This window comes from Arachidicoccus terrestris (assembly GCF_020042345.1).
Lineage (GTDB): Bacteria > Bacteroidota > Bacteroidia > Chitinophagales > Chitinophagaceae > Arachidicoccus > Arachidicoccus terrestris.
Window position 1 is genome coordinate 1,211,103 of record NZ_CP083387.1, and the last position, 57,671, is coordinate 1,268,773.

Sequence of the window (57,671 nt, forward strand, 5' to 3'; positions counted from 1 at the left end):
CCTGTTGAATCCTCATACTGATAATTGGAATTGTCACTGTTTCGGCTATCAAAGCGGATTCCCGCCTCAATCTTATCATTCTCTGTAATAGGGTTCACATAATCTGCATCAAGTGTATATCTTTTACGTTTACCATCCCCAAAGGTCGTTCTCAAAATATTGGGAATGCGTGGGTCCGTAAAGTCCGGGGTATTATAAATACCGGTGTTCAGATCAGAATAATTCCCATTATCAGAATTGCTGTAGCGGGCATCAAAGGTCAGATTGTGATCGCCGTCTTCATTAAACAGATGCTTATAGGATAATTCGCCCCTCATATCTTTAAAGTGAAATCCGGAGGTCGAGGTCAGTCTGCTATAAGAATAGGCGTCCCCTCCTGCCAGAGAGTCAACGAATTGAGGCTGTTCCTGATCAAAAGTTCCTTTAACATACCGGCCCTCCAGGGTAATCGTATTACGGTCATCCATAAGAAAGTCCACTCCAGCATTATAAAAGCTGAAAGCGCCTGTGTTATGAGACGTTCCCGTCTGAACAATAGAGGTATCATTTGTCAGGAAGTTACGCGTCGTAGAATTCTCAGATTTAGAATCACGTCCACGGTGCATCCCTCTGGCAAAAAAGTTGAATTTGCCCTGGCGAAAAGCAAAATCACCACCAAAATTAAGCGCTCCGCGGGTATCTACACCTGCCGTAAGGCCTCCGTGGTAACCACTTTTACGATCTTTTTTCAAAACGATATTGATAATACTGCCTCCATTACTGGATGCATCAAATTTCGCAGAAGGATTGGTGATTAGTTCCACCTTATCAATGATATCTGAAGGAATCTGATCGAGTGTCAGTGTCGTGGGCTTGCCATCGATGAATAATTGCGGCGATCCTCCTCTGAGCGTTACGTTACCATCCAGGTCAACGTCTACGGAGGGGATCTGGGCCATCACCTCCTGTGCAGTCTGTCCCGTGCTTACCAGGCTCTGAGCCACACTGAAGATCTTACGGTCCACACCCATTTTAAAAAACTGATCAGAAGTCGCATTAACCGTTACGTCCTTCAACTTGGAACTCGTGGTAACCATTTTAATAGTGCCCAGATCCTGTGGCGTACCGTCAGTAGTAAGGCTAAAAACCTTTTGATACGTTTCATGGCCAACAACAGCAACGATCAATTTTAATTTAGAAGGCGTAGGAAGGTTGCCTAATTCAAAAGTTCCATCATTTTTGGAAATCATGCTGCCCACCAGGAGTTGACGGACCTGGTGGCTGGAGGTATCCAGAACGTCCTGATAGACCTGGATGGAAGCACTGGCAATAGGCGTCCCCGACTCCTGTTCTGTCACCAAACCTTTGATGGTTCCATTTTTCTGGGTAGACACAATAATATCCGTAGTAGCTGTGGATTGCTGACTAAATACTGAAGTACTTGCTAATGTAGTGGCTAATAATAATGCTGCGGTAATAAATTTCATAAATGTTAAACTAATCAGAATTTTCAGCGTCTGAGTAAAATCAATAAGCGTTATTCTTACGAATAAAAGAAGTAATTAATAAATGTGTGTTATAGAAATAAGCCGTTTGGAATCCGATGCAAAGATGTGATTTAAAATACATTAACATTGTTATTGAATTACAAATAGCCATCCCTGTAGACCTTTTTTATGGCCAATAGTTAAGGGAGCTATTCTTAAAATCGGTGAATCAGGCAAAAGATTAGGTGAACTAAAACACCAAAATTCCCATCACCAGCCCATACAGTAACCCAAAAACAAAAGCACCCAGTTTTATCTTAAAAAACAGCCGGCTTCCTTTTTGTTTCAGACCTGAAACATAACCATATACGGCAGCAGATTGCAGTTTCTCTGTTAACAAAGGGTAAAGACGATCGTCATCCAGCAACCGATCGGCATATTGACCGATTAATTGCGGAAATAACACTTTAATTTCAGCTACGAATACTTCTTTGATCTGGCCGATCGTCTTATCACCGATCAGCATGGCAATCATGGGCATGGACTTGGGCAGTTTTTCCCGCAGAAAAAAATCGATATGAGATTCAATATGTGGCATCAGTGTCTCGATTTTTTCTTCAGCAGTGATAGCTTCCATCAGGTGATCTTTATGGGTGATCAGCTCTTGATAGATAATGTCGGCCAGTTTCTGGCTGATCTTTTTAAAATTTGCCGGAACGATTCCCTGGATAGGAATGCCTGCCAGTCTTACAGGCCTCTCGGGTTTAAATAACAGATAGATCATTACCGAAACGCATAACCAGCAACCGATCGCATTTACCAGAGAGGATATCAGAATAGAGGACATAATCGTAAATAATAAAATAATTTCTGTACTAAAATTACATCTAATTTATCACAGTAGTTTCTTGTCTAACGGTTGTACGCTAGAAGGAAAATACCTTTGTTTGCAATTGAACATAATCAGACAGATCCCGTAATAATAAAATAACCATAATCGTCTGCTAACAATTATGGTTATTTAACTGATCTATAAATAGTTATAAGGGAGAACAATGGGTCTCGAACCCACGACCTTTGGAACCACAATCCAACGCTCTAACCAACTGAGCTATGCTCTCCGTTTCGGGTTGCAAAGATATACAATCTACCATCTCTTCCAAATATTTCAGAAAAAAAATATTGCGCATTTCTTATAAAATTATCACCGAAACACTAAAAAACTGCCAAATATATTAGCGGGGTTTATTTTTTTCGATAACAAGGAAGATTATTAAAATCTAATTGTTTATGTTTACCTTCGATTATTTTCTAATAAGATGATTTATAAAATATATAACTTTATGATGAGTAAAAAAGCGCTGCCCGTATTCGCACTGGTTTTGATGGGTGGTATTCTGGGCGCTCTTTCCTGTAGAGGCAGTAATGAAAATGATACCCTGACACGGCAGCAGCAGCTCCTGGTCGGCCTGGGTATGATTATAGAGCAACGCCATTATTCTCCTAAAACAATAGACGATAATTTCTCTAAGGAGATTTTTGATAAGTTTCTCAGCTCGCTGGATGCGGAAAAGAATATTTTCCTGAAATCCGACATTGAGAAGCTTTCCGTATACAAAACTTCCATAGATGACGAGATTCATGGCCGTGCCGCCATGGAATTCTATCCCACTGCCATCGGCATATTTCAGCAGCGCATCGCGCAACTAAAGCCGCTTTATCATCAAATTCTGTCCAAGCCTTTTGATTTTACCAAAGAGGCCATGTACCAGCCCGTTAGCGACAGCCTGGATTATCCGGTTGACACCACAGCAGCGAAAGAAGCCTGGCGCGAACGCTTAAAATACCGTACGCTGGTCGCCTACAACGATTTGCTGTCCCAGAAAGCGAAAGCGAAGCCAACGGATTCCCTGGCTAAAAAATCTGATGCCACCCTGGAAAAAGAAGCACGTGAGACCGTTAAATCCTATTACGACCGGTATTTTGATAAACGGTTCAATCCCAAGACTTTTAATGCCACACAACAGTTCAGCTTATTTGTCAATACCATTACCCATGAAATGGACCCCCACTCTGATTATATGCCACCACTCGATCAGCGTGAATTCAATGAAGAAATGAGTAACCGGTTTTATGGCATTGGTGCCTTACTCATGGAAAAAAACGGTCAGATCAGTATCGAATCTGTTATCGCAGGCGGTGCTGCCTGGAAGAGCAAAAAGATCAGTAACGGAGATATTATTCTTAAGGTCGCCACCGGGGATGCCCCGCTCATGGACCTGAGCGGTTATGAAGTGACAGAAGCTGTAAAATTTATCCGCGGTGCCAAAGGATCAACGGTCCGGCTCCAGATCAAGAAGGCTTCAGATGGTACTGTTGAGACTGTCAGTCTGATCCGTGAAGAGGTCAAACTGGATCAGGCAGCAGCTAAAAGCCTTATAATCAATGAGAATAACAACAAGATCGGCTATTTAAGCTTACCGCAGTTTTATGCGGATTTCCAGGATGATAAAGGTGCCAGATCAGCAACGGACGTTGCAAAAGAAATAAAGAAACTCAAAGCAGCCGGCATCAACGGACTGATCATTGACCTGCGCACCAATCCGGGCGGGTCACTGGCCGATGTGAATAAAATGATCGGCTACTTCGTAAAATCCGGACCGGCGGTACAGGTTAAAAACCGCAGCGATCAGAGCCAGCAATTAATGGATAATAATGATTCTGACGCGGTGCTCTACAATGGCCCCATGATCGTTATGGTCAATGAATTCAGTGCTTCTGCCTCTGAAATCTTTGCAGCGGCCATGCAGGATTATCATCGTGCCATTATTGTCGGCTCCACCTCTACCTATGGTAAGGGAACGGTGCAGACCCAGCTACCACTGGGTAAGCCCAATGCCAATGGGATGCCTGAATTCGGCGGTCTCAAATTAACGGTTGAGAAATTCTACCGTATCGACGGTGGCTCAACCCAGCTGAAAGGCGTTTCTTCGGATATTGTTCTGCCTGATCTGCTAGAATCTGTTAAAGCCAGGGAGAAAGACAATCCTACCGCTATGCCCTGGGATAAGATCAATCCGGCTACCTATGTGATCTGGCAGCCACCCTATAATGCAGATTCAGTCATTGCAAGAGCCAATCAGAGAATCCGGCAAAATCCGGTTTTCAACGCCATTAACCAGACTAATATCTGGATGGATGCCAATGAAAACCGTCCGGTCAGCCTGAACCTGAAAAAATACAGGGAAGACCAGGAGAAAATCCGAAAAATGTTCGACAAAGATGATAAAGGCGTTAAACTGAAAGATCCTTTATCCATCACTGTTATGTCGGTAGATCACAAACAATATCTGGAAAATCCCGATAAAACAAAAGCAGATTTCTATTCAAGATGGAAAACGGATGTATCTAAGGATGTATACATTAAAGAAACCGCAAAAATCATGACTGACATGATCAGTCAACAAAAATACTTTGCGTCTTCGGATTTTGGTCAGATCAAAAAATAACAGAGGCATTTTCAAAAAAGGGCAGCCGGATTACCGACTGCCCTTTTTTATTGCCATTTTGTTATAAGCCCTCCTGTACAGTCTTTGAGGAGCGCAAATATTTGCACAATTGGATTTTTCAGGTTAGGTTTGCTAACAATACAAAACCGCATTTAGATGAAGTCTATTAATTGGAAACAGGTTTTTCCTCATTTGATCGCCATTCTGGTCTTTTTAATCATTGCTGTTATTTATTGCCATCCCGCCCTCAGTGGTGAAGTACTCCAGCAAAGTGATATTCTTCATTGGAAAGGCATGGCGCAGGACGCCTTCAATTATAAAGATCTGCACGGTCACTTTCCCTTATGGAATACCCATGACTTCAGTGGGATGCCTAATTATCAGATTGCGATGAATGACGCTGGGATTCTGCCCAATTTTACAGCGATCCTGACCCTTTGGCTACCTAAACCAATTTCCTTTTTCTTTCTGGCTTGTATCTGTTTTTATATCCTGACCCAGACAGTGCGGTTAAAACCGATCATCGGCGTACTGGCCAGCCTGGCTTTCGCTTATGCCACTTATAATCCGGTCATTATCTCTGTCGGGCATGAATCAAAAATGTTCGCCATGGCTTATATGCCGGCTTTACTCGCAGGCCTGATCCTACTTTATGAAGGCCGGTATGCGGTTGGCATGATCGTTTCCGCTCTATTTGCCACACTGGAAATTGGTGCGAACCATCCGCAGGTCACCTATTATCTGCTGATCTGTATCCTGATTATGACCATTACCTATCTGGTCCGCTGGATCAAGTCTGCAAGATGGAAACACACCATTATAGCCTTGTCTCTTGCGTTGCTGGCAGGTCTGATCGCCTTGGGAAATACGGCGATGGCGATCTTTCCGACCTATCAGTATTCCAAGTATACCATACGCGGCGGCGGTGCCATTGACCTGAGCTCCGGTACGCCAAAGCAGACCGAGAAAAAAACCGGCCTCGATGAGAGCTATGCCTTCCAGTATTCACTGGGTAAAGCGGAAACATTCGAACTGGCCATGCCCAATGCCTTTGGCGGATATTCCGGTAATATGTTTGATGAAAATTCCGATATATATAACCAGGCCATGCAACTTGGCGGCCAGCTGAATGGCAAATTACCTCCGCAGCAAATCAATCAGGTTTTATCCGGTGTTCTGTCAAAATACTGGGGCGGCATTCTGCCCGGCACCTCAGGCCCAATTTATGCCGGCACATTGATTGTGCTGCTGGCGATCCTCGGCTGGGTGGTATGTCCCTCCAGACATAAATGGTGGCTGCTCATCGCCACAGTAATAACAACCTTTATGGCTTGGGGCATCTATTTTGAAAGCTTTAATCAGTTCCTTTTTGATTATTTTCCGCTATATAATAAATTTCGCGCGCCTTCCATGGCAATGATCATCCCGCAACTGCTGTTGCCGCTGATGGCAGGGATCGCCTTACAAAAACTCTTTTTCAATAAGGAGGAATCCATCTTTATACAAAAAAATAATAAGAAGATCTTATATGCTTTGGGCGGTTTTGTGGCTCTACTGCTGCTCATCTATATTGGTAATGATTATACACTGAATAATCCGCCGCTCAAGGAGTTCTTAAACCAGCCCCAGGTAGGCGGCGCGGCCATCTTACATGCGCTGGAAAGTGCCCGTAAATCCATGTTCCTGTCCGGGATCGGACGTGTTATACTGTTCAGCGTAATCCTGCTGGCAGCTATTTATGCCTATACGAAGAAGATCATGCAACCAGGAGTCATTATCGGGTTGTTGCTGATCATAACAATGGTGGACTTAATAAAAGTAGACAGCCTATACCTGAATAAGGACCACTACATGGAGCCTTCAACCCTGGAAGCTTCATCCTTTACAGCCTCTTCAGCAGACCAGGCGATTTTACAGGATAAAGATCCCCATTACCGGGTGCTGAACCTTGCAACAGGCGATCCCTTTACCGATGCGACTACTTCTTATTATCACCGGTCCCTCGGAGGGTATCATGCGGCCAAACTGCTGATCTATCAAAATATGGTGGCAGCACATATGAACGGCAAGCTCAGTCAGTCTATCTTAAATATGCTGGATACCCGCTATGTAATCGTTCCGGGGCAGGCACAGGGTCAATTAGCTGTTCAGAAAAACCCGGGCGCACTCGGCCCAGTCTGGTTCGTTAAGCATGTACAGGCGGTTCCTTCCCAGGTAGATGCATTAAAAGCAATTGGTGACTTTAATCCAACTGATACAGCATTTGTATTGCAGTCTGATTTCAAAAATGTAGGTCCGGCACCTGTTTATGATAGCACTGCCAGTATCCAACTGGTCCATTATAGCAATGATTCCATCAGTTACCAAAGCGCCTCTCCAACCGCCCAGTTTGCCGTATTAAGTGAGATTTATTATCCTGCAGGCTGGAACGCCTATATCGATGGCAAAAAAGCAGATTATGTACAAACGGATTATATCCTGAGAGGCATCGGCATCCCTGCAGGCAACCATAATATTACCTTTAAGTTTGAACCCACAGTCATACAGCAGTCTAAAACCGCAGGTCTGGTTGCAGGTGTTTTATTCTGGATTTCTGTTTTGGTATCTGTATTCTTTTGGTGGCGTAAAAATAAAGACGAAGGCAACAAAGCAAAGGAACCTGCTGCCAAAAGTTAGATAAACTGTGCCTTGAAAAAACAGGAAAACATAGTTAAGACGGGATTTGAAAAAAAGATCCTTGCGATCGCCCCTTATACGTTTTTACCAGCGTCCTCAGGGGGGCAAAAGGCCATCTATTACCTATACCAGCATTTAGGGAAGCAGGTTGATTTGACCTGTGTTTCTACAGACGATAACTTACCAGACAAAATCCCTGGTAAGTTACATTTTAAGCTACTGCCCCTATTGGGTAACGGCGTAAAAAGGTATATCAATCCGGCCAATTACCGGAAACTAAAGAAGCTGGTTAACCGCCAGGGTATTGAAGCGATCATCATTGAACACCCGTATACAGGCTGGCTCGGATGGCTTCTCAAAGCAACAACCGGTGTTCCGCTTATTGTTCGGTCCCATAACATAGAATCACTGCGCTTTAAAGAACTGGGAAAATGGTGGTGGCGGCTCCTTGCCGACTATGAAAGGTGGGTCCACAGGAAAGCCAATCATTCTTTTTTTATAACCAGAGAGGATGCTGAATATGCGATAACCGCATACGGCATCCGACGCGAGAAGACAAGCGTGATTACCTACGGTCTGCAGGGAGGGGAAAACCCAACCCCTGAGCAGAAGCGTTTGCTGGTTGAGCAATATAAGCAAGCGCATGAAATACCTGCGGATAAAACAATACTGCTCTTCAATGGTATTTTCGGCTACCGTCCCAATGATGAGGCCCTTGAACTGTTATTGGAAAAAATTTACCCGGCCTTGCTTCATCAGGCACCTGACTTTCACTTGATTATCTGTGGGGCAAATATACCGGCAAAATATCTGGCAAAAAAAACGGACAACTTAACGGTACTCGGTTTTGTGCCCGATATTGAAGAAATCTTTCTGGCAGCCGAAGTCTTCCTCAACCCAATCTGGCTGGGAGGCGGCATCAAGACCAAGCTCGTGGAAGCGTTGGCTGGTGGCGCTTCAGCCGTTTCTTTTAAAAGCGGGGCCATTGGCGTCGACCATCGCTTGCTGGACGGAAAATTAAAGATTGTCCCAAATAAAGATATAGGTGCTTTCATCAGCGCCATTATAGAAGCCGGCGCCGCAACCTATACGCCTACCTCGAAAGCTTTTTTGGATTATTTTGACTGGGATCAGATTGCCCGCAAAGCGAATCTGGCCTTACGCGGATTATAACAATTTATAAAAATAGGGTTTATTGCGGATGATCCTCGGAGCATAGGCCCATAGCGCCCCAACGTTTTTAATAAAGCCACCTACATGTCTAAACCCTCTAAATGGTGATTTCGTTTTCAATATATTCGTCAAAAAAAGCCCTGCTGCAAATACCGGGATAGTCAGTGTATACATACATGTATCGACTAAAAACCAGCCTACACCAAATTGCTTGCGGATCCTCAGAAAATTGGAAATGATCAGCTGCCGGCCTTTTTTATCATACAGGTTGTAATAGCCCTTCCCTTCAGAAGCGAAAGCTTCGTTAGCCGTTTCTCCTTGAAGGTGCAAAATATGGTAGCCCCCATAAATCAGCATTTTGCCTTGTTTTTTTAAGCGACTGCACCACTCCGCCTCCTCGGCATACAAAAAGAAATCCTCATCCAGCAAACCAGATCGCGTCAATACGGCGGATCTGACCATTAAAAATGCGCCATTAATCCAATCTACCTCCTGAATACCTGTAGCTTCTCCGATATTAGGCTTCGCGACTTTCAGATGATTGCCTATCCATTTTAAAAAGGTCCCTATATACGGCAGGGGCAGAAGATAGTTCAGCCCGCCTTTCATGGCAAAATTTCCGGCTATCTGCGGTGTACGGTCTTCATTTAATAGCTGGAGTCCACAGGCAGCCGCATCTGACTCTATAAATAAAGGATATACATGATCAAGCGACTGCTCCAGGATAATCGTATCCGGGTTCAACAGTAATACTGCATCACCTTTCGCGGCCCGGATACCTTTATTATTGGCCCGCGCAAACCCAGCATTATAGCCCATATCCAGCCACTGCACCTCAGGGCAGGCCTGTATGACCCTTTGCCGGCCGTCTGCATCCCCACTGTTATCTACAATAATAATTTCATAAGCGATCCGGGTCGTCTGCTCCCTGATGGAGGCCAGACAATTCAGGATCAAATCTGTACTGTTGAAATTGATGATAATAATAGATAACATAAATACCGGGATGTATAAAAATATTGGCTTTAAATTTACAGACTATTGAATACGGCTTTTGCTTGCCATAAATGACAACAGCATACAAAGTTTCGAAGTTACACCTGTTTTTAAAAAGAATTGCGGTGTCCGTTGCATAAAATGCAACATCCGGATGATAACGGGCGGCCAGGTTTCAGGGACAAACTGCTGTAATTTCTCGTAAGAGTCAATATGCATGTTGCGGAACATGCGCCACCAGCTGTCATATATGATCCAGTTTTTCAAGGAAACGGTACCATATTTTTGCAGCAGGATAAAAGCTTCAGGAAGTTCCACTTCAGGGATATTCTTGGTTTGATTGGTCACCTGATTTTCATTTATACCTACACCCACAAGAATATCTTCCAATAACTCAGCTGCCGGTCGCTTTGATAAAACCGTCTTATAATAATCTATATCCACCCGCCAACGCAATCTCTTATCATAACTAATGCCTGCCGCTTTTCTGACCATACAGACACTTGGAGGCCCGATCTTATTATCTGCTAACAAAAGCAGCGGTTCTCTGATAATGGCTTGCAGCCTGTATTTAGGGAATACCATGGAGCCTTTCCTTATAATTTTACCTGCGGGATCCATGAAATTATTTTCATAGTTGCTAAATATAAAGTCCGCAGCTGTATGGGTACGGCTGGCAAATTTGTTCAGGGCATCTGCCGTCAGGAACCAATCGTCATCATGCATGATCTTAATCCACTGCCCCGTTGCCATCGCGATGACGGCATTCCAATTCTCTGGCATTCCTCTCGGCGGCTGATTATGCTGATATTTTAATGCCGGAAACTTGCCTTCATACCCCATGACGAGGGCTTCTACATTTCCATCCGGGCTATCATCACAAACCGCCACCTCATACGCTTTAAAATCCTGAATGGCTATGCTATCCAGGAGCCTTTTTAGAAAAAGTACATTTTTATAAGCCGGTATACATATAGAAATTAAGGGTGACATCTTTATAAAGGGACTAATGATTCGCAACGTTAGAAAACTTAGGGAAGCAGCCGCTAAAAATCGGTCAGTTTAACTTTTCACTAACAAAAAGCCACGCTTTAACGGTTGCGTTCCACCGTCATTCTTCAAGCCTATATTTATGAACATCTTAGCTGGTGGCAGCGCCGTTCATAGGGGTCGATAATGATTTCCGGTTTTAGTGTTTAATCATTACATTTGATGCTAAATCACATTAAAATAGTTTTGATGAAATTCACCGCGCATAATGTCCTTTTAAAGAATGGCCAGACAACGATGGGAACAGATCAGGTGCTTCTTTCTGAAAGTGCTGTTTGGAAATCCATTGAAAATACTTTACAATTATTGAACTTGTTACCGGATTCCCGTGAAGAGCGAAGCAAGATTCGTGTGGCAGACCTCGGCTGTCTTGAGGGCGGTTACGCCCTTGAATTTGCCAGACTGGGATTTGACACATTAGGTATCGAGGCCAGAGAAGAAAACCTGGTCAATTGCAATTACCTGAAAGAAGATGCCGGATTATCCAATTTAAACTTTGTAAAGGATGATGTCCGCAATCTCCATAATTATGGAGCGTTCGATATCGTACTGTGTTATGGTTTGCTCTATCATTTAAACGACCCGGTTGCATTTATGAACTTGCTGGGAAAAACAACTAAGAAATTACTGCTGCTTAATACCCATTTTGCGCCGGTAAGAGATGTTCGTTACGAACTTGGCCCCATCAACAATTTCATTATTGGTCCTATTCAGAAAAGAATTAAATTACTGAACTTTACACGTAACTATCGTTTATCGAAATTAACGACCAATGAAGGTTACAAAGGGCGGTGGTATAGAGAATGGGAACAAGGCGCCAATCAGAAAAAGATTGAACGGCTACTGTGGGCCTCCTATAATAATGACAGATCTTTCTGGCTCAGGAAAAAAGATCTGACGACAGTGATGCATAAGGCAGGCTTTAACAGCGTATTTGAACAGTTTAATTTCACCGGCGATATCATGCCGGACAATTATACCGATTATTACAACCGGACCATGTTCCTGGGCATTAAACATTAATGTAGAATGACTGACAGAAAAGGGAGCCTATTAAGTCAGATTATAAAGAAGCTATAACAACAGACCGGCAGAAATTTCTTTAGATCGACGGTAAGGGCTTAAATTTTGATTCACTTAATTTAAACTTTACATAACCGTGGGATCCGTCGCAGCAATAGTAATAACTTATCATCCCGGCCAGCAGATGAATAGAAATCTGCACTCCTATCTTGATCAGGTAAGTCATCTTTATATTGCAGACAACAGCCAGCCGAAGCTCATCTTTTCCAGAGACATACTGGACCATCCTAAGATCACGATTATCAATAATAGCGGTAACGAAGGTATTGCGATCAGGATCAACCAGGTAGCAGAAATGGCCATAAAAGAAGGATATGACTGGCTGCTCACTATGGACCAGGATTCGTATTTTGATGCAGAAAATATTCAGTCTTATTTTGATTACATGAACGACTACCCGGGTGCCGGCCAGGTCGCCATGTTTGGCGTAGAAACTGTAGAAAAACCGGAAATCATCGCGGATCTCAATGAACCGGTAGACCGGCTCATTACCTCCGGCAGCTTGCTAAACCTGTCTTTATATAAAGAGATCGGCCCGTTCGATGAGCAGCTTTTTATTGATGAGGTGGATCATGAATATTGTTACCGTGCCGGCCTGAAAGGATACCGGATCATTCAGTTTACGCACATATTCCTGGAACATCAACTAGGAGAATCGGTAGAGGTCAAAACACTCAGAGGTGGTCAGAAAACAACCAGTTTTCATTCACCGCTCCGACTCTATTATATGGTGCGCAACTATCTGTATGTCCGTAGAAAATATAAGGATGTCTATCAGAAGGACTTAAAAATACGGGGCCGGTCTTTGTTACACCGGATCAAAAACAATGTTCTGTATGGACCCGACAAATGGAAAACCCTGACAATGGTCTTTAGGGCGCTTAGCGACTATAAAAAAGGGAAAATGGGTAAAAAGAGCTGAAAATTACTATCTTACCAATGCTTACGCCTGTCAATATGTAACGTTCAAGGCGAATAGTTAGTACCTTTGTGGCCAGGATCCGGGTACCGTCAAAGAAGGTATCTGGCTCCGATATCCCAAAATTGAAAAAAGATCATCTTGACAGAAGAAAATTTCCAAAATAAGGTGCCGACACAAATCCAGGCTATTTTTGAACAATTTAAGGAGGTCACCGTTGCCGTTCTCGGCGATGTAATGCTGGATACTTATCTGTGGGGTAAAGTAGACAGGATCTCTCCGGAAGCTCCTGTACCGATTGTGCATATACAAAGAGAAGAGCTCCGTCTGGGTGGCGCAGCTAATGTTGCGTTGAACCTGGCGGCACTGGGGGCAGATGTACACCTGTTTTCTGTTGCAGGTAATGATAGCTATAGCAATGCCCTTTTTGAGCTATTGGAAGCCCAAAAAATCAGCCACCAACATATATTACTCAGTCACGACCGGCCCACGACCCGGAAAACCCGGATTATGGCCCGTAATCAACAGGTTATGCGCCTGGATAGCGAAGTATCCATCGATCTACCTAATGAACTGGAAAACAGATTACTAGAAAAGCTGGAAGCCTTCTTCAAGGAACAGAAACCCAGACTTTTAATTCTGGAGGACTATAATAAAGGCGTGCTTACACCGGAGGTTATCAAAAAGGCCATTGAACTTGCAAAAAAATATGATGTATTAACTGCGGTAGACCCCAAGCACCGCAATTTCTTCCATTATAAGGAAGTAACCATATTCAAGCCAAATCTGGGTGAAATCAAATCGGCTTTAAACCTCAATCACCTGAAAGACATCGATTTAAAGACTCTTTCAGCCATGCATGAGGGGCTTTTTCTGCAATTGGGTCATCTCTATTCTCTGTTCACCTTATCTGAAAATGGCGTTTTTTATCAGAAACATGGTGAAGGACCTGCTTTATTGCCTGCCAAAATACGCAATATAGCAGACGTTAGCGGTGCCGGAGACACTGTTATAGCAGTCATCAGCCTGGTTTACGCCCTTACGGAAGATATGGCCCTGGCAGCCGAACTAGGCAATATTGCCGGCGGTCTGGTCTGCGAACAGGTCGGCACAGCGGCCATCGACAAATCACGGCTACTGAGTGAGGCATTACAGCACCTTTAACAGTTTTTCATAAGTATGATTTATTTTCCTTGTCGAATATACAAAAACTCGGCTATCTTTGCAGTTAACGATGCAATGTAAGATGGTGAGACGATGCCGTTCTTAGGAAAACATGAAATCGCGCTCACTTCCATTTTTTAATTTATTTATTAGTGAATGGCTATTTTTGATATTAAACTTCCCGATCGGATGGCAAAGGCTTTACGCCTGGCCAATGGGGATGTATGTAAGCATCAACTAAGGATACTGAAGAAGCTGTTGCACAAAGCCAGATTTACTGAATTCGGACAGAAATATCATTTTGATAATATATTAATGCAGCCTGACCCGGTGAAAGCCTTTCAGCAGAACGTGCCCATTTATAACTATAGTTCCATCTATAAAGAATGGTGGCACCGTTCTCTTGAGAACAAGCCGGACGTCTGTTGGCCGGGTAAGGTGAAATATTATGCCCTTAGCAGCGGGACCAGCGATGCGGCAAGTAAATATTTGCCGATTACTAATGATTTGCTCCAAGGCAATAAACTGGTCATGATCAAACAGCTGCTCAGCCTGCGCAATTATACAGACATCAATGTCCGTTCTATCGGCAGAGGCTGGCTCCTGCTTAGCGGGAGCACGGATCTGCAAAAAGGCGTCGGTCATTATTTGGGTGACCTGAGCGGAATTACGGTAAAAAAATCGCCGTTCTGGTTTCAGCCTTTCTATAAACCGACTAAGGAAATCGCCAGAGAAAAAGACTGGAATAAGAAGCTGGAAGAAATTGTCGACAACGCTGCGGACTGGGACATTGGCTTTATAGTAGGTGTGCCCGCCTGGGTGCAGATGTGCATGGAAATGGTCATTGAAAAATATAAACTCAATCATATCCATGAAATCTGGCCGAACCTCTCCTATTTTGTGCATGGTGGCGTAAGTTTTGAACCCTATAAAAAAGGATTCAACAAATTACTGGGCAAGCCCCTTACTTATATTGAGACCTATCTGGCCAGTGAAGGTTTTATTGCCTATCAGAACAGACAAGATGCCGGCGGCGGCATGCGACTGGTGGTCAGTGATCACATTTTCTTTGAATTTGTGCCCTTTGATGACAGTAATTTTACGCCCGATGGTGATCTTGTAGAGAATCCGGAGATATTATTGGCGCATCAGGTGAGTGAAGGAAAAGATTATGCACTTTTGATAAGCACACCGGCCGGCGCCTGGCGCTATTTGCTGGGAGATACCATCCGCTTCACCGATGTCTCCCGCTCAGAAATCATTATCTCAGGAAGAACCAAGCATTTTTTGAGTCTGGTGGGCGAGCATCTCAGTGTGGATAATATGAATAAGGCGATTCAACTGGCAGCGGAACAGTTAGACCTTGCTATTACCGAATTTACTGTTACAGGCGAGCCACATGGCAGTTTTTTTGCGCACAGATGGTTCGTGGCCTGTGACCAGGTGGTCGATAAAGCTGCACTGGCAGCTTCCATCGACCAGCACCTCAAAGCACTCAATGATGATTATGCTGTAGAAAGAAAAAGTGCACTTAAGGAAATCTTTATTGAGGTTTTGCCAGAAGAGACCTTCCTTAAATTTTTGGAAATAAGGGGTAAAATGGGCGGGCAGCATAAATTCCCCCGGGTACTAAAGGGTGGTCTTTTAGAAGCCTGGAAGAATTTTTTGACTGAACAAGGTTATTAATACGCTTTTTAAAGGTTTATTATTTGTAGTCCCCTATTATTTCTATATTTTCACGCTGATAAGGGCTGATCTGACAATTTGATCGGGAAGCTCAGATGCGCATATTTGTTCTAACTTATTAAAATAACCCGAGGGACTGCCGGCCTGCATTACTGAGACCACCAGTTCTTGCGGAATATATTTGAATGTTATTATCTGCAATAATAAAAGGTCTGGCAATCGGACTAATGTTGGGCATTTCTGTAGGCCCAGTTATTTTTGCGATTATTAAACAGAGCATCAATAACGGCCATAAAGGCGGCGTAGCTTTTATCGTCGGCGTATCGGTATCCGATACCCTATTGGTTGTTTTATGTAATTTTTTCACTCAGATATTCAGCTCTACGGGCATGCTGGAAAAAATTATCGGCTTTGGTGGTAGCTTTTTCCTCATCGGGCTCGGCTTCTATAACTTCTTCCTTAAAAAATCGCTCTCCAATGAAGACTCAGAAGTCATCCATAAAAAGCTGAGCAACCGGGATATGGCCTCCATCTTTTTTTCCGGTTTTTTAATGAATACCCTGAACCCTGCAGTTATCTTGTTCTGGATTGCCACTTCTGCCAGTATCATGGTGAGCGCGAAGAATTACCTCCCATATGAGATCCAATACCGCATTGTCGTCTTTTTAACCTGTCTGATATTTACTTTTTCACTAGATATCTCTAAAGTATTTTTGGCAGGAAAGATCAGAAACAGATTAACGCCCCATAATATTCACATCGTCAATAGAATTTCGGGCGTTATTTTTATTATATTTGGTTTAGCGTTATTGTATGGTATTTACTCCGGCAGGGTGCTTACCCATTAAGGAGCCGTAAATCGTTAGAAAAAGAAGCAATGTAATATGGAATCTGTATCCTCATTTTTGCATCTGGCCTTTATTACTTTTATCACGTTATTTCCTGCCGTTAATCCGGTAGGCACTTCCTTTATGATCGATCCTCTGCTGAGTGGTCTGACTAAGAAACAGAGATTGATCGCTGCCAGAAAGATTTCATTTTATAGCCTGGCGATTTGTGTCGTCTCAGTAATTCTCGGCAGCTGGGTGCTGAAACTATTTGGTCTTTCGCTGCCTATTGTACAGATTGCCGGTGGCATGATCATCTTTCATATGGGATGGAACCTGCTCATCTCAAAAAAGGAGACCAATAAAGGCCCTGAGACATTCACACAGCCGGAGGACAAATACAAGGAAGTTGAAAACATTCTGTTCTATCCGATCACCTTCCCCATGCTTTCCGGCGCAGGGACCATCTCCGTACTCCTTACATTAAGTGCTTCCAGTGCCAATAAAAACTGGCAGCAATATCTTTTTAATACCGGATCACTTATCGTGGGGATCCTTATGATGGTGGTACTGATCTATATCTGTCTGATCAATACGCTATTTCTATTTAAAAAGATCGGTCAGCGTGGCCAGCAGGTAGTCAACAGGATCAGCGCTTTTCTGGTCATGTGCGTGGGATTACAGATCCTATGGGAAGGCATACAGCATCTGCTGCAAGCCAAGTAATTATACTAGGATCAGACAACCTGTATAGCTATATTAGGACGCGTCAAACTGTTCGTTTTCGGACAGCTAACTGTATCAATTGCGGACAATAAGGATTTGAGCAATTCCATAACTGGCTCACAATAGGTCAATTATGATAACGGCATCAGAATCGCTTCTTTTAACATGGCCATTATTTCAATGGCTCTAAATTATCAAAACTATGTGGAAGCATTACCTGAAAGTTGCCGGGCGTAACCTGAAACGTTCAAAGATCTTTTCCTTTATCAACATTATCGGGCTCTGTGTCGGCCTGACCTGCAGCATGTTGATTCTGTTATTTGTAAAAGATGAACTCAGCTTTGATAAGTTCCATGAAAAGGGGCAGCATATATACCGGATAACGACCGAAGCCACTTTTAAGGGTCAGACTCGCCTTAGTAGTAATACAGGCCTGTTAGAAGGGCCCAAATTTACCCGGCATGTGCCAGGCATTAAGGCATTTGTTCGATACCAAAGTGACGGAACGGATTTTAAAAAGGGTACCGAAGTACAATCACTTAATCTGTTCAGAGCGGACCCGAATTTCTTCCAGGTTTTCAGCTTTCCCCTTATCACAGGCGACCCCAACACCTGCCTGCAGGCGCCCAATGCTATTGTGCTGTCTAAAGATGAAGCTATCCGCCAGTTCGGGTCAACTGATATTTTAGGCAAGACCGTACTTCTAAAAGAGGATACCGTATTCAAGCCCTACACGGTAACCGCCGTTGCCAAAAATTGCCCGCAAAACTCTTCCATACGCTTTAATGCATTATCCCAATTCCAGCGTTCCGGCAAAGAGGAGGCCAACCCGGAAAACTGGTTTAATTCCTATCTTAATACTTTCGTCCTGCTGGATGATCAGGTCAGCCCCCAACAGGTAGAAAAGCAAATGCAAAACTATTATCTCAAGGACGCTTCATCCTCCTTTAAAGCGCTTCTTCAAAAATACGGCATTCCTGAAAGCGAGGTATCCATGGAGATATACCATCTGCAGGCTTTACCCGGTATGCATTTAGACAAAACAATCAGCTCCGGCAATGGCATCAGATCTACCAGCGATCCATTATATTCTTATATACTCTCGGGCATTGCGCTGTTCATCCTGTTAATCGCCTGTATTAATTTCATCAATCTGACCATTGCCCGCTCCATCAAGCGGGCAAAAGAAATTGGTATCCGTAAAGTGGTGGGAAGCGATAAAAAGCAATTGATCATTCAGTTTATGGGCGAATCTGCCCTTCTTTGCCTGATTGCCTTTGGTCTGGCGATACTGCTTACAGAAGCACTACTCCCGTTATTCAATACTTTAGCCAATAAATCATTGGCCCTATCTTATCTGTTCGACACACAACTGGCGGTAGAATTTATCGCCTTATTCGCCATCACCAGTTTTATAGCAGGATTCTATCCGGCAATCGTACTGACCCGGTTTGAACCGACGAAGATCCTTTACAACCGGTTTCAGGTGCAGGGGAAAAATTATCTGCAAAAATCACTTGTTGTTGTCCAATTCGTACTGGCGACTTTTTTAGTCGTGCTCACATTTGTATTGTATCAGCAATTTAATTTTCTGACAAGTGCCGATCTGGGTTATGATGACAGTAACCTGGTATTGGTAGAACAATATAATACCCGTCCTAAAGGAGACCTTTTCAAAAAAGACCTTCTAAAAAATCCCGGTATCGTAGCCGTTGCGGCAAGAAAAGCCGGTTCCCATACTACACTTGCTAAGATCTCCGACGGCGCTGTACTGAACTTCAGACAAGATATCATTACTGCCAATTACTTAAATGAGCTAAAGATCCCAATCATTGCAGGACGTGAATTTTCAACAGCAAACCCAACAGACTCGATAGATAAGGTTCTTGTAAATGAGGCATTTGTTAAAGAGGCTGGCTGGAAAGACCCTTTAGGGCAAAAAATCACTTTTACCACCCAGGATAATAAAATCATGCAAGTCATCGGTGTGGTCAAAAACTACCATTACAGCTCCATGAATGACCCGATTCAGCCCCAATTATTTAAATGGGAAGATATCAGCAAATTAAATGCTTTCTATATAAAACTTCAACCAGGCATGTCTAACAGCACGCTGGATTATATAAAAAGCTCTTATCAGCAACTCTTTCCGCTTAGCCCGTTTAGCTACAGTTTCATGGAGGATTCTAACAAGCAACAGTACAGCGATATCGCCAAATGGCGTCAGATTTTACTGTTTGGGGGGCTGATCACTATTCTGATATCTTTCATGGGGCTGTTCGGTCTGTCTGTTCTTGCATCAGAGCGCCGCAAAAAGGAAATCGGCATCCGTAAAGTATATGGCGCCTCGGTACGAAGTATTATTCAACTGTTAACCACAGACTATCTTAAACTGGTTGTGATCGCAATGGTGATCGCCACACCCGTTACCATCCTGGCAGCCAGTAAATTTTTACAAACCATGCTATATAGAATCCCGCTGTCCTGGCAATTGTTTATCATTCCGGATATCATGGTCATACTGCTGGCTTTTCTGACGGTCTACATACAGACCAGACAGAGTGCCATCACTAATCCTGTTAAGAGCTTGAAAGACGAATAAATTTTACCTTATTTCTGGTATCCCCGGCAGCCAACTCGCTGCTGGCTGCTCTGTAAGATCCTGAATGCGATAACATCAGACGGCTGATAAAAATCACATCTATATATGTGGAAACATTATTTAAAAACTGCATGGAGACACCTCAAACGTTCGAAAGTCTTCTCCTTTATCAATATCATCGGACTCAGCGTAGGTCTGACCTGCAGTATGCTGATCCTGCTGTTTGTAAAAGATGAACTAAGCTTTGATAAATTCCATAAAAAAGGGCAACATATCTTCCGGGTCGTAACAGATGACATATCCAAGGGAGAGAACCAAAAGAGCAGTATTACCGGACTAATGGAAGGCCCTGCATTTTCGCAGCATATACCAGGCATAAAAGCATTTGTCCGCTATTTTGAGGACGACACCGAAGTTAAAAACGGAAGTGAAGTACAGTCATTTACGCTTTTTAAAACCGACAGTAACTTCTTTTCTGTGTTCAGTTTTCCATTAATCGCAGGAAATACAGCCAGCTGCCTTAAAGAGCCCTATTCCATTGTTTTATCAAAAGACGAAGCGATCCGGCAATTTGGTTCCACAGATATCATTGGTAAGACCTTGTTATTGAAAAGCGATACCTTCTTCAGACCTTATACGGTAACGGCCGTAGCACAAAATTGTCCAAAGAATTCTTCTTTTCGCTTTAACGCATTAATACCGCTAAAAACATCTGCTGCAGACCAAACCAATAAAGAAAACTGGTTCGACTCCTATCTCAATACCTTTGTGTTGTTGGATGAGCATGCCAACGTGGGCCAGGTTGTCAAAAAAATGCAATTATTTTTTGAAAAAGATGCTGCTCCTGTCTTGCATACCTTACTGAAAAAATATGGTTTACCTGAAAGTGATATATCGTCAACCCAATATGATCTTCAACCGTTAAAAACGATGCACCTGGATAAAGGGGTCAGTTCGGGCAACGGTATTACACAAACCAGTAGCCCACTATATTCCTATATATTGTCTTGCATCGCACTTTTCATCCTGTTGATCGCGTGCATCAACTTCATCAATCTGACCGTTGCCAGATCCATCAAAAGAGCGAAGGAGATCGGGATCCGTAAAGTCGTCGGCAGCAGCAAAAAGCAGCTCAACCACCAGTTTATGGGCGAATCCGCGCTGCTCTGCCTGATCGCCTTTATTTTGGCACTGATATTTACAGAGCTCCTTTTGCCACTTTTCAATACACTCGCGAATAAATCATTATCCCTTTCTTATTTGTTGGATCGAAAACTGATCTGTGAGCTTTTTGTGCTGTTTGCAATTACCAGCTTTATCGCAGGATTTTATCCCGCCATAGTACTTGCCCGATTCGAGCCGACGAAAACCCTTTACAACCGGTTTCAGCTACAGGGAAAAAATTATCTGCAAAAATCACTTGTTGTTGTGCAATTTGTACTGGCCTGTTTTCTTGTTGTACTCACTTTTGTACTTTATCAACAGTTTAATTTTCTAACGCGTGCCGATCTGGGTTATAATGACAATAACCTGGTAGCGGTCTATTACCAGGGTAGCGGTAATCAGGGGCGACACTTCAAAAGTCTACTTAAAAACAATGCGGGGATAATGGCTGTTGGTGCTAGAAATGACGGTAATCATTACAGCATTTGCAAAGTAGGCGCTGACAAAGTCATCAAATACAGGAACGACAGGATCACACAGAACTTTTTCGCAGTCATACAAGTTCCTGTTATGCGAGGCCGCAATTTCTCCTTGTCCTCCCCTACCGATTCTGTCGATAAAGTCATTATTAACGAAGCGTTTGTAAAAGAAGCTGGGTGGGTTGATCCGGTGGGGCAGACGATTACATTTAATACAGACTCCAACAGACAGGTGCAGGTCATCGGCGTCGTAAAAAATTACCATTACGGTTCTTTGAACGACCCTATTGACCCACAGATGTTTCAATGGACATCAATTAATGATTTAAGCGCCTTTTATATAAAAATCAAGCCAGATCATATCAACAGTACAATGGATTACATAAAACAGGCCTATGGCCAATCTTTTCCTCTAAGTCCCTTTAGTTACGGTTTTGTCCAGCAATCTAACAAAATGCAATACAGCGATATCGCCAAATGGCGTCAGATCTTACTGTTTGGGGGGCTGATCACTATTCTGATATCTTTCATGGGGCTGTTCGGTCTGTCTGTTCTTGCATCAGAGCGCCGCAAAAAGGAAATCGGCATCCGTAAAGTATATGGCGCCTCCGTACGAAGTATTATTCAGCTGTTAACCACAGACTATCTTAAACTGGTTGTGATCGCAATGGTGATCGCCACACCCGTTACCATCCTGGCAGCCAGTAAATTTTTACAAACCATGCTATATAGGATCCCGCTGTCCTGGCAATTGTTTATCATTCCGGATATCATGGTCATACTGCTGGCTTTTCTGACGGTCTACATACAGACCAGACAGAGTGCCATCACTAATCCCGTTAAGAGCTTGAAAGACGAATAAATCTTACCTCTTTGACAGGGTGATGCCAGTAGCGACAAATATACTATCGTTCTTCTGCTGGCATTTTTTTATGAATTTCGCTAATCAGTTCTGCTACAAGAGCTGTCCAGCCTGTTTGATGGCTGGCGCCAAGTCCCCTTCCTGTATCGCCATTAAAATATTCGTAAAAGAGCACCAGATCATTATTTTCCGGACGATCATAAAACCAATCATATTGTTTCCCGTTAAGCCTTCTTCTCCCTTTCTCGTCTTTCAAGAATAAACTGATCACTCTTTTGGTCAGCTCAGTGGCAACATCCAGCAAATTCAGGAGATTCCCGGATCCTGTCGGGTACTCTACTTTCAAGCTGTCCTGATAGAACCGGCCATACTGGAGAATACTGCGGATAAGCAAATAATTGATCGGGATCCAGATGGGGCCGCGCCAATTACTGTTGCCGCCGAAAAAATCCGACGTAGCATCTCCCGGATCATACTGAATCCGGTAAAGTATGCCATCCATCGTTACTTCATAGGGATGATCTTTATGATATTTTGAAAGGCCTCTGATCCCGCCATCACTGAGAAATTCTGTTTCGCTGAGGACGCGTTCCAAAAGGAACACCAGCCTTTCTTTGGGTATCAAAGAAATTAAAATTTTATCACTGCCCTGCTTTTCTTCATTAGGCCAGAACTTGCCATTTTCTTTTCTATAATTCTCGAACCAGGATATCCTTTTGGTAAAATCTTTCAGGTTCTTGAGCGCCGGTTTACGAATAATGGATGCCGCAAATAAAGTCGTAAGTCCTACAATACTCTGAATTCTTAAATGCAGCGGGTCTCCGCTCTTGGACACCAGCACATCATAATAGAAATGATCCTCTTCGTTCCACATGCCCAGTTCATTGAGCGATTCGGCAATCAACACAAAATGTTCAAAGAATTTAGTGGCCGTATCTTCAAAAGAAGGATCATAGAGCGCAATTTCCAGGGCGATATCCATCATATTCAGCGCATACATTCCCATCCAGCTCGTGCCGTCGGCCTGTTCCAGTTTTAGTTCACTGTGCAGCGGCATGTTGCGATTAAAAGCACCTATATTATCCAGTCCGAGAAATCCGCCCTGAAAGATATTTTTACCGTTGGGATCCTTCCTGTTGATCCACCAGGTAAAATTGATCAGCAGTTTATGAAACACCTTTTTCAAAAAGACAATGTCTCCCGGTCCGCTCCCTTTTTGCTTCTTTTCGATCTGATAGATCTCCAGGGCCGACCACGCCTGCAATGGCGGATTCACATCACTGAAACTCCACTCATAAGCCGGCAACTGGCCATCCGGCTTCATATACCATTCCCGCATGATCAGCGATAGCTGGTGCTTGGCGAAGACAACATCGATCCTGGCCAGGGCAATACATTGAAAAGCCAGGTCCCAGGCAGCATACCAGGGATACTCCCACTTATCCGGCATTAATATAATGTCCTGATTTTTTATATGTTGCCAATCCCAGTTCCTGCCCCTGGCCCGGACTTCGTTATTCGCTACAATCCCGTCTCCAAACTGGATCCATTTTTCGATATCATAATGATAATATTGTTTATTCCACAACAAACCTGCGAAAGCCTGCCGTTGAATATTAAGGGCATCACCAGACAAATCCTTAGGCAAGACAGCGTGATAAAACGCGTCCGCTTCATGCTTCCGTAACTGAAATATATAAGTCGCACCTTCATCAAAAGGGTCTTTTATCTCACGATTTGAAAGTCTCAAATAAAGCGTCCGTACTTCTCCCGGTGCCATATCCAAGTGATATACAGGAGAGAACTTTGTCCCACTGATTTGTTCTGAAAGTTCCTTTTTATGTGTCCCATAGATCACCGCTTCCTGTATCGCATCTTTGGTAAAAGCTGCGATATTCGGTTTGCCAAAAAGCTTCTCAAAATTCGTTTCATTATCTGTAAAATATCTTTCATCCGTCTTTGGATAATACAGATAGTAATTTCCCAGCCTTTCATGCGACGCCCTGACATGGCCAGGCTCTTCTTCTGTGATAGAAGGTTTTATACTATCCGGTTCACTCTGCCACCGGTTATAAAACCAAAGCGTAGGCAAAACAGTTAAAGATGCCTGATTTTTTGACCGGTTCGTGACCGTTATCCGAATACCGATATCCGTCTTGTCATACTTGGCATACGTTACATCAACATCGAAATAATTATTGTCCTGAAACACGCCCGTATCCAATAGCTCGTATTCCTCATCAAGCGCTGTACGTTTTCTATTTTCTTCCAGTAACTGATCATAAGGAAATGGCAACTGTGGATATTTATACAAATACCGCATATAGTAATGCGATGGTATATTGTCAAGGTAATAATAAAGTTCCTTCACATCTTCTCCATGATTCCCTTCATAGTTACCAACACCGAAGAGTCTTTCTTTTAGGATCCCATCCACGCCATTCCATAAGCCAATGGCAAAGCATAAGTTCTGGAACATATCAGAAATTCCTGCAATACCGTCCTCTCCCCACCTGTAAGCCCTGCTGGCGGCATGGGAAAAAGGAAAATAATTCCAGGCATCTCCGTTTTCGCTATAATCCTCTCTTACTGTCCCCCATTGCCTCTCTGCCAGATAAGGGCCCCATTTTTCCAATGGGATAGCGGTCTTGGCATTTGCGATTAACCTTTGCTGTTCAGCCGTCATATACACATAATTTTCAATTCTTTTCCGATGGGGCGAAGATAGCCACTATTCGTGGCTTTTTATTATCCAATTTTGGCGGATTGTCGTCAATAACTCGATTTTTCTGTTTAATTTATCAGCCGCAAAAATGCACCAAATACATTAATTTGCGCTCTGTATGAACCGTCGCATATCCAACAAAAAGAAGACCTCGTATTTTAAAACCAGATCAGGGAAATGCCTGATATTGCTATTGATCTTTTGTGTCCTGCTGTCAGTCCTTTCCAGATTTCCCGGCGTCATTGAAAATTATTATGCGCTGGGTATCTATCCCCTGATAGCTGCCGGACTTAGAATCAGTTTTGGCTGGCTTCCCTTTAGCCTGGGAGATATTCTTTATACCCTGCTTGGAATATTTATACTCTGGCGCCTCATTCGTTTTATCAGAACAATCCTAAAAAAAAGGTGGACGAGGGCCTACGGATTTAAATCTCTTTATACCACTCTATACGTCTGCGGTGTTTTATACGCTTTGTTCTACCTTCTATGGGGGCTCAATTACAGCCGGCAAGGCATTGCACATCAGCTGAAGCTTACCGTAACACAGAATTATACCACACAAGAACTGCAGAATCTGACTACCACCCTGCTTCAAAAAACCAATCATGACCGGCGTCAGTTAGGCAGTCCGATAGAATTGCCCAACCATAAAACATTATTTAATCAAGCGGTCGCGTCCTATCGTCACATTCAAAGAAAATATCCTTTTCTGGCCTATAGGCACCGAAGCATCAAAGTACCTGTTTATAATACATTAGGCAGCTATCTGCAATATACGGGCTATTATAATCCTTTTACCGGAGAAGCGCAGGTAAATACGGCGTTGCCGGGCATCTTACTCCCTTATGTGGCCTGCCATGAGATGGCGCATCAGCTGGGCTACGCCACTGAGGACGAGGCCAACTTCGTTGGTTTTCTGGCAGCCACTGCCAGCACAGATCCGCTATTTCAGTATTCCACCCACCTGGAGCTCTTCCGTTACGCCAATAGTGAGCTCTGGTATCGGGATTCTAATATGGCAAGAAGTAATTATAAACAACTTGACACCCTGGTTAAAGAGGATCTGAAACACTTGCAGGCATTTTTTACTGCCCATGAAAATCCTATTGGTAAACTGACGACGAAAATTTATGGTCTGTTCCTGAAAGCCAACAAGCAGCCACAGGGGCTTGACACCTACGACCGGGTAACAGCCTGGCTCCTGGCCTATAGAAAAAGAAATCTGGAACAGAAATAATGGCCGGTTCTATAAAATTTCTCCAGGTTTTCTTCAAATATCAAAATTTGGAGCCTCATATGCCTCCCACCGTTGCGCAGCCTCCAGGCCGGCCCGGATATGGCGTGAACGCAGGATTTCCGATTTATAACTGGAAATTAAAACCTGTCCCAATGACGCTTTATCCGTTGCAGCCAGATCGTATCTTGCCTTGGGCAACAATGCTGCTGAGGTTGAAGTTTCAGGGGCGACAATCAGCGTCTCCAGACTGGCTGTAGCCAATTGTATATCCAGTCCTTGATCTGCCATATAAGGAGTTACCACCGCATAGGCAGCATGAATCCAGGAGTATAAAGTTTTTGTGTCCAGTGCAGATAATAAATGTACTTCTTTCCTGTAAAAATAAGCCTCAAACTTTTCTATAAACCCTTCATTTTGATGCAGGGAAGGCGCGATTAAAAGTCCCAGCTGCATGGAGCTGCGCTGCCATTTCTTAAAATGGGAAAACGCTTTTAGAAATTCGATCACTTCCAGCTCAGCGCTCGCTCTGGCATCCATCAGGAAATAGGAATCGTCATTGGTATTAGCCTCCTTAAAGGCATCCGTTAATGCATCGGTGTATAAAGAAGGACTCAGATACTGCGACGCAGGTACAGGCAACCAGGTAACCAATCTTGAAGCCGCTGCCGGCAAGTGTGTCTTAATAGATTCTATCGCTACAGAACTGTAGCTGACAATCTTATCCGCCAGCAACAATGCTTCTGATAATTTTTGCTGCTTTTTGATGATCGCAGGCTTCGATTCCCCTGATAGCGTCACGCGTCTGATATCCGGCACGAAACTCCATTGCTTAGCCCCTTTTGCATCCTTTAGGATCGGTAAATGCTCTCCTAGATAAAAAATATTTTCCGGTCGAAGCTGTTTAACCAGTGCTGGATAATTGATTTTTTCCCATAGTTTTTTTTTAAGGCTGGCACCCATGGGAATCTCAACTAAAAACAGCGCGACATCACCGGCATCTGCCGCTATTTTCTGAAAACTGGCCTCTTGAAAAGAGGCCCTCTTAAAAACACCCTTAGAGCTATACGCATCAATAATGGCATTATATATGTAATGCAGATAGGGAAATTTTTCCAATGCATCTTGGTGAAATAAGACAAGAGAGGTTTTCATGGATGCAAAGTTAAATATCCATTTAAATTTTAAGGGCTATTTTTTCAGTTGAAAGACAACCCCTACTTTTGGAAATACTTAACGAAATCAACTCTAATGAAAAGATACGCAGGTTTATTGGCTTTGCTTTGCGCAGCAGTGATCTCTGTTTCAGCCCAACAGGTTAAACATGCACCGCCTATCGACGGTTATAAGTATATTAAAATTGACGATGCTGATCATGATTTTGGAGACATTACCTATGGCCAGGCCGTGGAATATCCGGTAAAAATGGTCAATATCAGCAAGGACACGGTCAGGCTGACCAATATAGTGGTCAGTTGCGGCTGCACCACCCCGGAATATACGAAGGGGGTATATGCTCCCGGTGACACGATAACAATGAAAGTGGGTTTTAACGGCCATGCGGACGGCTCCTTTAATAAAACGCTGAGTATACTGTTCCAGGCACCGGCAGGACAATTTGTCAAGATTCTAAGATTCCGTGGCAAAGGTATAGTCAAGAATAATTAACCGCTTCCAATAGGGTTCATTAAACCTTGAGAGCCAGGTTTAATCTAATGACAGGTATTTGTACATTATATTTGTAATCAACGATTTATAAAAAACATTCATATAAAAACAAGAAAAATGAAAAAACTGTTGTCGCTGGCATTGATACTAATGGTGGGTATTACATTTTGTATGGCACAAGATACCACTAAACAAACGGCTGTAAAAGAAGCCAAATTTAATGAATTGAAACATCACTTTGGAGATATCCCTCAGGGAAAACCGGCTACGACTAAATTCACCTTTGACAATACTGGCAATAAACCCCTGATCATTGAAACGGCTGTTGCATCCTGTGGTTGTACGACACCTACCTACCCTAAGCAACCGGTACTTCCCGGTAAGTCCGGTACCATTGCAGTTACCTTTAACGCTGAAGCGAATGGCGCGTTTAAAAAAATGGTAACTGTAAAGTTTGCAGGCTATAACCGCCCGGTCCTATTGGTCATTGATGGGACAGTGAAATAGAACAGAGAGGAAACGAGTGTTTGTTTGCAAATGCCGGACGCTGAAAATCACGCGTCCGGCATTTTTTATCGGTCCTTTAGATGGATTTTGGCTATAAATTGCAGGATAAGTCATCAAAATGATGTTTTTTTGCAAAACGAAATTTATAAGCATGTCTTCAACTTCTCAACCCGCTCTATTATTATTAGCTGACGGAACGATTTTTCATGGAAAAGCTTTTGGTAAAATTGGTACTACAACCGGCGAAATCTGTTTTAATACAGGTATGACTGGTTATCAGGAAGTTTTTACTGATCCAAGCTATTATGGTCAGATCCTGATCATGAATAATGTACATATTGGCAATTATGGTACCAAAGCTGAGGATGTAGAAAGTGATACCGTAAAGATTAAAGGGCTGATCGGCCGTAATCTGGAATCCAATTATTCCCGTTACCAGGCAGACAAATCCCTGGAAGACTACCTGCTATTAAATAATATCATATCGATTGCAGATATCGACACCCGGGCGCTGGTTGCTCATATCCGCAGTAAAGGCGCCATGAACTGCCTGATTTCCTCTGATAATGACAATATTGAGGAATTGAAAAAGCAGTTGGCGGCTGTCCCTGACATGGAGGGCCTGGACCTGACTTCAGAAGTAACGACAAAAGAAGAATATGAACTGGGCGATCCCGCATCTCCGTTGAGAGTCGCGGTATTAGACTTTGGCATTAAAAAGAACATCCTCAAGAACCTGACAGACAGAGGTGCATTTGTAAAAGTACATCCGGCTCATACCTCTCTGACAAGGCTGAAAGAATTTAATCCTACCGGCTATTTCCTGTCTAACGGCCCTGGTGACCCGGCAGCCACAGAATATGCAGTTGAAATCGTAAAAGCCATTCTGGAGGAACAAATGCCCGTATTTGGCATTTGTATGGGGCATCAGTTATTAGCACTGGCTAATAACGTCCCCACCTACAAAATGCATGCAGGCCACAGAGGATTGAATCATCCGGTGAAAAATACAATTACCGGATTAAGTGAGATCAGCACTCAAAACCACGGTTTTGCTGTTGATGCAGAGAAGATTAAGGAAAACAAAGCACTGGAGGTCACTCATATTAATTTAAACGATGGATCTATTGAAGGGTTCAGAATGGTAGGAAGGCCTGTATTTAGCGTACAGTATCATCCGGAAGCGACACCTGGCCCACATGATAGCCGGTATTTGTTTGACGACTTTATAGGCGCTATGAAATCTTTCCAGGCTGCGACTGCCTAGGCAAAAAAATACAATTACACACAAGCCCGATCGAGACTATTGATCGGGCTTTTTTTGTTCAAAGATTCCTATTTTTGATGCTATGGAATTCAATAAGATTATTAAGTACTCCCCCTTAGTCCAAAAGACCGCCGCTTACGCCCAGTCTGCCCTGGAAGACGCCGAGGGCGGTCACGACTGGCAACATATCCAACGTGTGGTCGTAAATGCAGACAAAATCGCGACGTCGGAAAATTGTGACAGAGAAATCGTGTTATTAGGTGCCTTACTACATGATATAGCAGACAGTAAATTTCATGACGGTGATGAAGAAATCGGACCTGTCACCGCCCGGAATTTTCTTATTTCTGTAAAAACGCCAAACGACATTATAGAGCACGTAGAAAAAATTGTCCGCCATATATCCTATAAGGGCGGAAAGATGACGGAATTTTATACGCCTGAACTGGCTGTGGTCAGAGATGCTGACAGACTGGATGCTATCGGTGCCATCGGTATCGCAAGAGCTTTTAATTACGGCGGTTTTAAAAACAGAAAATTATTTGATCCCACTATCCCTCCTGTCGCCTACCAAACCAAGGAGGCCTATAAGGCCAGTACCGCCCCTACCATTAATCATTTCTATGAGAAGCTACTCAAATTGAAAAACCTGATGCATACAGATACCGGAAAACAGCTGGCAGAGCAGCGACATCAGTATATGCTTGGTTTTTTAGAACAGTTTTTTCGAGAGGTGCAGTTTGCCGGATTTGATCATGTAGAGCATTTATAGGCAGGTAGTAAATCCGGCGATCAGTTTTCAAGCATTTTCTATAAAGCAGGTATTTGCATGTAAAGTTCGGTTACCGTCAATATTTTGATTAATTTCACCATAAATTTTCAAGCAGAAAAATCAGTTATGCAAATTGCGATTATCAATGGCCCCAATTTAAACCTGTTGGGCACTCGTGAACCAACCATATACGGAGATACCAGTTTTGAGGCCTATTATAAAACCTTACAAACCAGATATCCTGACATTCAGTTTCACTATTACCAGTCCAATGTGGAAGGAGAATTGATCAATGAACTGCAGCGGATAGGATTTAATTACGATGGCATACTGATCAACCCGGGGGGATACACCCACACTTCTGTGGCACTGGGAGATTGTATTGCCTCTATTACAACACCGGTCATTGAAGTACACATCAGCAATATCCATGGCCGGGAAACTTTCCGGCAGCTCTCCCATGTTTCGGCTAAATGCCGTGGCACGATTGCCGGACTGGGGCTGGAAGGATATACCCTGGCTGTTCAGTTCTTCATCGACTCATTAGCGTCCGAGTCAAAGAAAGTTTAGCGTTAAGACAATCAGGAGTTAGGTTCCTGGCCATTTTTTACAAAAAAACGGTGCAGGAACAGCATCTGGTAATTGATCGCATTATTCCAGTAGGCCCAATTATGCTGGCCTGGCCTTTCGGCATAATCATGATCTATTTTCAGATTGGTTAGTTTTAGGTGCAACGCCCGGTTTACACCCAGAAAAAAATCGCCGGTCCCACATTCAAAGCTGATTGCCAGATCCCCGTTTTTAAGTGTCCCCGCCAGGTACTGTGCAGTATGACGTTGCCAGCGTTCCTTATTCTGATCATAAGGGCCAAGAACTTTTGCGATATCCCAGTTTTTGGGAAAAGGTGTAAAATCCACTCCTCCGCTCATAGAGACCGCAGCCCCAAAAAAGTCCTTATGCAAAATACCTAAATAGAGCGCACCATGTCCTCCCATACTAAGTCCTCCCAGCGCCCTGAATCGGCGATCTTTCTTTGTACGGTAATGACTGTCTACATATGCCGGTACCTCTTTACTGACAAAGGTTTCATACTTAACAGAACTATCAATAGGGCTGTCAAAATACCAGCTGTTATAATGACCATCCGGACAAATACCAATAATGCCGAAACTATCTACGCATTTAAGAAAATCAGGCGCATTCTTGACCCAATTGGCGTAGTTCCCGCTGTAACCATGTAGCAGATACAGCACGGGATAAGTCTGGGCAGTGTTCGTGTAAGAATCGGGTAAAACGACCACACAACGAATATCCTTATTCATGGATGCACTGTGAATCAGGACGGTATCCACTTTGGCGGCAAAGCTCAGGCTGATACTCACCATAAGGCATGCCGCTATACTTAGCATTTTTTTCATGAAGCCAATTTGTTTAATGATTGTTTAATGACAAGTGAAATTAAAAAAAAAGCAACAGATCTTTTGAGAAATGTTGCTTTGATATGCGTTCAATCAGCGCAGGTCGGTTTACGCTTTCTTTTCGGCTAGTTTCTTTGCCTGTGCAGGTCTGGCAGGACGTGCCTTACCATAAGAGCCCAAGAAAATCTTACCTTTCTTTGTTTTTTTATCGCCTCTTCCCATTTTTTTAGGTTTAAATGTTTTTAACTGGTGCAAAAATGCGTAAAATTTTGCAAGTGGCCGTTAAAAATGATGAAAATTTCTGTTTTATGGTCGATAAAAAGGGATTTGTGCAGACTTAAAGCCGGGCAGTATCCCCAATTGACCTACAACAAAGAGGCTGCGCAATACTATCTACCGATGTAAACAATATAACGCAGCCTCTTTTCGGATTCGCTTTTTTAAGCTTTCTGTTTTCACGGCAGGGCCGTCAAAATATCCTTAGATTTTTGCAGACAGTTCTTTACCCGCTTTAAAACGAGCTACTTTTTTAGCTTTGATTTTTAAAGGAGCCCCTGTCTGAGGGTTACGTCCTGTGCGAGCTGCACGTTTAGTCACAGAGAAAGTACCGAATCCTACTAAGGTTACTTTGTCACCGGATTTTAATGTCTTCTGTACAGTAGTCGTAAAAGAATCCAATGCTGCGTTTGCCTGTGTTTTAGTAATATCGGCATCTGCTGCGATTTTAGCTACTAATTCAGCTTTGTTCATAGTTTTATATTTTTTGAGTTAATAACAGAAACAAATTTATTAGCTTTTCTCATATAACAAAATATTTTTTTGACTTTTTCCCATTTATCTTTCCCGCCCAACCGCCCACCTGACAAAGGTTTTGGAAAAATCGGCCAAATCAAAGGGAGGCAAAAATACGTAGCAAAGCACCAAAACCCTTTATTTGCAATAGTTTCAGAGGATAAAATCCCTGAAACCGACTAATAATAAGGCACTCAGCAATATACAATTCTTTTAAAATCTACAAAATTTCTTTTTAATTGTTCACATTTAATGCACAATCTCCATTAAGGTCGAAAAACTGAGCATTTTAGCCCCCCAGGCACCTTTCGCAGCCTGGTTTACAGCCCCCTCGTGCAAGGCCTTAAAAGCATTATAATCAGCCTTGCTATCCGCGAAAAACTGCAAGGCATAAGTCGGCCCGTCGCTATCATCTACTTCTCTTAACCGGAGTAATTGATGCCGGGAGAATTTACCGGTATTCAAAATAAAGGGAATATGCTCCTTATTGATCCAGGCCAGCCACTGCTGATGGATTTCAGGGTCAACTTTAATGGTAATATTGTATATAAACATATGGGGTATTGACATAAATAATTGCAAGCTATGGAGATTGCTCTATTTGGACAACAGGTCGCCAATTTCAAGGTAAATCGGGCAGTGATCACTGTGCTTGACATCCGGATAGATCTCGGCTGTTACGATTCTTTCGTGCAGACCGCGGGTCACGCTTATATAATCAATACGCCACCCCTTGTTATTGAGTCTGACCGAAGGGAAGCGCTGGCTCCACCAGCTGTATGCACCGGTTCTTTCCGGATGGACGTGCCTGAAGCTATCGATAAACCCGTTTTCAAAGAACTTGTCCATCCAGGCCCTTTCTTCGGGCAAGAATCCGGAAGACTTCTTATTGCCTTTCGGATCGTGGATATCTATTTCCCGGTGGCATATGTTATAGTCACCTGTAACAATCAGATGCGGCCGGATCTTCCGCAGTTCATTCAGATAGTCCAGGAGTTCATCGAGCCACTGATATTTATAGGTTTGCCTGATATCTCCCGTCGTGCCCGATGGGAAATAAGCATTCACCAAGGTAAAATCCTCAAAATCCAGGCGTATACTGCGCCCTTCAAAGTCACTTTGTTCTATGCCGCTACCATAAAAGACTTCCCGGGGCTCCAGTTTTGTAAACACAGCCACCCCGCTGTAGCCCTTTTTCTGTGCGGCGAACCAATACACATGGTAACCCAGCTTTTCAATCTCTGTCACATCGACGTCCGTTTGCTGGGCTTTTGTTTCCTGAATGCAGATAATGTCTGCAGGGTCTGTAGCCAGCCACTCCAAAAATCCCTTTTTGATGGCGGCCCTGATTCCGTTAAGGTTATATGAAATAATACGCATATCGTCAATAATTTAGTGCAAGGTAATTAAGGTTTTTTACTTTCGGGACTACAATCCATTGTTGCATTGGATTTTTGTATTTATTTTGCCCTGACAATGGGGGTGATAAACGCCGGCAGGCCGCCAGGGTACCCATAAATTAAAATATTAATATCCTAGAGTTGAAAAAAAATATTGCCTTGGTTACAGGCGGATTTACAGGTGAATCCGTCATCAGCTATCAAAGCGCAGAAAATGTAGCTGACAACCTTGATCCGACACTTTTTGACGTATATACGATCGACATACGCCCAGACGGGTGGTTTTATACGGATAAAAATGGTGACCAGCAAGCGGTTGATAAATCAGACTTCTCTATCCGGGTCAATGAAAAGAAACGCACATTTGATAAAGCTTTTTTATGTATCCACGGCAGCCCGGGAGAAGATGGTCGTCTTCCTGCGTATTTTGAACTGATCGGCCTGCCCTATACAGGCTGCTCCAGCGCCGTAGCGGCATTGACAATGAATAAATACCACACGGTCCTGGTCGCTGCGGCGGCAGGTGTTCCAGTAGCCAGTTCATATCTGGCTTTAAAAGAACAGCCGGTGGACATGCAACAAATATTGACATTAAGTTTCCCTGTCTTTGTGAAGCCAAATGACCAGGGTTCCAGTATCGCGATGTCTAAAGTAAATGAACCTAACGCAGCTGATATTCAAAAGGCACTGGATAAAGCCTTTCAGGTCAGTGATCAGGTACTTATTGAGACTTTTATACCGGGCAGAGAATTTACCATTGGCATCATGCGGGACGCAACTGGCACGATTATTAGTCTTCCCATGACCGAGATTGTTCTCAAAAAAGGCCGTGAACTCTTTGATTTTGAAGCTAAATACAATGGTGAAACAGGAGAAATCACGCCTGCAGAGGCGACTGCAGAGATGGCTGACCTGGTCGCAGAGGCAGGAAAAAAGGTATATAAAGCACTGAGATGTAATGGAATTGTTCGTATAGATTTCATCTATCATCAAACAGAAGGGCGGCCTTATTTGCTGGAGGTCAATACGATTCCGGGGCAGACCAGGGAAAGCCTAATTCCTAAACAAGTGGCTGCAAAGGGGTGGACACTCAAGGATTTCTATACAGAATTATTATTGGCGAAATAGAAAATAAAACGTAAAATTGTACACGTGGATACATCAAAAAATATAAAGTCCATCCTTTTGAATTTGGTAATCATCATCGCACTGACGTTGCTGATCCTTTTTATATTCTTTTCCTCTCTTAAAAGTATCACCAGGCACGGACAGTCGATAAAAGTGCCGGACGTCACGGGAATGCCTTCCTCGGCGGCCATGGCAAAGATCAGTGCTATGGGACTACAACCGGTCGTACTGGATACCGTATTTTTTGATACCCTGGCTCCGTTAAGTATCGTTTCACAGACGCCTGCCGGTTCAGCTGCAGTGAAGGAAGATCACATCATTTACCTCACCATTAACAGAGCGGTGCCGCCGACCATTCAAATGCCTAATCTGGTAGGCTATTCACTAAATAGCGCCTCGTTACTCCTTAAAAGCTTTGGGCTCCATTTAGGAAAGCATTCTTACACGGCTAATCTGGTTAAAGATGCTGTCGTGAAGCAAATGCTGGGCGACAGCGAAATCGTCGCCGGTACCAGAATCCCGATGGGCACGACCATCGACTTGGTAATCGGCGATGGTTCCGGTAGTCAGATGATGAGCGTACCGGACATTATTGGCATGCAGCTCAGTGAAGCCAGAGACTATATTAGTTCAATGAACTGCACAATTGGCGCCGTGACACCGGATATAGATGTCGTTCACTCTGATAGTGCCTTTATCTATAAGCAGGATCCAGCGTCTACAATTATTAATGAACAAGGTCAGACAGGCCATGTCAGAATGAAAATCGGCGGGACCATCGATGTCTGGGTTAGTAGCAAACCTCCGGTTCCTGGTGCTGCCCCGACTGGAGCAAGTACCCCTCCGGCGGTGCCCAGTCAGCAACATTGATGTAGTTTTCAAAATAATATTATAACTGAAGGACTTTGCGAGGGAAAACAGCAAAGTCTTTCTACTTAAAAACAACTGAACGCTAAAACCCTACTTAATATATGGAACAGATATCCGTAACAACTTTGAAAGAAAGGCTCGACAAGGGTCAGCCAGTCAATTTACTTGATGTCAGAGAAGACAGTGAAAGGGCCGAATTTAATATCGGTGGCAGACATATTCCTCTTGGGCGTATTCAAATGTTCGAGCTTGACGAACTGGAAGACTGGAAAGACGAAGAAATTATCGTTTATTGCCGTAGCGGAAAACGTAGCGGACTGGCTACCATGATGCTGGGGCAGGCTGGATTTGGCAAGGTCCTGAACCTGGATGGAGGCATGCTGAAGTGGGTCGAAACCTATGGTCAGGAGGGTTAGTTTAACCCGCAAAATTAAAAGGTAATTATTTGATAAAAAGTCGACCGCCACGCAGGCAAAACCGGATTAATAGCGTACCTTAACTGTAGAATAAAAACGGGGAAATTGGAGGCAATTTGAAGACAAAATTACCCACCGTATTTCCCGGTTTATTTAATCACAGTTAAACGCATATGCTATGAACGTAAACATTCAAACCGTGCATTTTGTCGCTGATGCGAAGCTTACAGATTATGTGACCAAGAAAGTCGAAAAACTACAGACTTTTCACGACAAAATCATCAAGGTAGATGTCTTTTTGAAGCTGGATAATGTTGTACACAACATTAAGGACAAGATTGCTGAAATTAACGTGCATGTTCCCAAACATAAATTTTTTGTAAAGACCTGCTCTAAATCCTTCGAAGAATCCTTTGACATAGCCCTGGACTCCATGGCCAATCAGGTAAAAAGGCATAAGGAGAAATTAGCCGTCGCATAAGACTGCTTCTAATCAATGACGCAGCATATATGATACATTACAGGTAAGGGCCGCAAATGCGACCCTTATTTTTTGCGCAATTCCTCCCTTAATCTGAACATTAAAACAAGCCCTGCACCGTTTTTTTAGACTTTGGTTCTGCCTTGAAATACAGACAGATCGGGCCTTCTGATAAAAAGTTGAAACCTGCCGTAAAAAAACAATATAAAAATTTTGAAAAGTAAAAGATTATCTTAACTTTGCAATCCCAAAATACGGGACTAGATCTTTCACAAGCCGCTTTAGCTCAGTTGGTAGAGCAACTGATTTGTAATCAGTAGGTCGCTGGTTCGACTCCGGCAAGCGGCTCATTTTATTCAGAAATAATGAGTCTTTAAACAAGAAAATTATTCAACAGGGCAGGTTCCAGAGCGGCCAAATGGGGCGGACTGTAAATCCGCTGTCTTTCGACTTCAGTGGTTCGAATCCACTCCTGCCCACTCCTTGTGTTTAAGGGCTTATTATTTTAAAAGCGGAAGTAGCTCAATTGGTAGAGCGATAGCCTTCCAAGCTATAGGTTGCGGGTTCGACCCTCGTCTTCCGCTCAAAAGAGTTCAAAAAGCCATATCCTCAAAGACAATCACTAAGAAAAGTCAGGGAATTGGCCCTCATGGCTCAATAACTTTCCAATTATCAAAAAGCTGTTGTAGCTCAGGGGTAGAGCACTTCCTTGGTAAGGAAGAGGTCGTGAGTTCAATTCTCATCAACAGCTCTACTATAATAGGATAGAAGATTTTATGCTATTATTGTATGTTTAATAGCAAATATTAATATACATTTGCACGAAATTTAAACTTTTTTATAAAATCTGGTCTGTGGTCATGCGACTGTGGACCGTTGCATTGTAAAACCACAACAAAAAACCGATTTAAAATGTCAAAAGAGACCTTTAAGAGGGAGAAACCCCACGTAAACATTGGTACCATTGGTCACGTTGACCACGGTAAAACCACTTTAACAGCAGCCATCACAACTATCCTGTCTCAACAGGGTCTGGCTCAGGTAAGAAACTATGACGATATCGACGGAGCTCCTGAAGAAAAAGAGCGCGGTATCACTATCAACACCGCTCACGTTGAGTATCAGACGACAACGCGTCACTACGCACACGTTGACTGTCCGGGCCACGCTGACTACGTAAAAAACATGATTACTGGTGCTGCCCAGATGGACGGCGCTATCCTGGTTGTGGCTTCTACCGACGGTCCTATGCCTCAAACTAAAGAGCACATCCTGTTAGCTCGTCAGGTAGGTGTACCAAGAATCGTCGTTTTCATGAATAAAGTTGACCTGGTTGACGATCCTGAATTGTTAGACCTGGTTGAAATGGAAATCCGTGAATTATTAAGCTCTTATGGATTTGATGGTGACAACACGCCTATCATCAAAGGTTCCGCTACTGGTGCCCTGGCTGGTGAAGAAAAATGGGTTGCAGCTATCAATGAATTAATGGCCGCAGTTGATGAATATATTCCTCTGCCTCCTCGTCCGGTAGATCTGCCGTTCCTGATGTCTGTTGAGGACGTATTCACTATCACTGGTCGTGGTACTGTTGCCACTGGACGTATCGAGCGTGGTATCATCAAAGTTGGTGAGCCAGTTGAAATCGTTGGTCTGGTTGAAACGCCTTTACAGTCTACTTGTACCGGTGTTGAAATGTTTAAGAAAATTCTGGACGAAGGTCAGGCTGGTGACAACGCCGGTATCCTGCTTCGTGGTATTGAAAAGAAAGATATCCGTCGCGGTATGGTAATTTGTAAACCAAAATCCATCACTCCGCACACTGAATTCAAATGCGAAGTTTATGTACTGAGCAAAGAAGAAGGTGGACGTCACACGCCTTTCTTTACTAAATACCGTCCTCAGTTCTATTTCCGTACGACTGACGTTACTGGTGAAGTTAGCCTTCCTGAAGGAACTGAAATGGTTATGCCAGGTGATAACGTAAGCCTTACTGTTAAACTGATCATGCCTATCGCAATGGAAAAAGGATTGAAATTCGCTATCCGTGAAGGTGGACGTACAGTTGGTGCAGGTCAGGTTACTGAAATCATCAAATAAGTCGTTTCTAACTAGTTCTTTAGTATAGACACAATATAAAAACCAATTAGCTAATTGGCACACGCTAATTAGCTAATTGTTTCTACGGGCATGGTGCAACGGTAGCATACGGGTCTCCAAAACCTTTGATCTGGGTTCGAATCCTAGTGCCCGTGCAAAAATTGAGATTAATTTGAACCAAGTGGTGAAGTTTTCACGACCAGTTCAAATTATTTTCATATAATTGCATTTCATTATTATCACTTAGAATGAGTAAAGTATCCTCCTATTTAAAGGAATCTTACGAAGAGTTAATGCATAAGGTGACCTGGCCTACCTGGTCAGAGTTGCAGCAATCTACTGCTATTGTATTGGTATCCACAGTTTTAATTACTGCCGTTGTATGGCTAATGGACACCGCTAGCAGTTCCGTGCTCAAATTCATCTATTCTCTCTTCAAGTAATATTCACCCTTAAGGAAATAACAGCCATGGTAACCGAAGAAAATGTAAATCCGCAAAATAACGCTGCCGGCGAGGAGTCTCAGGAAGAGAACACCAAATGGTACGTATTGCGGGTGGTGAGCGGAAAAGAAAAGAAAATCAAAGAATATCTGGACAAGGACATTATTCGTAATGAATGGTCTGATATTATCAAGCAGGTTTTCTTACCCATGGAAAAGATCTGGTATGTACAAAAGGGTAAGAAAGTAATGCGCGAAAAGAACTATTATCCTGGTTATGTGATGATTGAGGTGGCAAAAGGGAAGTTAACCGATGATATTGTTCAACATATCAGCGGCATCACCAATATCATGCATTTCTTAACAGACGGCAAGGGCAGCAAAGGAAATATCATCTCTCTGCGTCGTTCCGAGGTCAATAAAATGCTTGGTAAAGTAGACGAAATGAATGATCAGGGTGAAATCATCAATGAGCCATTTATTGTTGGGGAGACTATTAAAATCATTGAAGGACCATTTAATGACTTTAATGGTGTCATCGAAGAGATCAATGACGAGAAGAAGAAGTTAAAGGTGACAGTTAAGATATTTGGCCGTTCTACACCAGTGGAACTGAGCTATGTTCAGGTAGAAAAAGTACTGTAAGGTTTATTCCTTACGCTTTTTCACCGTCTTTTGCAACGCTAACTGCCTATACGGCATTAATAAGCAGCTAATAATTGATTGATTATCAATTATTAGCTGCTTTCTTTTTATCTTTCCAAAATAATCCTTGCCAAAACTGCAAACCGGCTCATCCCGGATCCTTTTTCAATATAAACGCCGTTCTATCTGTGACCGGCGGCGGTCTGAGGGGTAGGGATCTATTCTATTTTGTATTGGAGATATAGCTACGGATAAACCAGGCCCACTCTTCATGGCGCTGCAGAAGTCCTGTAATAAAATCTGCGCTCCCGGCATCCTTGAACTTGTCTTCAAAATCATCAATATCATTTCTCAGATACCGGATGATGGTTTCGTGATCACTGAGCAGGTTCTTCAGCTGTTCGATCTGATCATTCGTGTATTCTCCCTCTAATAAATTCGCCTGCTTCAGGAAGTCCTGAAGGCGCCCTTGTGCATAATGGCCTATTTTACGAATTCTTTCTGCCACCTGGTCGATAACTTCGGCCAGCTCATTATAAAGCCTTTCATAGAAAAGATGCATTTCCATAAAATTAGGGCCTTCAACATTCCAGTGATAATTACGGGTTTTGGCATAGAGTATTTGTTCATCTGCCAGTAATTGCTGCAGCTTGTTGGCCACAGCTTGCGCATGTGTCGGTGTGATTCCGATTTCAACTGGGGTACTAACTTTTGTTTTCTTGAGTTTCTCGCCGGTAGCGGCTTTAAGTTTTCCGTTTTTCATAATGCTTGTTTTTAATAATTCTATGGGCAAAATAGCCTTGTAATTAGAAAGGGTCGGCGTACAAGTTAAGAGTCTCTTGCTTCCCGCTGCAACAGCAGTTCCTTATCTTTTTTGGGTAGTGCTGTTCTGGCTACTGGCCTGACTGCTGTCATAAAGTTAGGACAGCATAGATACAGCACCAAAAGGACAAGGTTAATAAATTGATAGAATTTAGCGACGCAATCCTTGATTTTGAATATGACAGGGCAAGTCAGCGCTCGATTATGTACCTTTGAGCCAACCGCAGCAGCAGTGGTATTATGCTCATGGAAGACCATCTCATTGAACTGACCGTTCTGGACGTAGACGAATCTTATACAATAACAGCTTATCCTGGCCAATATCGCAGTTTAATGATGATGTTGTATGACCAGATCTATCTGGAGGATTTCGGGGAATGCCTGGGAATGGGCAGATGCGCTACCTGTGCTGTTTCTATTGAATCCTCAAAGGTTCCTCTTACCCAGTTTAACCGCAATGAGCGGGTGACCCTGTCTAAAGAAGGAATTACAGACCCGGATATTCATTTATCCTGCCAGATTGTAGTGGATGAAAGTCTGGACGGTGCGATCATCCGGATTTATCATCCTGAAGACTAAAAACAGGTTACAAAAACTGATGGCCGAAGTACTTTTCGATCAGCTGCTGTGTATATAACCGCGGGTCTGCTTCCAATCTGAGCTGTCTGAATAATGTCTCGGCCAAAGATTTATCCGTGTGATAATAAACACCTTTATCCACAAGGCGATAGTTCGCTTTCAGTCCAGAGAGCACTTCAAACTGATGAACAATTTCGTAAATGGGTATATCTGCAGGATGCGTCAGAAACAGGACCTCATTACAGCTTCCCTGCTTAACAGCAGCATCTGCCATCTGAGCCAGATGGGCCACATCGATCAAATTCCGGGTGGTTTTAGTCCAGATATCAAAAGGCTCACCATTTTGAAGATGACGGAAGATAAAATTCATCAGATTACCCGGCTGCCTGCTGTGCCCTACTACATTAGAAGTTCTGAGAATCAAAAACCGGTCCGCCTCAGCCTTGATAAGGCTTTCCATATTCAGCTTATGTTGCAAGTAAGGGGTGTTATTTTCCGGATGCCTGTCATCAACGCTATAGGAGCTTACGTAGACAAATAACTTGTCAGTATGGCGGGCTATTTGTTCGCTGAGCAATGTCCGTTCTCTTAATCTGGCTTCGGAGTCTGCGCCCTTCAAATTAGAGAGCCCGGAAGCCGCATATAAGACCTCTTCCCTATCAACCGCCTTGAGTGCCGTTGCAATCATCCCACCACCTAAAACCATAGCTTTTATTGGTTTAAAATCGATTAACGTATGGCAGTAAAATTAAGAAGCCTTTCCCGAATTCCCGAATTCCTTATTATCTTTGCGCACTATGAGTCAGAATCTTTCAGAACAAGAAATTATCCGGAGAGAAAAGTTGAAAGCGCTGGAGGCCGCAGGCATCCAGGCGTATCCTGCTCCGCTTTACCCCGTATCACATTATTCTCAGGATATCAAGTCCGCCTTTACAGAGGACAATAAGGATGCATTTGCCGATGTCACGCTGGCCGGCAGGGTCATGAGTATTAACGATAAAGGCAAGGTATTCTTTATCAAGATCCAGGACAGTAAGGGAATCATCCAATTATATGTCAAAAGAGATGAAATCTGCCCGCAGGAAGACAAATCTTTCTGGAGCTTGGTTATAAAAGGCCTGGATCTTGGCGATTTTCTGGGTGTCAAAGGATTTGTATTTATTACACGGACAGGAGAAACTTCTATACATGCAAAAGAGCTGACTTTACTGGCTAAATCCCTGAAGCCACTTCCGGTGGTTAAAAGAGATGAATCCGGTCAGGTTTTTGACGCGGTTTCTGATCCGGAATTCCGCTATCGTCAGCGGTATGCAGATTTGGTCATCAACCCGGATGTAAAAGATACTTTTATTAAGCGGACAAAAATTATCAATACGATCCGTGAATTCCTGAATGCGCAGGGTGCGCTTGAGGTGGACACACCTGTCCTGCAGGCCATCCCGGGTGGCGCCGCCGCAAGACCTTTTATCACCCATCACAATGCGCTGGATATTCCTTTCTACCTGCGTATCGCCAACGAGCTGTACCTGAAAAGGCTCATTGTCGGTGGCTTTGACTGGGTATATGAGTTTAGCAGAAATTTCAGGAATGAAGGTATGGACCGGACCCATAATCCAGAGTTCACCGTTCTGGAATGGTATACGGCTTATAAGGACTATATCTGGATGATGGAAACCACAGAGCAGTTAATGGAGAAATTAGCTATCGCCATCCATGGAACAACCGAAGTGCCGCTAGGAGATAAAACCATTAGTTTCAAGGCTCCCTTCAAGAGGATATCTATTTTTGATGCTATTAAGGAGAACACCGGCATTGACATTAGCGACAAAGACGAAGAAGGCTTAAGGGATGTCTGCAAAGAATTAAAAATAGAGGTTCCTCCCAATATCGGAAAAGGCAAGCTCATTGATGAAATCTTCGGTGAAACTGCTGAACATACATACACTCAGCCAACATTCATTATAGACTACCCTATAGAGATGTCGCCTTTGACTAAAAAGCACCGGGAGAAGCAAGGACTGGTAGAACGTTTCGAGCTGATGATCAATGGCAAGGAAATCGCTAATGCTTACAGTGAGCTGAATGATCCGGTCGATCAACGTGAACGTTTTGAAGAACAATCCAAACTCATGGAAAGAGGTGATGACGAAGCCATGTTTATCGACCAAGACTTCTTAAGGGCCCTTGAATATGGTATGCCTCCTACCAGTGGTATCGGTATCGGTATTGACAGGCTGGTCATGATGCTGACCAATCAGGCATCCATCCAGGATGTACTTTTATTCCCGCAAATGCGCCCGGAGAAACAGGATTAATTTCAATAAAATTCGTTATAAAAAGGCCCCGAAATTTCGGGGCTCTTCTCTTCTTAATTGCCAAAACATTAGGTATCAAAATTGGTCGCTGTCTGACCTGAATCCGAATAAATAAACCTTAATTTGTAGGAACCGGCAATGGGTCTTCAGACACAGGGACAGCCCCTGGGTCATCAGACGGCACAGAGTTATCAATCAAAACTTTATAGGGCCCCCAATACTCCCAATACCTTTCCGGTAACGGCTCTCCGGTCTTTAAAGGAAATTCAGTAATGATCGCAGGATTAATTGGACGAGGATAAAAGTCATCCAGAATACTGGGAGGAAAAGCAGACTCAATAGAGATACTATGCAGATAGGCTATATTAGCCATCGGATTTGAACCTGATTTGAACGGAATATAATTTCCATTGCTCTCATGAAAAAACAAGAACATCGGTTCAAAGACATATCCAGGGATATCATTACCTGCATTCAGAATCGCCTCAAACCTATCGACTGTAGACAAATGAAAGAAATTAATTCCATTTGCATTAAATGCTCCGATCACCGCCTGATTTAATATGGAAAAGTCTTCTGGGCTAATTAAGCTTAATAATGACACGCAAGAAGCAGAATCCGTAAACGGCAAAAGGGGTTGAAGAGCATCTACAGGTGTCCCGTTATCTGGAGAAGTTGGCAATTCAGGACCAGATGATTCATGGGGCGTTGGCGGAACATAGTTTTCAAAATAATAGTCTCTGCACGCCAGATAATTTGCTATAGCTTCAGCACTTGTGGAATCAATCAATTGTTCTTTAATGAGCTTCCTCCAACATTCGTTGAGATCCATAGTAGAACCGAGTTCAATTGCCTCCGAATTCATATAAGCATTGTTTAAAGGCGAATATAATAGTTCGGATTCTGGAGTTCGAGATTCCAACTGAGATCGTTTATTACAACAAATAAAAAAAATAGCGAAAAAAACAGCCAATAAGTACTTCATAGTTTTTAAGTTTTAATTAAAAAATAAACACCCAAATATGGAGTGAGTTGTACTTCCCAATATCTTAATAAAAATCTTATTCCAAAATCACAGACTTTAAAGAAAGCCGCCCTTCGTCAAGAATTGAATTAACTAAATTAATAATATGCGTCCATTTAGACTTCGAGAATGGCCCCTGAAACAGCCCATTAATAATACTGAAGATCACTTGTCAACATATTTATAAGTTATATGTTCCTCCGGTAAAGGCAAAATCTGGATGTTCAATACTGGTAAAAGATGCAAGAATTCCCGCATCAGGATCCACATAATAATCCAACTGAAAGGTGTCCTTTTCCAAGCGATCCGCCAAAATCGGGTTAAATTTGGCGCGGTGGGTATTCGCATTGCCATTCATCGTATTCAGTGTGAATTTAACCTTTCCGTCGTTGGTCATCGTATAGTTATAAGAATAAGTCGCATTATACCTTGTGCTGCCAGATAAATACAGTAAAACAAAGTCCATTGTCTTCGCGTCCGTATTAAAGTTCATCGTCAGTTGTTCAAACGTTCTGCCGGTATTCCCAAAACTGGTCGTCACCTGATGAAACCGGGTAGCAAAGTCAGCTGACCAACCCGGAAAACTTGTGACAATAGGAATAAGCACTGTATTAAAGGTAGCTCCCAGCGCAACGAAAGCGGGAATAATGGGTTTGTCTGCAACCAAGACATCCGCAATGGCCCCATCAGCGAAACTACTGATTAGCTTGTCGTTATGCTTATCCAGTGTTACTCCCTTTAAAATCGATCCGTTAAAAGGAAGGGAATCCAACGCCTCTATCCCCTTTAATGTAAAGGCAAAATTGCAGGATTTATAGTCAGCCGTTTGCGCGTCCACCCAGGTCAACGTCAGCTTCTTGCCACTAACATCTGCAGACAGCTGATATTGAGTCCCATTTTGGGCTTTTAGATAGATAAAGGGATGCGTATTTAAATAAGTGATAAAGTCTACAATTGATCCATACAAGTCTCCCTCCAGGTAGGCCTTCTTCTCATCAGCAGAGGCTTTTCTCATGACCAGTTTCGTATCATTATAACGTCCGATCAACGTCATTTTCGAGACCTCTTCCGGGTGCTCATTCATTCTCTCCAGCAAGGAATCCGTTACATAGAATTCAAAATCCGAAACCAACCCGGCACCAAAGCTACCCCCATTCACGTTGGCATTCGGATCGGCCAATAAATGAATATAGGAATAGGTATCAAAAATGAGGGTGGGTTGCTGTAACGCCTTTAATCTGAAACTACCTTCACGCACATGGACGGTAGTGGCCGAATCAAAATCGCATAACATCTTCACGCGGTTTCGATCGTCAAACTGCATCCAGAAACTATAGCCTCCGCCATCTTCCGTTGCAATGGTCGCCACCCAACCGTCTGAGGCCTTATCCAGCACCATCTGAAAATTGCTGAGTGCCTTCTTAATGCGTACATCTGCTGATTGCGAGAACACGCGTGTATCATCTTTTTTACAAGACGACACGACCAACAAAATACCTATAAAAACATATTGAATCAATCTTTTCATTGTATGTATTTTACCGTTAATTATGCGAACATTTCACTCTTTAATACCCTAATTTACCCTGCATATAGGAAGATTCGTCGTCATTCTGGTATATAGCACCAATCTGTGTTTTGGCATATGGATCCGGCTTTCCATTCGGCCATTTTGCAATAAATGTATTACTCGACAAATAATCAAAAAATGGCTGCATCGTACTTTTGTAATAATTGGCGTTACTTCCGTTATAACCATCTCTATTGTGGAAAATGATCGGTGGCCCAAATGTCATCTCACCGGCAGCATTTTTCTCCATGTGAAATCTGATATCAGCCAAATAATAGGAGCTGCTTCCATCATCGGGATGCATCCGCCAATGCAGCAACAACGTATCCTCATGTGTAAATCTAAAATATAAGCTGTCAGGAATATCGTGTAAATTAGCTTTGACAGCTTCAATGACCTGTCCCAGCGTCTGATCAAATTTCCCGTGCAGATTTCCCGCAAAATCAGCATTCCCAAAATATAAACTATGATACTGCCCGGAGGCGCCCAGATCAGTCGTCAGTGGGATCACCGGAGCCGGAACAATCTCATCCAGTGCTTGATATACGCTGGCCTGTAGTTCCCTAAAATCGATATTCCATTTCGTTTTAAAATAGTCGACCACCATTTCTTCTTTAGCTCTTAACTTTTGCTGGCCGTCAGCAGCCTGCTCCCCTACTAAATGATCAAAGTAAGCCTGCCCTTCTACCAAAAGTGTTGAGACCGTTTCAACAAAATCGTCATCATAGCCCGAAGACGCATAAGGCGTCACAAAACCCAACGCATGTGCCTCAGCAGCCGAAACATTGGCCCACTGGGCAGTATAATCCCCTCCAGGGCAAATCGACTTAAATGCCGGATCATACAGCTTGTTTTGATGCAGAATATGGGCAAACTCATGCTCTACTGTATGCATCATCCTGATGACCATATCCCGTTTGGCAATATCCAAATCATTTATCTCGTATAAAAGCACCTTCTTGCCTCCTTCCGCTTCTCCTATTGTAATCGTACCATTGGAGTTATAGCTAGCACTGCCGACCAAAACAATCTGCTTGGGCACCAGAGATTTGAAAAAATTATCTCCAGCAATCTGAACATAAGTATCCATCCAGACTCGTTTTAATACCCTGAGCACCGGTATCACCCGTTCTTCTTTAGGCGGCGTCAGGTCCCTGGTCAAGCTCTGTTCAAATTCGTCGAACTTGTATTTAACTTCTATATTAAAAGGCACCGTAAGTGTATCATAGACCCATTTATCAATACTGGTCTTAGCCCAGGTATCGCCACCTAAACCAGGCAAGTCAGAAATATCTACCACATTATCCTTCCGGCAGGAAAAGCATAAAAAAGTGCTTAGTAAAAAGAGTACCGATATATGTTGCCAAATTGACTTTTTCATTCGTTTGAAATTTTTCTAAAAGTATGTATTCAGTTAAGTAGCCTGATTATAAATGCTATCGGGGATTGAGTTCCACACCCGACAATACCGCAGATTGTGGTATCTGCAGTACCCTTCTCGGATCATCCGGCGCGACGATAACACTGTCAACGATAACCTGCCGGGTATTTCTGATATAATGCTTAACCGTAAGCCCGTTGCGGATGATATCAAACCATCTTTGTCCCTCCTCTACAAATTCCGCCCTTTTGAAATCCAGCACGACGTTCACCAGCGCCTGCGTGGGATCGGCTTCGTCGTAGAAAGTTTCCGCCTTTTCTACAGTCACGGCATTTGAGGTCGGGTTGTAATTTTCAAATCGCTGACTGGCATAGGTATTCAGGTCATTTATACAGTTGTCAAACTGATCTAACCTGGCATAAGCTTCTGCCCGGTTCAACAAGACCTCTTCTGTGGTAAACTGTGGGATCATCGAATAATCCTGGCCGAAGTTCGGATCCTCAGGTGCATAGAAGAAATAAGACCATTTAGGCACATTGTGGTAATCTGATTGTCCGAAAATCGGCATGGCCCATGAGCGGTTCCCCGTTACATTATTGCCCAGGATCTTGCTTGACAAAGCATCCGATAAACCAAAGCGCATGGAGGCAAAATTCCGGTCCCACCAGGAAGACGCCTGTATTAATAACAGATTCGCGTTCTCTGAGCTTTTCGTGTAAATAGCCCTCATTTCATCGTAAGACAGGTTGGAATAAGTGGTCAGCCAGGGACGCATATTTTTAACGAAGTTTCCCGTTGGAAAAGCCGCTTTTGCAGCTTCAACCACTTTGACATAGTCCCGTTTGAACAGATAGAATCTGGAGGCAAACGCATTGGCAGACTGCGTCGTAAAATGGTACTTAGGCACGTCATATTCATGGCCGGCCAGCAAGGGAAGACCTTCTTCCAGGTCCTTTTCAATTTTATCATAATCTTCCTGAACTGTCCCCCGGCTATAGTCTTTAAAAACAACGGTCTCCGGTTCCGTGACGTAAGGGATTCCCGGATCATTGGCAGCGGTAGCCGGGTCATACACTTTAGCGAACAGCGTAACCAGCATAAAATGGGCAAATGCCCTGCAGACCAGCGCTTCACCTTTCTGTGCAGCATATTCGTCCGGATCGGGAGCCTTGGCTATCGCATCCAATGCCTGGTTTGCAGCAGCAATGGCTGCATAAGCCTGCATCCAGTAATACTCAGGTGTATCCTGGGCATCTTTTATTATATCTTTAAACCGGTAAGCATCACTATTCTCCTGATTAAAGTCTACCCGACCCTCCCCTTTGTCATCTGCATTATCTGACATGGCTTCTAAAAACGGGATATAAGAAGCACTGGGATAGGCCGTTGTCAACAGCTCTGCTACTTTATCAACAGAATTCAGGGAAGTACGGTTGTCCGGTAACTTATCCAAAAACTTATTGCAGCTGAGTATCGTAAATGTAGTTGCCAATAAGCCAGTGTATACAAATCTTAATTTCATCTGTTTTCTTTTTACGAATTATTTAAAACGACGCCTTCAAAGTCAACGTAAACTGCTTCTGTATAGGTTGAGCAACCCCACCTGCATTAAAGAATTCAGGGTCCTGCCCTTCCAGCTTCGAATCGGAATAGAGCATCCAGAGATTATACCCGGTTAACATGAGAGAAGCGGATTGCATTTTTAAGGATTTTGCCATTTTTGACGATAATCTGTAGGCCAGCGAAATGGTCTTCATCCGGATAAAATCACCCTTGGCTACTCGTTCGGTAGAATAATTATAGGCATTGTAAGGATATCCCTCCGTCAAAGACTCAATTCTTTTATCGGAGATAGCAGGCACCCTGGTTTTCATTTCATCGCCCGGCAGTACCCAACGATCCACAAACTCATTGGGCATAGCATCCAGATCAGAATAAGAGCTGTAAAATGAAGGGTTCAGACGGATTTTATTGCCTGCCTGGAAGCTAAAGAACGCGTTCAGCGTAAAGTTCCCCCAGGTAAAGGAGTTATTCCAGCCTCCTGTTAAAGTCGGATCCACCGGACCGTCGTATTTGAGATATTTCGTGGTTTGAGACTGAAAATAAACGTTATTACTTAAAAGACTGTCCTCATTAATAAACATCGGAGTCCCAAATTCCTTTTTCAGTTCCCTGAAATCGATAGAGAATAAGCCCCTGGCTGGATATCCATCGATAAAGCCGCCTTCAGGCATAATCAGATCAATGATCCTCGGAATATTCTCTGCACGCGTGATCAGCGTATGGTTGATACCGAAAGTGAAGTTTGTATGCCATTTAAAATCCTTTGTTTTAACAGGATCTCCGCCGATCTGCAGTTCAACGCCATCAGAGCTCATATCCGCAAAATTGGCATTTTTAAAAGCCTCTCCACCGATACCGGAGGTCTTAACCGTATTGATCAAATCAAAGCTCTTTCTTTTATACCAGTCAAACGCGAAATTAAGGCGGTTATCAAAAAGCGTTCCGTCAAGGCCGATATTCAATGTATGGAGTTTTTCCCAGGTCAGTTCTGAATTCTCAAGATTCGTTAATTCCAACTGCGTTTCTTTATCAACCGGATATTGTCTGACAGTGGTACCGCTACGGATAATGATCGCCGAATTGGTAGCATTGCCCATGCTGGCCGTTAAACCATAGGAAGCACGTAGCTTCAGGCTATTGATAAAACCCAGGCGCTGCATAAACTTTTCCTGATCCAGATTCCAGGATCCATCAACCGACCAGGTCGGCAGCCACCTCGCTGTTCTTGACTCTCCTAATTTATTCGATCCGTCGTAGCGGCCATTGAAACCGATATTATACTTACTGTCATAACTATAGGAAGCCGTGGCAAAAAATCCTGCAAAACGGTCATCTGTCGGTGTCAGTCCGTACGGGTAGTCATTCGTTTCCAATGTCTTTTTATAAATCAGGTAATTTATAAAGGGGATACCTCCTTTATCATATTGGTAACCGTATCCTTTATTAAAAAACTGTTCCCTGTGGGCTGACCGGATTTCCTGACCACCGAAAAGTGATATAAAATGCTTATCGAAGCTCTGACTATAATTGATCGTATTTCGGATATTAAAGCTGATCAGGTCACTCTGGTCTCTATTGTATAATCCCCCTTCGGGAAGTACAACCACAGCAGGGTTATTTGGAAAATCCGGATCGTTGTACAGATACTTGTTATTGCTGTTGATCACGGAATTCGGATTGGCTCTATAGGCTTCTGCCATATTGGAACTTTCTTTGACGAAGCTTTCTGTGAGTGTTTTAACGGCCCGGATAGAACCCAGAAACTTATAAGAAAGATGGCTATTGAACTTATAACCGACATCACCCTGCAACTTCGCATCAATCACGTTAAGTTTCATGTAATTGTTATCCAGTTCGTGAATAATATTAAACGGGGCATAATTGCGCCGGAAATATTCCAGATCTCCGTTCTGGTCATAAGCAGTCAGAGTCCGGCTCGTATTTAAAGAATAACTGAAGGGATTAATGTCGAAGTCTCTGGAATATGCCCCTTCTACAGGATTGCTGATCCTGGTCAGCGCCCCCGGGGCTCTCTGAACTCTGTAGGAGCCTACCGTACTAAAACCCGCAGTCAGCTTTTCTCCCAATTTATAGTCATTTCTAAAATTCAGAGTAATTCGCTGAACCTTATCTGCAATGGTCCAGCCATTGTCATTATAATAACTTAAAGAAAGGAAATGTCTGGCATTTTCCGTTCCGGAGGATATACTCAAATTATGTTCCTGCATAAAGTTATTCCTGAAAAGCAAATCAAACCAGTCAGTATTGGCCGCGGCATATCGGCGCAAGAAATTATTTCTCGCTTCGGGGGTATTCTCTAGCCCGAATGTCCCGGAAGTTTCATTATACGTATTGATCAGGTCCGCCATTTTCCCATAAACGCCGGCATCCCGCGCATTGGCTAAATCAGCATAGTTCAGCCAGCCCTTACTTTGCATTTCGTTGTAAACAGACATCTGATCCGCAGAATTCATAATGTCAAAACTGCTGTATGACGGCTTCAACTGGCTGCTAAAATTCCCGGTATAACTGATTCTAGGCTTACCGATACGCCCTTTCTTGGTGGTGATTACTATTACGCCATTCATCGCCCTGGCGCCATACATAGCGGTCGCCGCCGCATCTTTCAGAATGTCTATACTTTCAATATCATTTGCATTCAGGCCAGCAACAGATGAGCCTAACAAGGTTGCGGGATCCCCGCTGGATAGCTGATCATTGGAAATATTAATAACATCTTCCAGTACGACCCCATCAACCACCCATAAGGGCTTATTATCGCCTGTAATGGATGTTGCGCCCCGTATTCTGATCTTAGGCGCCGATCCAAAAGTACCGGATACATTCTGTACAGAGACACCGGCGGCCTTACCTTCCAGCATCCGGCTCACATCCAGTTGTCCATGCATCTCCACATCTTCAATTTTAAGCTTCACGGCTGAACCAGAAAAGCGCTTCTTATCGACATTCTGAAAGCCCGTAATGACGACCTCTTTGAGATAAGCCGGATCTTCCGATAGGGTAACCAGCAAGGTTGTATTTTCACCAGCCTTTAATTTGTAACCAGAGATCCGCTTTGGTTTATAACCGACGCTTGTAAAGGTGAAAATATAGCTTTGTTTAGCATTCAAACCCATTATACGAAATGCCCCCACTGTATCCGTCATTTGATTGGCGACTTTGCTGGTCTGCGTATTTTCGATCATCACACTGACATTTGGCAGCGGCTCTCCTTTTTCATTACTGACAACACCGGAGACGGTGGTAGGCTGTTGGGCAAATACAATTATAGAAGAAAATGTCGTCAACAGCAATAAGCAGATTCTGCTCATAAGCCTGAATTTTAGTTGCACCATTCTTAAGTATTATAAAAATTGGGTAATCGCTTTCTATAGGAATACGAAAGAAATACGTTTATCCCCTAAAAAAAATTTAACTTTTTTTAGGCCATCAAAGAAATTCCGGGGCTAATCAATGATATGTACTACTTATTTTTTCCGAATAAGGAAAACGCTGTCTTTAGATTTGATTAATTCCAATCCGTTCGCCCTGGCCAGGTTCCCCAGGACATGCTCAATAGGTTGCGTTTTAGGAATCGAAGCAATAATATTCATATGTTGAATATCTACCGGGGAATATTGAATTTCTACATTATACGCCAAGGCAAGCTGATCCAGTGCATCTTGCATACTCAGATTCTCCAAAGAAATAACAGCGGCTGCTTGCTGCCTGCCGGTCCTGGATTCAGCGACTTTCGAATATTGATGTGCCGTTTGTTTCTTTACAAAATTACTGGTAGTAATAAACCGGTGGCTGCTTTTATAAAAAACAGTAGACATGCCGGGATTTAAATAACAATAATTATCATTCTCATTTTTACCTTTTGACCGGACAACCACTTTCCCTTCGTATAATACGACAGTGACCACATCCGCATCTCCCCGGACCTTGAAACGGGTGCCCAAAGCAGTCGTAGCCACGCCGCCACAAATGACAACAAAACTGCTATTGCTTTCATGGTGTGCTGTAAAATTGGCTTCTCCACTTAAAAAGACTTCTTTCTTAGGGCTTGTGAAACGGGGCAGATAGGTAATACTGGCACCTGGCATAGCCTCTACAACGGAACTGTCGGGTAAAATCCAGATCTGGATCTGATCGGTTGCATTCGTTTTGGTCACCCTTGCAACAGTCACACTTCCAGCCCCAATAGAATCCGGCACTCCTTTACTGTTGTCAAAAAGAAATACGAACAACAAGACCGTAGCTGCAATCAGCCCCGATACCCATATCAGACGCTTAAATTTCAATCGCCGATGTTGATCGATAGCAGCATAGACACCATCCAGTAACTGTTCAGATTTCTCATCCTTTAAGGGTTGCCGATATCGATCATCCATTAGAACCGGATTTTCCTTGCAGAATTCTTCTAAGTAAGATGGATGATCGTGCAGGTACTCCATGACAAGGTGTTCCTGTTCGCTATCGCACTCTCCTGCAACAAACCGCCTCATTAATTCATCACTAATCTGCATCTTTACTATTATAATTTACAAAGGTTTGACAAAATAAATAACAAAAGGAGCAGAAAATGGGAAAAAAAAGGTCTTATATATTTTAAAGCTAAATTAATGTGGTTTTCTACCGTTTTGGTTGAAATTGATAATTTACCGGCAATTTCCTTATGACTCATTTCCTCAAAACGGCTCAATTTAAAAACTTCTCTGCGCATGGGAGGCAGGCTTTCGATCAAAATCTCCAGTTTTTGTTGCGTTTCTTTTAAAAACAAAACCGGCAATACTCCAACTTCATCCCCGCTCGCCAAACTATTGCCCAATACATTCATATGATTTTTCTTGTCATACTTTCGAATCAGGTCTATTAAAGTTGAGTTCGCTACCTGAAAGATCAGTGCGACCATACTTACCTCTACAGGCAAAGACATCCGTTTCTCCCAGATTTTAATAAAAGTCAACTGTACTACCTCCTCCGATATATATTCGGATTTCGTTTTGGAATAGATGTAATTATACACCCGGTGATGATACATGTTGTAGATACTCTTAAAGGCAGATAATCCTTCCCGCTGTAATTGGCTGACCAGATCCATAACACAATTTTTTTTGGTTCTAAGGGTTGCTATGCTTATATTAAAGATATTCTATTTTATTTAACAACCAAATATTTTATTGACAACCTGGCAAACAGAAAGCGTAAAACATCCCTTGTCAGTGGCCATCTTACGCTTCCTATCACTATTGTGCTTTAAACCATGCCAACTCACTGCAAACTTTCCTGAATAGTCACTTATTGTTGCCTAATCGCCTTCATCCTGCTTTTTCCTTTGGTTTTAGCCTGGGAGGTCTCGAGATCATCCAACGCCTAATAGAGACGCTTTCCATCTACTTTTCTTTTTAGCTGAATATAATCGGCCTTTCCCCCATTCCAGAAATCCTTTGCAGCATCGCAGTCACTTTCAGGCAGACGGACATAGTCATTGTAACCTTTCTCTTAGCAAAATCGACGGCCCGCTTTTCTTCCCATCAGTCATGGTTACCGGCGTTTGTGATCCTCATACCCTTTCCGGGAAATGCGGAGCGTATATCTTCCAGTCCGGATACCAGAAAAGGAAAATATACCGCTATCGGCCGTATAGGTTTCAAGACTGGAATACTTAATGTTACTTCCACACACCCGATATCGGGTGATGATCAGCATCCCTGAAAAGCCAGATAGCATCTGAACGCTGCGCAAACGGGAGGCGACCAGCACCTGCATGAATAAAACAACGCCAATAAAAATATGCTGGCAACTCATACATTGTTATTTAGGAGGCAAAGTTGCCACTGAACAATGAGTCAGGTTTACCGAAAAGGGAAACTATTTGTCGCAATCAGGAAAATCTGGCGCAGCAGTTCGTAGTCAAAAAAACTATTCACACCATACAGATAAACACAGGCGACACATAATACTTTTCCGGCATAATTGTGCTTACAAAAAATCCTCCCGGGAAAAACTCGTTCTTTTCCCCGGAGGACATACGGCCAAATATGAACGATCCCCAAATTCGCCCTTAATCCAGTTCTTTTCTGATCTGTTCAAGCTTGTCCTGTAGCGCTTTTACTTTTTTGGGATATTTGGTAGCAACGTTAACAGCTTCTCCGGTGTCTTGTTCAACGTGATACAGTTGTGGTGACTGATTGTAGCCCGACTCAATGTTGACTCCGCCCAGAACCGCCGGCCCCTTATGTGGCTCAATATATTTCCAACCGTCCTGTACGATAGACAGTGTCATATTTGCGGCCTGTTCTACCACTTCCGTTCGTGATTGCTCTGAACGTCCTAGTAACGTGGCGATATGATCTCTGCTATCAGTAAACTCTCCGGCAGGTAATTTCACGTTTAGCATAGCAGCAAAGGAAGCCATTAAATCCATCTGACTAAATAAAGCATTGGTTCTGGCCGGCTGCACTTTTCCTTTCCAGTAGACTAGAAAAGGTACCCGAGTGCCACCTTCTAAAGCGCTATACTTTCCGCCCCGCAATAGTCCAGCAGGCTTATAATTCTCTTTCTGAGCGGTTTGTTCTGCCTGATCAAGATAGCCATCATTTAACACCGGTCCATTATCACTGGAAAATATAATCAGCGTATTATCAAGTATACCTCTATCCTTTAGCGCCTTAATAATCACACCTACACTATGGTCCATCTCCAGAATAACATCTCCCCTATACCCCAGTTTGCTTTTACCCTTAAACACTGTCGCGGGCATTCTGGGAACATGAATATTCTGGATGGCATAATAAAGGAAGAAAGGCTTTTTGGCAGCCAAGCTCTTATCAATAAAGTCAATTGATTTTGCATTGAACGTACCGGATAATTCCTCATCTGCCCAGGTGGCCCTTGATCCTCCTTTCATAAATCCAATGCGGCCGATACCGTTGGTTATATGCCCGTCATGTCCCTGATGGGGATCACTGTGTATTTTGAGCATTTCAGGATGTTCCTTACCGGTTAGTTCACCCGGAAATTGTTGTTTGTAATTTACTTCAATCGGGTCCGAGCTATCCAGGCCGACCACCTTCTGATTTTCCATAAAAACAGTCGGGGTCCTGTCAGCGGTTGCGGGAAAAATGAAAGAATAATCAAACCCTACTTCTCTTGGGCCGGGGCGAACTTCATGATTCCAGTCGATCGGAAAAGTATTACCTAGTCCTAAATGCCATTTTCCTACCGCACCTGTCATATAACCCGCCTGTTGAAATACCTTTGGCAAAGTAGTGATATCTGTTGGAATGATCAGATTTGCATTGCCCGGCAGAATGTTGGTGCCTTTTTTTCGCCAGGCATATCTTCCGGAAAGGATTGAAAACCGAGAAGGTGTACAGGTGGATGCTGTACAATGTGCATCCATAAACTGGCGGCCATTTTCTGCCAGCCAATCAATATTAGGGGTGGATATGGCTTTTGCTCCGTAACAGCTTAAATCACCATAGCCAAGATCATCTGTATACAGAACCAGAACATTGGGTTTTTGCTGCGCAAAAGACCGGCTCCCGATAAAGATCAACAGTAACCAAATAGCAAGTTTAGTATATTTCATTTTATAGAAGAAAGGTTGATAAATAATAAGCCCGTGCATAACGCCTTATATAAACTTCTTCAAATCTACAAAATATCACTTTAAAACGCCTTAATTTTATCAGACGTAAAGCAAATGAGGCCACACAAAGATGCGGCCTCATTTCTTTAAAACTTATTCTTTACTTATCTTCTACTTCTTGAATGTGAATTAGAACTTCTGGAGTGCGAACTACTGCTTCTTGAAGCATTACTTCTTGTATTGCTCCTCTGTTGTACCCGCTCTACTCTTTGTTGCGTACGCTGTGCCCGCTGAGCCCGTTGCTGTTGTGCTCGTTGCGTAGCCCGCTGCGCCCGTTGTTGCGATGCTCTTTCCCTGCTGGCACGTTGTTGACTAGCTCTTTGCTGAGCTGCACGTTGTTGACTAGCCCGCTCTCTGCTGGCACGTTGCTGGGCCGCCCGTTGTTGAGAGGCTCTCTCCCTGCTGGCACGTTGTTGAGCCGCTCTTTGCTGGGATGTCCGTTGCGTTCTTTGCTGGGATGCTCTCTGTTGTGCTGCCCGTTGCTGAGCAGAGGACCGCTGTGCCCTCGAA

The 57,671-nt window shown here is 43.2% G+C and carries 49 protein-coding genes and 6 tRNA genes (2 of these 55 cut by a window edge); 31 read left to right on the top strand and 24 right to left on the bottom strand.

The window, feature by feature from the left end; translation table 11 throughout:
• The 3 genes from K9M52_RS04810 to K9M52_RS04820 all read right to left on the bottom strand — a co-directional run.
• Positions 1-1,466, bottom strand: partial view of a TonB-dependent receptor domain-containing protein gene (locus K9M52_RS04810; RefSeq protein ID WP_224070929.1) — the 5' portion only. 1,180 nt of this gene lie to the left of the window's left edge; 1,466 of the gene's 2,646 nt are visible here — the first part of the coding sequence; the start codon lies at positions 1,464-1,466; its stop codon lies beyond the left edge, outside the window.
• 250 nt (positions 1,467-1,716) lie between these two features.
• Positions 1,717-2,313 (bottom strand): hypothetical protein, encoded by a 597-nt coding sequence (locus tag K9M52_RS04815; RefSeq protein ID WP_224070930.1) that lies wholly within the window; start codon positions 2,311-2,313, stop codon positions 1,717-1,719.
• Positions 2,314-2,513: 200 nt separating this feature from the next.
• Positions 2,514-2,587: transfer RNA gene (locus K9M52_RS04820), tRNA-His, on the bottom strand.
• A gap of 222 nt (positions 2,588-2,809) precedes the next feature.
• Between K9M52_RS04820 and K9M52_RS04825 the strand changes: the two genes are divergently transcribed.
• The 3 genes from K9M52_RS04825 to K9M52_RS04835 all read left to right on the top strand — a co-directional run bounded on the left by K9M52_RS04825 (position 2,810) and on the right by K9M52_RS04835 (position 8,824).
• Positions 2,810-4,975, top strand: coding sequence for a carboxy terminal-processing peptidase (locus K9M52_RS04825; protein ID WP_224070931.1), 2,166 nt, complete (start codon positions 2,810-2,812; stop codon positions 4,973-4,975).
• Positions 4,976-5,131: 156 nt separating this feature from the next.
• A complete protein-coding gene (locus K9M52_RS04830; protein ID WP_224070932.1) occupies positions 5,132-7,651 on the top strand; it encodes a glycosyltransferase family protein in 2,520 nt (839 codons plus the stop codon).
• Between the two features lie 12 nt (positions 7,652-7,663).
• Positions 7,664-8,824 (top strand): glycosyltransferase family 4 protein, encoded by a 1,161-nt coding sequence (locus K9M52_RS04835; RefSeq protein ID WP_224070933.1) that lies wholly within the window; start codon positions 7,664-7,666, stop codon positions 8,822-8,824.
• Here K9M52_RS04835 and K9M52_RS04840 read toward each other — a convergent pair.
• Positions 8,819-9,820: a glycosyltransferase family 2 protein gene (locus K9M52_RS04840; protein WP_224070934.1), complete on the bottom strand. Its 1,002-nt coding sequence runs from the start codon at positions 9,818-9,820 to the stop codon at positions 8,819-8,821. The two genes, K9M52_RS04835 and K9M52_RS04840, sit on opposite strands and share 6 nt — an antisense overlap.
• Before the next feature lie 42 nt (positions 9,821-9,862).
• Positions 9,863-10,813, bottom strand: a complete 951-nt coding sequence (locus K9M52_RS04845; protein WP_224070935.1) for a glycosyltransferase family 2 protein — start codon at positions 10,811-10,813, stop codon at positions 9,863-9,865.
• Positions 10,814-11,059: 246 nt separating this feature from the next.
• Here K9M52_RS04845 and K9M52_RS04850 point away from each other — a divergent pair, with 246 nt between their 5' ends.
• The 8 genes from K9M52_RS04850 (at position 11,060) to K9M52_RS04885 (ending at position 22,382) form a co-directional block, all read left to right on the top strand.
• Positions 11,060-11,893, top strand: a complete 834-nt coding sequence (locus K9M52_RS04850) for a class I SAM-dependent methyltransferase (protein WP_224070936.1) — start codon at positions 11,060-11,062, stop codon at positions 11,891-11,893.
• A 136-nt stretch (positions 11,894-12,029) separates the two neighbouring features.
• Entirely contained in the window at positions 12,030-12,875 is an 846-nt protein-coding gene (locus K9M52_RS04855; protein WP_224070937.1) for a glycosyltransferase, read from the top strand.
• A 138-nt stretch (positions 12,876-13,013) separates the two neighbouring features.
• Positions 13,014-14,036 carry a bifunctional heptose 7-phosphate kinase/heptose 1-phosphate adenyltransferase gene (locus tag K9M52_RS04860; protein ID WP_224070938.1) on the top strand — a complete coding sequence of 341 codons (1,023 nt, stop codon included), beginning with the start codon at positions 13,014-13,016 and terminating at the stop codon, positions 14,034-14,036.
• Positions 14,037-14,225: 189 nt separating this feature from the next.
• Positions 14,226-15,722: a GH3 family domain-containing protein gene (locus K9M52_RS04865; RefSeq protein WP_224070939.1), complete on the top strand. Its 1,497-nt coding sequence runs from the start codon at positions 14,226-14,228 to the stop codon at positions 15,720-15,722.
• Positions 15,723-15,907: 185 nt separating this feature from the next.
• Positions 15,908-16,570, top strand: a complete 663-nt coding sequence (locus tag K9M52_RS04870; RefSeq protein WP_224070940.1) for a LysE family translocator — start codon at positions 15,908-15,910, stop codon at positions 16,568-16,570.
• A 36-nt stretch (positions 16,571-16,606) separates the two neighbouring features.
• The gene (locus K9M52_RS04875) at positions 16,607-17,275 is read left to right on the top strand and encodes a MarC family protein (protein ID WP_224070941.1); all 669 of its coding nucleotides are present in this window, start codon (positions 16,607-16,609) and stop codon (positions 17,273-17,275) included.
• Between the two features lie 202 nt (positions 17,276-17,477).
• Positions 17,478-19,877, top strand: coding sequence for an ABC transporter permease (locus K9M52_RS04880; protein WP_224070942.1), 2,400 nt, complete (start codon positions 17,478-17,480; stop codon positions 19,875-19,877).
• 105 nt (positions 19,878-19,982) lie between these two features.
• Entirely contained in the window at positions 19,983-22,382 is a 2,400-nt protein-coding gene (locus tag K9M52_RS04885; protein ID WP_224070943.1) for an ABC transporter permease, read from the top strand.
• Between the two features lie 43 nt (positions 22,383-22,425).
• Here K9M52_RS04885 and K9M52_RS04890 read toward each other — a convergent pair whose 3' ends face one another.
• The gene (locus K9M52_RS04890) at positions 22,426-25,068 is read right to left on the bottom strand and encodes an MGH1-like glycoside hydrolase domain-containing protein (protein WP_224070944.1); all 2,643 of its coding nucleotides are present in this window, start codon (positions 25,066-25,068) and stop codon (positions 22,426-22,428) included.
• A 157-nt stretch (positions 25,069-25,225) separates the two neighbouring features.
• Here K9M52_RS04890 and K9M52_RS04895 point away from each other — a divergent pair, with 157 nt between their 5' ends.
• Positions 25,226-26,344: a DUF3810 domain-containing protein gene (locus K9M52_RS04895; RefSeq protein WP_224070945.1), complete on the top strand. Its 1,119-nt coding sequence runs from the start codon at positions 25,226-25,228 to the stop codon at positions 26,342-26,344.
• Positions 26,345-26,377: 33 nt separating this feature from the next.
• Here the strand turns inward: K9M52_RS04895 and K9M52_RS04900 are convergent, their stop codons facing one another.
• On the bottom strand, positions 26,378-27,496 hold the full coding sequence (locus tag K9M52_RS04900; RefSeq protein ID WP_224070946.1) for a hypothetical protein: 1,119 nt from the start codon (positions 27,494-27,496) through the stop codon (positions 26,378-26,380).
• A 96-nt stretch (positions 27,497-27,592) separates the two neighbouring features.
• Here K9M52_RS04900 and K9M52_RS04905 point away from each other — a divergent pair, with 96 nt between their 5' ends.
• The 5 genes from K9M52_RS04905 to K9M52_RS04925 all read left to right on the top strand — a co-directional run bounded on the left by K9M52_RS04905 (position 27,593) and on the right by K9M52_RS04925 (position 31,125).
• Complete coding sequence (locus K9M52_RS04905; RefSeq protein WP_224070947.1) at positions 27,593-28,009, top strand: DUF1573 domain-containing protein; 417 nt, start codon at positions 27,593-27,595, stop codon at positions 28,007-28,009.
• Positions 28,010-28,126: 117 nt separating this feature from the next.
• A complete protein-coding gene (locus K9M52_RS04910; RefSeq protein WP_224070948.1) occupies positions 28,127-28,516 on the top strand; it encodes a DUF1573 domain-containing protein in 390 nt (129 codons plus the stop codon).
• Between the two features lie 151 nt (positions 28,517-28,667).
• Complete coding sequence (gene carA, locus K9M52_RS04915) at positions 28,668-29,783, top strand: glutamine-hydrolyzing carbamoyl-phosphate synthase small subunit (RefSeq protein ID WP_224070949.1); 1,116 nt, start codon at positions 28,668-28,670, stop codon at positions 29,781-29,783.
• Positions 29,784-29,865: 82 nt separating this feature from the next.
• Complete coding sequence (locus K9M52_RS04920; RefSeq protein ID WP_224070950.1) at positions 29,866-30,555, top strand: HD domain-containing protein; 690 nt, start codon at positions 29,866-29,868, stop codon at positions 30,553-30,555.
• A gap of 126 nt (positions 30,556-30,681) precedes the next feature.
• Entirely contained in the window at positions 30,682-31,125 is a 444-nt protein-coding gene (locus K9M52_RS04925; RefSeq protein ID WP_224070951.1) for a type II 3-dehydroquinate dehydratase, read from the top strand.
• An 11-nt stretch (positions 31,126-31,136) separates the two neighbouring features.
• Here K9M52_RS04925 and K9M52_RS04930 read toward each other — a convergent pair whose 3' ends face one another.
• The 5 genes from K9M52_RS04930 to K9M52_RS04950 form a co-directional block, all read right to left on the bottom strand.
• A complete protein-coding gene (locus K9M52_RS04930) occupies positions 31,137-31,973 on the bottom strand; it encodes an alpha/beta hydrolase (protein ID WP_224070952.1) in 837 nt (278 codons plus the stop codon).
• A gap of 108 nt (positions 31,974-32,081) precedes the next feature.
• Positions 32,082-32,195 carry a 30S ribosomal protein THX gene (locus K9M52_RS04935; RefSeq protein ID WP_224070953.1) on the bottom strand — a complete coding sequence of 38 codons (114 nt, stop codon included), beginning with the start codon at positions 32,193-32,195 and terminating at the stop codon, positions 32,082-32,084.
• 258 nt (positions 32,196-32,453) lie between these two features.
• Complete coding sequence (locus K9M52_RS04940) at positions 32,454-32,723, bottom strand: HU family DNA-binding protein (protein WP_091401164.1); 270 nt, start codon at positions 32,721-32,723, stop codon at positions 32,454-32,456.
• 291 nt (positions 32,724-33,014) lie between these two features.
• A complete protein-coding gene (locus K9M52_RS04945) occupies positions 33,015-33,320 on the bottom strand; it encodes a DUF4286 family protein (RefSeq protein WP_224070954.1) in 306 nt (101 codons plus the stop codon).
• Between the two features lie 42 nt (positions 33,321-33,362).
• A complete protein-coding gene (locus tag K9M52_RS04950) occupies positions 33,363-34,145 on the bottom strand; it encodes an exodeoxyribonuclease III (RefSeq protein ID WP_224070955.1) in 783 nt (260 codons plus the stop codon).
• Positions 34,146-34,306: 161 nt separating this feature from the next.
• Here K9M52_RS04950 and K9M52_RS04955 point away from each other — a divergent pair, with 161 nt between their 5' ends.
• The 12 genes from K9M52_RS04955 to nusG all read left to right on the top strand — a co-directional run bounded on the left by K9M52_RS04955 (position 34,307) and on the right by nusG (position 40,247).
• Positions 34,307-35,293: a D-alanine--D-alanine ligase family protein gene (locus K9M52_RS04955; protein ID WP_224070956.1), complete on the top strand. Its 987-nt coding sequence runs from the start codon at positions 34,307-34,309 to the stop codon at positions 35,291-35,293.
• A 24-nt stretch (positions 35,294-35,317) separates the two neighbouring features.
• Positions 35,318-36,163, top strand: a complete 846-nt coding sequence (locus K9M52_RS04960; protein WP_224070957.1) for a PASTA domain-containing protein — start codon at positions 35,318-35,320, stop codon at positions 36,161-36,163.
• 101 nt (positions 36,164-36,264) lie between these two features.
• Complete coding sequence (locus tag K9M52_RS04965; protein ID WP_224070958.1) at positions 36,265-36,579, top strand: rhodanese-like domain-containing protein; 315 nt, start codon at positions 36,265-36,267, stop codon at positions 36,577-36,579.
• A gap of 178 nt (positions 36,580-36,757) precedes the next feature.
• Positions 36,758-37,060, top strand: coding sequence for an HPF/RaiA family ribosome-associated protein (locus K9M52_RS04970; RefSeq protein ID WP_224070959.1), 303 nt, complete (start codon positions 36,758-36,760; stop codon positions 37,058-37,060).
• A 275-nt stretch (positions 37,061-37,335) separates the two neighbouring features.
• Positions 37,336-37,408: transfer RNA gene (locus tag K9M52_RS04975), tRNA-Thr, on the top strand.
• A 48-nt stretch (positions 37,409-37,456) separates the two neighbouring features.
• A tRNA-Tyr gene (locus tag K9M52_RS04980) sits at positions 37,457-37,539 on the top strand.
• Positions 37,540-37,571: 32 nt separating this feature from the next.
• A tRNA-Gly gene (locus K9M52_RS04985) sits at positions 37,572-37,644 on the top strand.
• Positions 37,645-37,739: 95 nt separating this feature from the next.
• Positions 37,740-37,811: transfer RNA gene (locus K9M52_RS04990), tRNA-Thr, on the top strand.
• A 161-nt stretch (positions 37,812-37,972) separates the two neighbouring features.
• Positions 37,973-39,160 carry an elongation factor Tu gene (tuf, locus tag K9M52_RS04995; RefSeq protein WP_224070960.1) on the top strand — a complete coding sequence of 396 codons (1,188 nt, stop codon included), beginning with the start codon at positions 37,973-37,975 and terminating at the stop codon, positions 39,158-39,160.
• Between the two features lie 84 nt (positions 39,161-39,244).
• Positions 39,245-39,315 (top strand) — tRNA-Trp (locus K9M52_RS05000).
• Positions 39,316-39,408: 93 nt separating this feature from the next.
• A complete protein-coding gene (secE, locus tag K9M52_RS05005) occupies positions 39,409-39,603 on the top strand; it encodes a preprotein translocase subunit SecE (RefSeq protein ID WP_224070961.1) in 195 nt (64 codons plus the stop codon).
• A 26-nt stretch (positions 39,604-39,629) separates the two neighbouring features.
• Positions 39,630-40,247, top strand: coding sequence for a transcription termination/antitermination protein NusG (nusG, locus tag K9M52_RS05010; RefSeq protein ID WP_224070962.1), 618 nt, complete (start codon positions 39,630-39,632; stop codon positions 40,245-40,247).
• Positions 40,248-40,470: 223 nt separating this feature from the next.
• Here nusG and K9M52_RS05015 read toward each other — a convergent pair whose 3' ends face one another.
• A complete protein-coding gene (locus K9M52_RS05015) occupies positions 40,471-41,010 on the bottom strand; it encodes a Dps family protein (RefSeq protein ID WP_224070963.1) in 540 nt (179 codons plus the stop codon).
• Positions 41,011-41,315: 305 nt separating this feature from the next.
• Here K9M52_RS05015 and K9M52_RS05020 point away from each other — a divergent pair, with 305 nt between their 5' ends.
• Positions 41,316-41,648, top strand: a complete 333-nt coding sequence (locus tag K9M52_RS05020) for a 2Fe-2S iron-sulfur cluster-binding protein (RefSeq protein ID WP_224070964.1) — start codon at positions 41,316-41,318, stop codon at positions 41,646-41,648.
• Between the two features lie 7 nt (positions 41,649-41,655).
• On the opposite strand, the gene K9M52_RS05025 is transcribed toward K9M52_RS05020, so the two are convergent.
• Entirely contained in the window at positions 41,656-42,354 is a 699-nt protein-coding gene (locus tag K9M52_RS05025) for an NAD-dependent epimerase/dehydratase family protein (RefSeq protein ID WP_224070965.1), read from the bottom strand.
• A gap of 91 nt (positions 42,355-42,445) precedes the next feature.
• Between K9M52_RS05025 and lysS the strand changes: the two genes are divergently transcribed.
• A complete protein-coding gene (lysS, locus tag K9M52_RS05030) occupies positions 42,446-43,963 on the top strand; it encodes a lysine--tRNA ligase (RefSeq protein WP_224070966.1) in 1,518 nt (505 codons plus the stop codon).
• A 118-nt stretch (positions 43,964-44,081) separates the two neighbouring features.
• Here lysS and K9M52_RS05035 read toward each other — a convergent pair whose 3' ends face one another.
• The 10 genes from K9M52_RS05035 to K9M52_RS05080 all read right to left on the bottom strand — a co-directional run.
• Positions 44,082-44,948 (bottom strand): hypothetical protein, encoded by an 867-nt coding sequence (locus tag K9M52_RS05035; RefSeq protein WP_224070967.1) that lies wholly within the window; start codon positions 44,946-44,948, stop codon positions 44,082-44,084.
• A gap of 220 nt (positions 44,949-45,168) precedes the next feature.
• Complete coding sequence (locus K9M52_RS05040; RefSeq protein ID WP_224070968.1) at positions 45,169-46,515, bottom strand: DUF4302 domain-containing protein; 1,347 nt, start codon at positions 46,513-46,515, stop codon at positions 45,169-45,171.
• Between the two features lie 40 nt (positions 46,516-46,555).
• Entirely contained in the window at positions 46,556-47,938 is a 1,383-nt protein-coding gene (locus K9M52_RS05045; protein ID WP_224070969.1) for a zinc-binding metallopeptidase, read from the bottom strand.
• A gap of 55 nt (positions 47,939-47,993) precedes the next feature.
• Positions 47,994-49,460 (bottom strand): RagB/SusD family nutrient uptake outer membrane protein, encoded by a 1,467-nt coding sequence (locus tag K9M52_RS05050; RefSeq protein WP_224070970.1) that lies wholly within the window; start codon positions 49,458-49,460, stop codon positions 47,994-47,996.
• A 22-nt stretch (positions 49,461-49,482) separates the two neighbouring features.
• Positions 49,483-52,833, bottom strand: a complete 3,351-nt coding sequence (locus tag K9M52_RS05055) for a SusC/RagA family TonB-linked outer membrane protein (RefSeq protein WP_224070971.1) — start codon at positions 52,831-52,833, stop codon at positions 49,483-49,485.
• Positions 52,834-52,989: 156 nt separating this feature from the next.
• Entirely contained in the window at positions 52,990-54,033 is a 1,044-nt protein-coding gene (locus K9M52_RS05060; RefSeq protein WP_224070972.1) for a FecR family protein, read from the bottom strand.
• A gap of 8 nt (positions 54,034-54,041) precedes the next feature.
• A complete protein-coding gene (locus tag K9M52_RS05065) occupies positions 54,042-54,608 on the bottom strand; it encodes a sigma-70 family RNA polymerase sigma factor (protein ID WP_224070973.1) in 567 nt (188 codons plus the stop codon).
• A 443-nt stretch (positions 54,609-55,051) separates the two neighbouring features.
• A complete protein-coding gene (locus K9M52_RS05070) occupies positions 55,052-55,315 on the bottom strand; it encodes a carboxypeptidase-like regulatory domain-containing protein (protein ID WP_224070974.1) in 264 nt (87 codons plus the stop codon).
• A gap of 256 nt (positions 55,316-55,571) precedes the next feature.
• Positions 55,572-57,101 carry a sulfatase family protein gene (locus tag K9M52_RS05075; protein WP_224070975.1) on the bottom strand — a complete coding sequence of 510 codons (1,530 nt, stop codon included), beginning with the start codon at positions 57,099-57,101 and terminating at the stop codon, positions 55,572-55,574.
• A 164-nt stretch (positions 57,102-57,265) separates the two neighbouring features.
• Positions 57,266-57,671 carry the 3' portion of a DUF6600 domain-containing protein gene (locus K9M52_RS05080; protein ID WP_224070976.1) on the bottom strand. 1,001 nt of this gene lie beyond the right edge of the window, so only the last 406 of its 1,407 coding nucleotides appear in the window; its start codon lies off the right edge, out of view; its stop codon occupies positions 57,266-57,268.

Coding starts and splice junctions, on each gene's coding strand:
- K9M52_RS05065 (WP_224070973.1), bottom strand. CDS start 54,608: ATGGATCTGGTCAGCCAATTACAGCGGGAAGGATTATCTGCCTTTAAG.
- K9M52_RS04865 (WP_224070939.1), top strand. CDS start 14,226: ATGGCAAAGGCTTTACGCCTGGCCAATGGGGATGTATGTAAGCATCAA.
- K9M52_RS05025 (WP_224070965.1), bottom strand. CDS start 42,354: ATGGTTTTAGGTGGTGGGATGATTGCAACGGCACTCAAGGCGGTTGAT.
- K9M52_RS05045 (WP_224070969.1), bottom strand. CDS start 47,938: ATGAAAAAGTCAATTTGGCAACATATATCGGTACTCTTTTTACTAAGC.
- K9M52_RS05060 (WP_224070972.1), bottom strand. CDS start 54,033: ATGCAGATTAGTGATGAATTAATGAGGCGGTTTGTTGCAGGAGAGTGC.
- K9M52_RS04905 (WP_224070947.1), top strand. CDS start 27,593: ATGAAAAGATACGCAGGTTTATTGGCTTTGCTTTGCGCAGCAGTGATC.
- K9M52_RS04935 (WP_224070953.1), bottom strand. CDS start 32,195: ATGGGAAGAGGCGATAAAAAAACAAAGAAAGGTAAGATTTTCTTGGGC.
- K9M52_RS04950 (WP_224070955.1), bottom strand. CDS start 34,145: ATGCGTATTATTTCATATAACCTTAACGGAATCAGGGCCGCCATCAAA.
- K9M52_RS04870 (WP_224070940.1), top strand. CDS start 15,908: ATGTTATTATCTGCAATAATAAAAGGTCTGGCAATCGGACTAATGTTG.
- K9M52_RS04910 (WP_224070948.1), top strand. CDS start 28,127: ATGAAAAAACTGTTGTCGCTGGCATTGATACTAATGGTGGGTATTACA.
- K9M52_RS04825 (WP_224070931.1), top strand. CDS start 2,810: ATGATGAGTAAAAAAGCGCTGCCCGTATTCGCACTGGTTTTGATGGGT.
- K9M52_RS04830 (WP_224070932.1), top strand. CDS start 5,132: ATGAAGTCTATTAATTGGAAACAGGTTTTTCCTCATTTGATCGCCATT.
- K9M52_RS04930 (WP_224070952.1), bottom strand. CDS start 31,973: ATGAAAAAAATGCTAAGTATAGCGGCATGCCTTATGGTGAGTATCAGC.
- K9M52_RS05070 (WP_224070974.1), bottom strand. CDS start 55,315: ATGAGTTGCCAGCATATTTTTATTGGCGTTGTTTTATTCATGCAGGTG.
- K9M52_RS05040 (WP_224070968.1), bottom strand. CDS start 46,515: ATGAAAAGATTGATTCAATATGTTTTTATAGGTATTTTGTTGGTCGTG.
- K9M52_RS05020 (WP_224070964.1), top strand. CDS start 41,316: ATGGAAGACCATCTCATTGAACTGACCGTTCTGGACGTAGACGAATCT.
- K9M52_RS05075 (WP_224070975.1), bottom strand. CDS start 57,101: ATGAAATATACTAAACTTGCTATTTGGTTACTGTTGATCTTTATCGGG.
- K9M52_RS04925 (WP_224070951.1), top strand. CDS start 30,682: ATGCAAATTGCGATTATCAATGGCCCCAATTTAAACCTGTTGGGCACT.
- K9M52_RS04845 (WP_224070935.1), bottom strand. CDS start 10,813: ATGTCACCCTTAATTTCTATATGTATACCGGCTTATAAAAATGTACTT.
- K9M52_RS04880 (WP_224070942.1), top strand. CDS start 17,478: ATGTGGAAGCATTACCTGAAAGTTGCCGGGCGTAACCTGAAACGTTCA.
- tuf (WP_224070960.1), top strand. CDS start 37,973: ATGTCAAAAGAGACCTTTAAGAGGGAGAAACCCCACGTAAACATTGGT.
- K9M52_RS04900 (WP_224070946.1), bottom strand. CDS start 27,496: ATGAAAACCTCTCTTGTCTTATTTCACCAAGATGCATTGGAAAAATTT.
- K9M52_RS04895 (WP_224070945.1), top strand. CDS start 25,226: ATGAACCGTCGCATATCCAACAAAAAGAAGACCTCGTATTTTAAAACC.
- K9M52_RS04920 (WP_224070950.1), top strand. CDS start 29,866: ATGGAATTCAATAAGATTATTAAGTACTCCCCCTTAGTCCAAAAGACC.
- K9M52_RS04945 (WP_224070954.1), bottom strand. CDS start 33,320: ATGTTTATATACAATATTACCATTAAAGTTGACCCTGAAATCCATCAG.
- K9M52_RS04875 (WP_224070941.1), top strand. CDS start 16,607: ATGGAATCTGTATCCTCATTTTTGCATCTGGCCTTTATTACTTTTATC.
- K9M52_RS04885 (WP_224070943.1), top strand. CDS start 19,983: ATGTGGAAACATTATTTAAAAACTGCATGGAGACACCTCAAACGTTCG.
- K9M52_RS04965 (WP_224070958.1), top strand. CDS start 36,265: ATGGAACAGATATCCGTAACAACTTTGAAAGAAAGGCTCGACAAGGGT.
- carA (WP_224070949.1), top strand. CDS start 28,668: ATGTCTTCAACTTCTCAACCCGCTCTATTATTATTAGCTGACGGAACG.
- K9M52_RS05055 (WP_224070971.1), bottom strand. CDS start 52,833: ATGAGCAGAATCTGCTTATTGCTGTTGACGACATTTTCTTCTATAATT.
- secE (WP_224070961.1), top strand. CDS start 39,409: ATGAGTAAAGTATCCTCCTATTTAAAGGAATCTTACGAAGAGTTAATG.
- lysS (WP_224070966.1), top strand. CDS start 42,446: ATGAGTCAGAATCTTTCAGAACAAGAAATTATCCGGAGAGAAAAGTTG.
- K9M52_RS05015 (WP_224070963.1), bottom strand. CDS start 41,010: ATGAAAAACGGAAAACTTAAAGCCGCTACCGGCGAGAAACTCAAGAAA.
- K9M52_RS05050 (WP_224070970.1), bottom strand. CDS start 49,460: ATGAAATTAAGATTTGTATACACTGGCTTATTGGCAACTACATTTACG.
- K9M52_RS04890 (WP_224070944.1), bottom strand. CDS start 25,068: ATGACGGCTGAACAGCAAAGGTTAATCGCAAATGCCAAGACCGCTATC.
- K9M52_RS05035 (WP_224070967.1), bottom strand. CDS start 44,948: ATGAAGTACTTATTGGCTGTTTTTTTCGCTATTTTTTTTATTTGTTGT.
- K9M52_RS04940 (WP_091401164.1), bottom strand. CDS start 32,723: ATGAACAAAGCTGAATTAGTAGCTAAAATCGCAGCAGATGCCGATATT.
- nusG (WP_224070962.1), top strand. CDS start 39,630: ATGGTAACCGAAGAAAATGTAAATCCGCAAAATAACGCTGCCGGCGAG.
- K9M52_RS04840 (WP_224070934.1), bottom strand. CDS start 9,820: ATGTTATCTATTATTATCATCAATTTCAACAGTACAGATTTGATCCTG.
- K9M52_RS04815 (WP_224070930.1), bottom strand. CDS start 2,313: ATGTCCTCTATTCTGATATCCTCTCTGGTAAATGCGATCGGTTGCTGG.
- K9M52_RS04850 (WP_224070936.1), top strand. CDS start 11,060: ATGAAATTCACCGCGCATAATGTCCTTTTAAAGAATGGCCAGACAACG.
- K9M52_RS04970 (WP_224070959.1), top strand. CDS start 36,758: ATGAACGTAAACATTCAAACCGTGCATTTTGTCGCTGATGCGAAGCTT.